At 60.1% G+C, this 57671-nt stretch carries 53 protein-coding genes and 1 pseudogene (2 of these 54 only partly in view); 31 read left to right on the top strand and 23 right to left on the bottom strand.

Annotated elements, in window-relative coordinates; all coding sequences use genetic code 11:
* The 6 genes from N1937_RS25525 to araD all read right to left on the bottom strand — a co-directional run.
* On the bottom strand, positions 1-804 hold the 5' portion of the coding sequence (locus N1937_RS25525; RefSeq protein WP_260059159.1) for an ABC transporter ATP-binding protein. 264 nt of this gene lie to the left of the window's left edge; the window shows 804 of its 1068 coding nt (coding positions 1-804); its start codon is at positions 802-804; the stop codon falls past the left edge of the window.
* A gap of 166 nt (positions 805-970) precedes the next feature.
* The gene (gene denD, locus N1937_RS25520; RefSeq protein WP_260059158.1) at positions 971-1957 is read right to left on the bottom strand and encodes a D-erythronate dehydrogenase; all 987 of its coding nucleotides are present in this window, start codon (positions 1955-1957) and stop codon (positions 971-973) included.
* A 19-nt stretch (positions 1958-1976) separates the two neighbouring features.
* Positions 1977-2705: a FadR/GntR family transcriptional regulator gene (locus N1937_RS25515; protein WP_260059157.1), complete on the bottom strand. Its 729-nt coding sequence runs from the start codon at positions 2703-2705 to the stop codon at positions 1977-1979.
* A 122-nt stretch (positions 2706-2827) separates the two neighbouring features.
* The gene (ligD, locus tag N1937_RS25510) at positions 2828-5473 is read right to left on the bottom strand and encodes a DNA ligase D (protein WP_260059156.1); all 2646 of its coding nucleotides are present in this window, start codon (positions 5471-5473) and stop codon (positions 2828-2830) included.
* A 379-nt stretch (positions 5474-5852) separates the two neighbouring features.
* Positions 5853-6563, bottom strand: a complete 711-nt coding sequence (locus tag N1937_RS25505) for a ribonuclease activity regulator RraA (protein WP_260059155.1) — start codon at positions 6561-6563, stop codon at positions 5853-5855.
* 121 nt (positions 6564-6684) lie between these two features.
* Positions 6685-8421, bottom strand: coding sequence for an L-arabinonate dehydratase (gene araD / locus N1937_RS25500; protein WP_222296203.1), 1737 nt, complete (start codon positions 8419-8421; stop codon positions 6685-6687).
* Positions 8422-8559: 138 nt separating this feature from the next.
* Here araD and N1937_RS25495 point away from each other — a divergent pair, with 138 nt between their 5' ends.
* On the top strand, positions 8560-9279 hold the full coding sequence (locus tag N1937_RS25495; RefSeq protein ID WP_260059153.1) for a GntR family transcriptional regulator: 720 nt from the start codon (positions 8560-8562) through the stop codon (positions 9277-9279).
* Positions 9280-9315: 36 nt separating this feature from the next.
* Here N1937_RS25495 and N1937_RS25490 read toward each other — a convergent pair whose 3' ends face one another.
* The 3 genes from N1937_RS25490 to N1937_RS25480 form a co-directional block, all read right to left on the bottom strand.
* A complete protein-coding gene (locus N1937_RS25490) occupies positions 9316-9597 on the bottom strand; it encodes a hypothetical protein (RefSeq protein ID WP_222296207.1) in 282 nt (93 codons plus the stop codon).
* A gap of 168 nt (positions 9598-9765) precedes the next feature.
* A complete protein-coding gene (locus N1937_RS25485) occupies positions 9766-10230 on the bottom strand; it encodes an NUDIX domain-containing protein (RefSeq protein ID WP_260059152.1) in 465 nt (154 codons plus the stop codon).
* Positions 10231-10254: 24 nt separating this feature from the next.
* Positions 10255-10440, bottom strand: coding sequence for a hypothetical protein (locus N1937_RS25480; RefSeq protein WP_260059150.1), 186 nt, complete (start codon positions 10438-10440; stop codon positions 10255-10257).
* A gap of 192 nt (positions 10441-10632) precedes the next feature.
* On the opposite strand from N1937_RS25480, the gene N1937_RS25475 reads away from it, so the two are divergent.
* A complete protein-coding gene (locus N1937_RS25475) occupies positions 10633-11313 on the top strand; it encodes a peroxiredoxin-like family protein (RefSeq protein ID WP_260059149.1) in 681 nt (226 codons plus the stop codon).
* 248 nt (positions 11314-11561) lie between these two features.
* Here the strand turns inward: N1937_RS25475 and N1937_RS25470 are convergent, their stop codons facing one another.
* Positions 11562-12521 (bottom strand): HD-GYP domain-containing protein, encoded by a 960-nt coding sequence (locus N1937_RS25470; RefSeq protein ID WP_170276283.1) that lies wholly within the window; start codon positions 12519-12521, stop codon positions 11562-11564.
* 85 nt (positions 12522-12606) lie between these two features.
* Complete coding sequence (locus N1937_RS25465) at positions 12607-14421, bottom strand: putative bifunctional diguanylate cyclase/phosphodiesterase (RefSeq protein WP_260059147.1); 1815 nt, start codon at positions 14419-14421, stop codon at positions 12607-12609.
* A gap of 360 nt (positions 14422-14781) precedes the next feature.
* Here N1937_RS25465 and N1937_RS25460 point away from each other — a divergent pair, with 360 nt between their 5' ends.
* From N1937_RS25460 to N1937_RS25420, 9 genes are all read left to right on the top strand, one after another.
* Positions 14782-16317, top strand: a complete 1536-nt coding sequence (locus tag N1937_RS25460) for a sensor histidine kinase (RefSeq protein WP_260059145.1) — start codon at positions 14782-14784, stop codon at positions 16315-16317.
* Positions 16318-16491: 174 nt separating this feature from the next.
* Complete coding sequence (locus N1937_RS25455; protein ID WP_162115773.1) at positions 16492-16815, top strand: antibiotic biosynthesis monooxygenase family protein; 324 nt, start codon at positions 16492-16494, stop codon at positions 16813-16815.
* Positions 16816-16940: 125 nt separating this feature from the next.
* Complete coding sequence (locus N1937_RS25450) at positions 16941-17951, top strand: LacI family DNA-binding transcriptional regulator (protein ID WP_260059144.1); 1011 nt, start codon at positions 16941-16943, stop codon at positions 17949-17951.
* A 42-nt stretch (positions 17952-17993) separates the two neighbouring features.
* Positions 17994-19268: an ABC transporter substrate-binding protein gene (locus N1937_RS25445; protein ID WP_260059143.1), complete on the top strand. Its 1275-nt coding sequence runs from the start codon at positions 17994-17996 to the stop codon at positions 19266-19268.
* 71 nt (positions 19269-19339) lie between these two features.
* Positions 19340-20191 (top strand): carbohydrate ABC transporter permease, encoded by an 852-nt coding sequence (locus N1937_RS25440; RefSeq protein WP_033183136.1) that lies wholly within the window; start codon positions 19340-19342, stop codon positions 20189-20191.
* Positions 20188-21045: a carbohydrate ABC transporter permease gene (locus N1937_RS25435; RefSeq protein ID WP_170256684.1), complete on the top strand. Its 858-nt coding sequence runs from the start codon at positions 20188-20190 to the stop codon at positions 21043-21045. Before N1937_RS25440 ends, N1937_RS25435 begins: the two co-directional genes overlap by 4 nt.
* Positions 21046-21058: 13 nt before the next feature.
* On the top strand, positions 21059-22117 hold the full coding sequence (locus N1937_RS25430) for an ABC transporter ATP-binding protein (RefSeq protein ID WP_222295253.1): 1059 nt from the start codon (positions 21059-21061) through the stop codon (positions 22115-22117).
* A gap of 19 nt (positions 22118-22136) precedes the next feature.
* Positions 22137-23405: an MGH1-like glycoside hydrolase domain-containing protein gene (locus N1937_RS25425; RefSeq protein ID WP_260059135.1), complete on the top strand. Its 1269-nt coding sequence runs from the start codon at positions 22137-22139 to the stop codon at positions 23403-23405.
* Between the two features lie 117 nt (positions 23406-23522).
* Positions 23523-23798, top strand: a complete 276-nt coding sequence (locus tag N1937_RS25420) for a ribbon-helix-helix domain-containing protein (protein WP_260059133.1) — start codon at positions 23523-23525, stop codon at positions 23796-23798.
* 106 nt (positions 23799-23904) lie between these two features.
* Here N1937_RS25420 and N1937_RS25415 read toward each other — a convergent pair whose 3' ends face one another.
* From N1937_RS25415 to N1937_RS25395, 5 genes are all read right to left on the bottom strand, one after another.
* Positions 23905-26532 (bottom strand): AAA family ATPase, encoded by a 2628-nt coding sequence (locus N1937_RS25415; protein WP_260059132.1) that lies wholly within the window; start codon positions 26530-26532, stop codon positions 23905-23907.
* Positions 26529-27653: a metallophosphoesterase family protein gene (locus tag N1937_RS25410; protein WP_260059131.1), complete on the bottom strand. Its 1125-nt coding sequence runs from the start codon at positions 27651-27653 to the stop codon at positions 26529-26531. Before N1937_RS25410 ends, N1937_RS25415 begins: the two co-directional genes overlap by 4 nt.
* A gap of 307 nt (positions 27654-27960) precedes the next feature.
* Positions 27961-29352 carry an aldehyde dehydrogenase family protein gene (locus N1937_RS25405; protein WP_260059130.1) on the bottom strand — a complete coding sequence of 464 codons (1392 nt, stop codon included), beginning with the start codon at positions 29350-29352 and terminating at the stop codon, positions 27961-27963.
* 1 nt (position 29353) lies between these two features.
* A complete protein-coding gene (locus tag N1937_RS25400; RefSeq protein ID WP_260059129.1) occupies positions 29354-31000 on the bottom strand; it encodes an acetolactate synthase large subunit in 1647 nt (548 codons plus the stop codon).
* A gap of 426 nt (positions 31001-31426) precedes the next feature.
* Entirely contained in the window at positions 31427-31963 is a 537-nt protein-coding gene (locus N1937_RS25395) for an A24 family peptidase (protein WP_222385910.1), read from the bottom strand.
* Between the two features lie 259 nt (positions 31964-32222).
* Here N1937_RS25395 and N1937_RS25390 point away from each other — a divergent pair, with 259 nt between their 5' ends.
* The 14 genes from N1937_RS25390 to N1937_RS25325 all read left to right on the top strand — a co-directional run bounded on the left by N1937_RS25390 (position 32223) and on the right by N1937_RS25325 (position 45146).
* Positions 32223-32429 (top strand): hypothetical protein, encoded by a 207-nt coding sequence (locus tag N1937_RS25390; protein WP_222385909.1) that lies wholly within the window; start codon positions 32223-32225, stop codon positions 32427-32429.
* Positions 32430-32550: 121 nt separating this feature from the next.
* Positions 32551-33468: a Flp pilus assembly protein CpaB gene (gene cpaB / locus N1937_RS25385; protein ID WP_222385908.1), complete on the top strand. Its 918-nt coding sequence runs from the start codon at positions 32551-32553 to the stop codon at positions 33466-33468.
* Between the two features lie 53 nt (positions 33469-33521).
* On the top strand, positions 33522-35009 hold the full coding sequence (locus N1937_RS25380; protein WP_260059696.1) for a type II and III secretion system protein family protein: 1488 nt from the start codon (positions 33522-33524) through the stop codon (positions 35007-35009).
* Positions 34993-35298 carry a hypothetical protein gene (locus N1937_RS25375; protein ID WP_222385967.1) on the top strand — a complete coding sequence of 102 codons (306 nt, stop codon included), beginning with the start codon at positions 34993-34995 and terminating at the stop codon, positions 35296-35298. Before N1937_RS25380 ends, N1937_RS25375 begins: the two co-directional genes overlap by 17 nt.
* A 91-nt stretch (positions 35299-35389) precedes the next feature.
* Complete coding sequence (locus N1937_RS25370) at positions 35390-36991, top strand: TadE/TadG family type IV pilus assembly protein (protein WP_260059694.1); 1602 nt, start codon at positions 35390-35392, stop codon at positions 36989-36991.
* Positions 36988-37467 (top strand): TadE/TadG family type IV pilus assembly protein, encoded by a 480-nt coding sequence (locus N1937_RS25365; RefSeq protein WP_170255615.1) that lies wholly within the window; start codon positions 36988-36990, stop codon positions 37465-37467. Before N1937_RS25370 ends, N1937_RS25365 begins: the two co-directional genes overlap by 4 nt.
* The gene (locus tag N1937_RS25360) at positions 37461-38093 is read left to right on the top strand and encodes a TadE/TadG family type IV pilus assembly protein (RefSeq protein ID WP_222385905.1); all 633 of its coding nucleotides are present in this window, start codon (positions 37461-37463) and stop codon (positions 38091-38093) included. Before N1937_RS25365 ends, N1937_RS25360 begins: the two co-directional genes overlap by 7 nt.
* A 27-nt stretch (positions 38094-38120) precedes the next feature.
* Positions 38121-39263: a pilus assembly protein gene (locus tag N1937_RS25355; RefSeq protein ID WP_222385904.1), complete on the top strand. Its 1143-nt coding sequence runs from the start codon at positions 38121-38123 to the stop codon at positions 39261-39263.
* Positions 39260-39832, top strand: a complete 573-nt coding sequence (locus N1937_RS25350) for a L,D-transpeptidase (RefSeq protein ID WP_260059692.1) — start codon at positions 39260-39262, stop codon at positions 39830-39832. Before N1937_RS25355 ends, N1937_RS25350 begins: the two co-directional genes overlap by 4 nt.
* A gap of 16 nt (positions 39833-39848) precedes the next feature.
* On the top strand, positions 39849-41288 hold the full coding sequence (locus N1937_RS25345) for a CpaF family protein (protein WP_222385902.1): 1440 nt from the start codon (positions 39849-39851) through the stop codon (positions 41286-41288).
* Positions 41285-42238, top strand: coding sequence for a type II secretion system F family protein (locus tag N1937_RS25340; protein WP_018480343.1), 954 nt, complete (start codon positions 41285-41287; stop codon positions 42236-42238). The genes N1937_RS25345 and N1937_RS25340 overlap by 4 nt, the downstream gene beginning before the upstream one ends.
* A 7-nt stretch (positions 42239-42245) precedes the next feature.
* Complete coding sequence (locus N1937_RS25335; protein ID WP_222385901.1) at positions 42246-43187, top strand: type II secretion system F family protein; 942 nt, start codon at positions 42246-42248, stop codon at positions 43185-43187.
* A gap of 14 nt (positions 43188-43201) precedes the next feature.
* A complete protein-coding gene (locus tag N1937_RS25330) occupies positions 43202-44506 on the top strand; it encodes an AAA family ATPase (protein ID WP_260059689.1) in 1305 nt (434 codons plus the stop codon).
* A gap of 79 nt (positions 44507-44585) precedes the next feature.
* Positions 44586-45146, top strand: a complete 561-nt coding sequence (locus N1937_RS25325; RefSeq protein WP_260059688.1) for a hypothetical protein — start codon at positions 44586-44588, stop codon at positions 45144-45146.
* Between the two features lie 211 nt (positions 45147-45357).
* Here N1937_RS25325 and N1937_RS25320 read toward each other — a convergent pair whose 3' ends face one another.
* Positions 45358-45879, bottom strand: coding sequence for a tetratricopeptide repeat protein (locus N1937_RS25320; RefSeq protein ID WP_026154513.1), 522 nt, complete (start codon positions 45877-45879; stop codon positions 45358-45360).
* A gap of 258 nt (positions 45880-46137) precedes the next feature.
* On the opposite strand from N1937_RS25320, the pseudogene N1937_RS25315 reads away from it, so the two are divergent.
* A pseudogene (locus N1937_RS25315) lies at positions 46138-46640 on the top strand (hypothetical protein).
* 117 nt (positions 46641-46757) lie between these two features.
* Here N1937_RS25315 and N1937_RS25310 read toward each other — a convergent pair.
* The 5 genes from N1937_RS25310 to N1937_RS25290 all read right to left on the bottom strand — a co-directional run bounded on the left by N1937_RS25310 (position 46758) and on the right by N1937_RS25290 (position 50600).
* Positions 46758-47285 carry a GNAT family N-acetyltransferase gene (locus N1937_RS25310; protein WP_260059686.1) on the bottom strand — a complete coding sequence of 176 codons (528 nt, stop codon included), beginning with the start codon at positions 47283-47285 and terminating at the stop codon, positions 46758-46760.
* Positions 47282-47560: a type II toxin-antitoxin system TacA family antitoxin gene (locus tag N1937_RS25305; RefSeq protein ID WP_170280972.1), complete on the bottom strand. Its 279-nt coding sequence runs from the start codon at positions 47558-47560 to the stop codon at positions 47282-47284. Before N1937_RS25305 ends, N1937_RS25310 begins: the two co-directional genes overlap by 4 nt.
* 204 nt (positions 47561-47764) lie before the next feature.
* On the bottom strand, positions 47765-48595 hold the full coding sequence (locus N1937_RS25300) for a DUF6030 family protein (protein WP_260059706.1): 831 nt from the start codon (positions 48593-48595) through the stop codon (positions 47765-47767).
* Positions 48596-49021: 426 nt separating this feature from the next.
* Positions 49022-49744 (bottom strand): ribonuclease activity regulator RraA, encoded by a 723-nt coding sequence (locus tag N1937_RS25295; protein ID WP_017967670.1) that lies wholly within the window; start codon positions 49742-49744, stop codon positions 49022-49024.
* Positions 49745-49814: 70 nt separating this feature from the next.
* Positions 49815-50600, bottom strand: coding sequence for an IclR family transcriptional regulator (locus tag N1937_RS25290; protein WP_170255606.1), 786 nt, complete (start codon positions 50598-50600; stop codon positions 49815-49817).
* Between the two features lie 213 nt (positions 50601-50813).
* Here N1937_RS25290 and N1937_RS25285 point away from each other — a divergent pair, with 213 nt between their 5' ends.
* From N1937_RS25285 to N1937_RS25265, 5 genes are read left to right on the top strand one after another with little or no spacing between them, the layout of a single operon-like run.
* Positions 50814-52334, top strand: coding sequence for an ABC transporter substrate-binding protein (locus N1937_RS25285; RefSeq protein ID WP_260059684.1), 1521 nt, complete (start codon positions 50814-50816; stop codon positions 52332-52334).
* 40 nt (positions 52335-52374) lie between these two features.
* On the top strand, positions 52375-53295 hold the full coding sequence (locus N1937_RS25280; protein WP_017967673.1) for an ABC transporter permease: 921 nt from the start codon (positions 52375-52377) through the stop codon (positions 53293-53295).
* On the top strand, positions 53292-54209 hold the full coding sequence (locus N1937_RS25275; protein ID WP_260059683.1) for an ABC transporter permease: 918 nt from the start codon (positions 53292-53294) through the stop codon (positions 54207-54209). The genes N1937_RS25280 and N1937_RS25275 overlap by 4 nt, the downstream gene beginning before the upstream one ends.
* Positions 54209-55180 (top strand): ABC transporter ATP-binding protein, encoded by a 972-nt coding sequence (locus N1937_RS25270; RefSeq protein WP_032985613.1) that lies wholly within the window; start codon positions 54209-54211, stop codon positions 55178-55180. The genes N1937_RS25275 and N1937_RS25270 overlap by 1 nt, the downstream gene beginning before the upstream one ends.
* Positions 55177-56178 (top strand): ABC transporter ATP-binding protein, encoded by a 1002-nt coding sequence (locus N1937_RS25265; RefSeq protein WP_260059682.1) that lies wholly within the window; start codon positions 55177-55179, stop codon positions 56176-56178. Before N1937_RS25270 ends, N1937_RS25265 begins: the two co-directional genes overlap by 4 nt.
* An 89-nt stretch (positions 56179-56267) precedes the next feature.
* Here N1937_RS25265 and N1937_RS25260 read toward each other — a convergent pair whose 3' ends face one another.
* A protein-coding gene (locus N1937_RS25260) for a carboxy terminal-processing peptidase (RefSeq protein WP_260059681.1) crosses the window boundary here: on the bottom strand, positions 56268-57671 show its 3' portion. The gene runs 711 nt beyond the window's last position; only the last 1404 of its 2115 coding nucleotides appear in the window; its start codon lies beyond the right edge, outside the window; the stop codon is at positions 56268-56270.

Raw genomic sequence — 57671 nt, 5'->3', positions numbered from 1 at the left:
GGGCGGATTGGCAACCGGGAGCGCGGTGCCATCCGGCGCCTTGAAACGTGTCGGGTTTTCAGGGTCGAGCCTGCCCTTGATCATGTTCATCGCCGGCGAGCCGATGAAACCGCCGACGAAGAGATTGGCGGGCTTGTCGTAAAGCTCGAGCGGTGTGCCGATCTGCTCGACGACGCCGTCATGCATGACGACGATCTTGTCGGCCATGGTCATGGCCTCGATCTGGTCGTGGGTGACGTAGACCGTCGTCGTTTTCAGCCGCTGGTGCAACTCCTTGATCTCGGCGCGCATGGCGACGCGCAGCTTCGCATCGAGATTGGATAGCGGTTCGTCGAACAGGAAGACTTCCGGATCGCGCACGATGGCGCGGCCCATGGCGACACGCTGGCGCTGGCCGCCGGAAAGCTGGCGCGGATAACGGTCGAGCAATTTATCGAGACCGAGGATGCCTGCGGCGTATTTCACCCGCTTCTCGGCTTCCGCCTTCGGCGCCTTGTTCAGCATCAGCGAGAAACCCATGTTCTGCTCCACCGTCATATGCGGATAGAGCGCATAGTTCTGGAACACCATGGCGATGTCACGGTCCTTGGGCGGCAGCGTGTTGACCACGCGCCCGCCGATCTTGATCTCACCGCCGGAAATATTCTCAAGTCCCGCCAGCATCCGCAGAAGAGTGGATTTTCCACAACCCGACGGGCCAACCAGGATCACGAACTCCCCGTCGGCAATGTCGATATCCACGCCTTTGATCACCGGAAATGATCCGAATGATTTCCGCACATCCGCGAATTGAACGCCTGCCATACCCACTCCTCCCAGAAATTGAGCGCTACATGCTATGTCTTCGTATTTTCGTATATCTTGCCGACGGCCTCATCTTCTCAAGGCCCTCAGCCGCTGCAGTCCCGCATATGCGGGTGTGCCCGGGCGGTACTCTCCTCCTATGGGGCGGTTTTAGCCCCGCTCAATCTCATCCGGACGCACCCGGAGCGTCTTCGGCGAGGTAGACCTCGATCAACTCATCCACCGTGTTTTCGGCGACGAAACCCAGTTGCACCGCGCGTTCAGGCGCAAAGGACTTTGGCCATCCGGCAACGATCCCTTCAATGACCTCGTCGCGGCGGCGATCGATCAAGTCCGCTGCCTCGGGACCGGCAGCACGGCTTAAGGCGGCAATCTGGTCGGCAACAGTGGCGGCGACGCCCGGCATGGTAAGCGTGCGCCGGACACCCAGCGCCGCGGTGTCGAGCGTGGCAGCATGGATCAGGAACTTGATGGCGGACCGCGGGCTTGCCAGCCAGTGCTTGACCGTTTCCTCGACCGGAAGAACAGCCCGCTGGCCTGCAAGCGGTTCACGCAGGATTCCGGAAAAGAAGCCCGATGCGGCGGCGTTTGGCGCACCGGGGCGTATTACGATCGTCGGCAACCGAATTCCGACGCCGTCGATAAAGCCGCGCCGCGAATAGTCGGCAAGCAGAAGCTCGGAAATCGCCTTCTGGACTCCGTAGCTGGTGAGAGGTGCGAGCACGTAATCGTCGGGAATGGGATCGGGAAACGGCGAGCCATAGACCGCGATCGACGAGGAGAATACGAACCGGGGAACATAGGATTGGCGGCTTCCTTCCCGGCGGATCGCTTCCAACAGCAATCGCGTGCCGTCGAGATTGACCCGGTAGCCGAGTTCGAAATTGCGCTCGGCTTCGCCGGAAACGATCGCGGCGAGATGGAAGATGACGTCGGCACGGCAAGCCGCCAGGGCTTCCGCTGCGCCGCTTTCGGAAATATCGGCGGCCAGAGCTTCCACCGGCGCAACGACACCCGTGGGTATCGGTGGAGGCGCGATATCCACCAGCGTTATGCGCGTGATTGTGTCGCCGCCGAGGGAGCCACTGCGCCCCAGCGTGGCAGCGAGCTTCCGGCCGATCATTCCTCCCGCCCCGACAATGAGAATATGCATCGTGTCGCCTCCCTGCGAACTACGAGAAGAGTAACTTGGTCGTCGTATAAATGCGGGTTTCGTGGATTGCGAAGGCCGCAGCTGCGGCCTCCGGGTCCCGCGTTTCCAGGCCGGCGAGGATCATCCGGTGGTCGGCGATGCTCGAGGCGATACTCCCGGACTGCGAAACGACGCGCTTTCGGTGGCTCAGGAGATAGGAATAAAGGTCGGCGGCCACATCAGCCAGCACCGCGTTGCCGCTGGAACGGTAGATGGCCGTGTGAAATTCCCGGTCACATATTAGAAAACGGACAGGATCGTCACACGTGGCCTCCTGTGCTGCGATCGAATTGCGAAGATAATCGAGCGTTGAAGGCTCGATCTTGACGGCTGCCGCCCTTGCTACTCGTGCTTCGATTAGAAGCCGCGCCTCATGAACATCATCGAGATTGTAGGCTGCAATGTCGCGATAACGCGCCGCTTGAACAGCCAGTTCGCCGACGTCCACGGATGCCACCACGGTTCGCATCCCTTGCGCGACCGAGAGGATGCCGTGGGTGGAAAGGATGAGGATCGCGCCACGCACTGTCTCGCGGCTGACCGAAAGCGCGGAAGCCAGTTCGCGTTCGCCTGGCAGCGGATCGCCCACCTTGAGAATACCGGTTGCAATGAATGTTGTGATCTTCTGGACGACGAAGTCTTTCATCGAGGTCTTCGGCGCCCCGCCGAGCGTCGCAACGTCGTCTTCGAGCATCGCTCGAACATCCATTGCTTTCCCCTCCTCGCCCATAGTTCTACTGGTCCGGTTAGTGGACCAGTAGAACCGAGCTTACGAAGGTTGTCAACGCTTCATGTCCGCAACCTGGTCAATCGATATCATCAGCGCCGAGTTCAAGCGGCTTTGGAGATTCTGCCGAGGCGCTTGATTGCCTGTTCCAGTGGACGCTTGCCATCGCCGTAATCTTCCCAGGCAGAGGACTTCGACAGCAGGGCCGGAACGGTGCGGATGGTGAAGCGCTTCGGGTCCAGGTCCGATTTGACCTGGGTCCAGGTCAGTGGCATCGAGATGGTGGCACCCGGGCGGGCGCGCGGTGACAAAGGCGCCACCGCCGTCGCCATCCGGTCGTTGCGCAGATAGTCGAGGAAGATCCGGCCGTCCCTGAGGCTCTTCGTCATTTTGATCAGATAGAGATCGGGATTGTCGCGCGCCATCTGCTGGCACACATCGTGGGCGAAACCCTTCGCTTCGGCCCAGGAAAGCGGCTTGCGCTTGTTGACCGCAAGCGGAGTGACAACGTGCAGACCCTTGCCGCCGGTCGTCTTGCAAAAGCTGATGAGGCCCAGCGCATCGAGACGGTCGCGCATTTCGCGGGCTGCCGAAACGACCGCGGAGAAGGGCACGTCCGGACCTGGGTCGAGGTCGAAGACGAGCCGACCCGGCACCTCAGGCTGATGCGGTTCGCAATTCCAGGGATGCAGCTCGACGGCGCCGATCTGTGCGACGGCAGCCAAGCCTTCGACACGGTCGATCTGCAGATAAGGCTTTTTGTCGCCAAAGACCTTGACCAGTTCGAGAAGGTTCGAGGTGCCGGGCATCGCATGGCGCTGGAAAAATTGCTCGCCGCCGATCCCGTCGGGTGCGCGGATAACCGAACATGGGCGTCCCTTGATGTGCTCGATCAGCCAGGAACCGACGGCTTCGTAGTAGCGGGCCAGCTCTTCCTTGGTGACGGGTCCGCCGTCATTGGCATTCGGCCATAGCGGCTTGTCCGGGTTTGAAATCAGCACCCCCATGACCTCGGCCTTGGCGCTTTTTCGGCGGACGGGCCTAGCCTTCGCCTGCGCCGCCGGCTGCGGCACGTCAATTTGTGCGGGCTTCGCCGGCCGTTCAGCCTTGACCTCTTTCGCCGGCTTGTCTTCCCGCAATCCCTTGAAGGCCGCCTGCCGGACAATGCCGTCGGCGGTCCAGCCTGCAAATTCGATTTCCGCCACGAGCTCGGGCTTCAGCCAAGTGACCTCGGCCTCCTTTCTCGGTGCGCCGACGCCGGTGAAAGGCGATTTCGCCGTCTCGAGCGCCTTCAACTTCGGCAGCAGCATTTCCACTTTCTTTGCGCCATATCCGGTGCCGACGCGGCCGACATAGACGAAGTGGTCGCCGTGATAGACGCCGACCAGCAGGGATCGGAATTTCCCGTTGGTCTTGGCATAGGCGCCGATTACCACCTCATGGCCGGCACGGCATTTCGACTTCGCCCAGCTTTCGGTACGGCCGGATTGATAGGGTGCATCCCCTTGTTTGGAGATGATGCCTTCCAGCGAGAGCTTGCAGGCAGACCGGAGAACTGCATCGCCGCCGGTCTCGAAATGCTCGACGAAACGGATGCGCGGATCGCTGCCGGCGTCGGACAGAAGGCTTTGAAGCCGCGCCTTGCGCTCGACGAGAGGCAGAGATCGCAAATCTTCCCCTCCCTCGTAAAGAAGATCGAAGGCGAAATAGACGAGCGCGCCGGTCTTGCCTTCCGATAGGGCCGCCTGCAGGGCTGCGAAATCCGGTACGCCATTGTCGCCGAGGGCGCAGATCTCGCCGTCGATGATCGCATCGGGCAGTGCCGATGCCGCCTCGGCGATCTCGGGATATTTGGCCGTCCAGTCGAGCCCTTTCCTGGTCTTCAGCGTCACTTCACCATCCAGCACGCGCATCTGGATCCGGTAGCCGTCGAACTTGATCTCGTGAATCCAGCCGGTGCCAGCCGGAGGGCGCTCCAGGGTCTGGCAGAGCTGCGGCGCAATGAAATCCGGCAGATCGACCTTTGTGATCGGTTTCGATTTCCGACCGCCTCTGGCGTCCTCTTTTCGCTGTTCGGCAGCCAGTCCGCGGTTGCTGTCCCAGACGGCATCGGCCTGAACATCGCCATCCGCGACCATGAAAGGCTTGGGCCTTCGTCCCTTGCCGGCGGCAATCATTTCCATGGTTCGGCCGGAGGCAACGGAGGTGTCGTTTTCCTCAAGGATCGCTTCGCCATTCTCCTCGACCGAAAACTCGTCGTGGTGTTTGATCAGCAGCCAGTTGGTGCGCTTGCCACGGTCGCGATCGTTGCGCATCCGTACCAGCACAAAGCTGCCGTGCAGGCGTTTGCCTTCCAAGGTGAACTTGAAGTCGCCTTTTGCCAGCGCCTGCTCCGGGCTCTTCTTTCCTTCCGGTTCCCAATAGCCCCGATCCCAAAGCATCACCGTGCCGCCGCCATACTGGCCTTTCGGAATCGTGCCTTCGAAATCACCATAGTCCAGCGGGTGATCCTCCACCTCGACGGCCAGCCGCTTGTCGTGCGGATCGAGCGATGGGCCTTTCGTGACAGCCCACGACTTGAAGACGCCGTCCAGCTCGAGCCTCAGATCGTAGTGCAGTCGGGTGGCGTCATGTTTCTGGATGACGAAGCGACGACGGCTGCCGCGCGCGAGGCGTTTTTCACCGCTCGGCTCGGCCGTCTTTTGGAAATCGCGCTTCGATCGATAGGTCGATAGTTTGTCACTGGCCATGGTCGTTCCCCAAAGCAACCCCGACAGCGAAATGCCGGCCGAGGGCTGGAAGTTCCATTACAGTCTTATCCCGGCGCTAATCGGGAAAACGCGCGCTTCGGCAAGACCTCGCCTCATCGGAGGCGAGGTCATCATTGATACTCTAGATGGCCGCGTGGCGCACTGCCGGGGCGGATGCGTGGCAGGCTTCCTCTTCCAAGCCCGGCCGGCATGCTGGCTTCTGATGGTAACTGACACGAGGTTTCGACGAGGAATGGCTCTCAGGTGCGCCGCCTTAGAGCACCGTGCGTCCTTTCGGACGCACAAAGGACGTTCCAACTCTTTCAATCCTCGCATCGTGCTTTCCGAAAATCGATTACGATTTCGGGCCGATGCGCTATTAGCGGCCATTCACTTTCCGCCATTCGGCAAAGAGCGTCAGATTCCTGTCGTCGGTGGCCGGGTAGAGGCCGATGATCGTGTGGCCTTGCTTGACGCGTTCGGTGACGAAATCCTCGTAAGCGGTCATCTCCACCGCTTCGTCGGCGATCTCGTCGGCGATCTCGGCCGGGATGACGATCACGCTGTCGTCGTCGCCCACAATGACGTCGCCCGGGAAGACCGCCACATCGCCACAGCCTATCGGCACATTGATGTCGATTGCCTCGTGCAGCGTCAGGTTCGTCGGGCTGGAGGGACGATTGTGATAGGCGGGAATATTGAGACCGCCAATCGTCATGGCATCCCGGAAGCCCCCATCCGTAATGACGCCGGCGCCACCGCGCATCATCAGACGAGTAATCAGGATGTCGCCGGCAGACGCTGCGCGCGGATCCTTGCGGCTGTCCATCACCAGAACATGGCCTTCCGGACAAGTCTCGATGGCAAGCCGTTGCGGATGTTTCGGGTTTCGAAAGACGTTCATCGCATTGCGATCCTCGCGCGCCGGCATGTAGCGCAGCGTGAAGGCCGGCCCCACCATATTGCGGCCCTTCGGCTGCACCGGCCGAACATCCTGGATCGCCTGGTTTCTCAGGCCGCGTTTATAAAGCGCCGAGCAGAGCGTCGCGACCGAGACACCCATCAGCTTTTCACGGGTTGCCGAGTTCATATTTCCTTCTCCTCGTTTAATTCGGACGCAGAAGCTGCGAATCCAGCTTGAAGGGACCGGCAGCGAAGCCAGCTTAGCCGTGCGGGGATTGTTCGTTGACCGCGGTCAAAAAGGTCGTGCCTCAGTTGATGGCCGGTTCCGACGTCTTGCCGCCGAATTCCGTCTTCAGGAAATCAAAGTCGCAGCCTTTGTCGGCTTGCTCGATATGGCTGGAGAACATAAAGCCATAACCGCGCTCGTAGTGCCGTGCGGGTGCCACCCAGGCGGCGCGGCGCGCCGTCAATTCTTCTTCGGAAACCACCATATTGAGGCTGCGTGCGGGGATATCGAGCTCGACCATGTCGCCCGTTCTCAGCAGCGCCAGAGGCCCGCCAACATAAGATTCCGGTGCGACGTGCAGCACGCAGGCGCCAAAACTTGTTCCGGACATGCGGGCGTCCGAGATACGCACCATGTCGCGCAGGCCGAGCTTCAACAGCGCCTTCGGCATTGGGATCATGCCCCATTCCGGCATGCCCGGTCCACCCTGGGGGCCGGCATTGCGTAGAACGAGCACAGTGTCCGGCGTCAGCGGATAATCGGGATCGTCGATGATCTTCTTCATCTCCGCATAGCTGTCGGCAACCAGCGCCCGACCGCGATGGCGATGGAATTTTGGGTCGCAGGCCGCCGGTTTGATGACCGCGCCGTCGGGACACAGGTTGCCCTTGAGCACTGCTAGCGAACCTTCGTGATAGACAGGGTTCGACAATGGCCGGATAACATCTTCATTGTAGATCTTCACCTGGTCGAGACCGTCCACCAAGGGTTTTCCCATAACGGTAATCGCAGTAGGATCCAGCTTGTCGCCGAGCTGCTTCATCAGGGCGCGCAGGCCACCCGCATAAAAGAAGTCCTCCATCAGGTAGGTCGAACCAGAAGGCCGGATGTTGGCGAGAACCGGCGTCGTGCGACCGATGCGATCGAGATCATCGAGCTCCAGCGGGACGCCGGCGCGCCGCGCCATGGCGATCAGGTGAATGATCGCATTGGTGGAGCAGCCGGTCGCCATGGCGACTGTGACTGCATTGTCGACGGCCGCGGGAGTGATGATCTGATCCGGCGTCAGATCCTCCCACACCATATCAACGATGCGGCGGCCGCAGCCCGCCGACATGCGTTGGTGGTTGGCGTCGGCTGCCGGGATCGAGGAAGCACCCGGCAGCGTCAACCCCATAGCCTCGGCGATTGCCGTCATCGTCGATGCCGTGCCCATGGTCATGCAATGACCGTAGCTACGGGCTATTCCGCCTTCGATGCCCTGCCACTCCTCCTTGGTGATCGTACCGGCGCGACGCTCGTCCCAGTATTTGAAGCCGTCGGTACCGGAGCCGAGCGTCTTGCCGGCATAGTTGCCGCGAAGCATCGGGCCGGCGGGGAGAAAAATGAAGGGAAGGCCCATGCTAACCGCGCCCATGACAAGGCCCGGTGTCGTCTTGTCGCAGCCACCCATCAAAACGGCGCCATCGATAGGATGGCTCCGCAGGAGTTCCTCCGTCTCCATCGCCAGCATATTGCGATAGAGCATTGTGGTCGGCTTGACGAAGTTTTCGGAAAGAGAAAGAGCCGGCAGTTCCATGGGGAATCCACCCGACTGAAGAATTCCGCGCTTCACCCATTCGGCGCGTTCACGAAAATGCATGTGGCACGGCTGGGCATCGGACCAGGTGTTGATCACCGCAATGATCGGCTTTCCCTGCCAGTCCTCGGGTGCATAACCCATCTGCATGGTCCGTGACCGGTGGCCGAACGAGCGCTGATCGTCCGGCAGCATCCATCGGGCGGACCGCAATTGCTCATAGGTTTTCCTCGCGGTCACGGCTTTCCCCACCTTTTCGCTTGCTCATCTGCGCGTCTGCAGAACTGATATTTTAGTTTGACACATATATCAATGGAAGTTTGCGTTCTTGTGCGTTGGGCCGCGCAAAGCTATGAATGGACTAAAAGGATGCCCCACATGAATTCCCGGTTCGCCTCCGCCTTTGGCCTGACTGCACCTGGCTTTCCAGCCATCGCCGGCAGTACTGTCCAGCGGATCTATGATGATCTGCGCAAGCGAATCGTCACCATTCAGCTGCCGCCGGACACCACCTTGTCGCGCACCGAGCTTACGGACACCTATGAAGTCAGCCAGACGCCCATCCGTGACGCACTGCAGCTTCTCAAACAGGAGGGCTTGGTTCGCATTTACCCGCAGTCCCGCACTGTGGTGACCAGGATCGACATCCCGCAAATTTATGAAGCACATTTCCTTCGCGTTGCGCTGGAAACCGAAGTTTGCCGTCGCCTCGCAACCGATCCGGATCCAGATTCGAGCGTCATCACGCGAGCCCGGTCGATCATCAAGATGCAGTCGGCAGTCGCCGACGACGCAGATCAGATCGCAATCTTCCAGGAGCTTGACGAACTCTTTCACCAGACACTGTTCGCAGGCGCCAAGCGCAGCAGCCTCCACCAGCTGATACGCGAGCGGTCCGGCCATCTCGACCGCGTTCGTCGTCTGCATCTGCCCGAAAAGGGCAAGATCATGAGGATTCTCGATAGCCACCACGCCATCATCGACGCGATTGCCGCTCGCGACGAACAGCCCGCTGTCGATGCAATCCGCGAGCATCTCAGCCACACCGTCGCAAAGGTGGAAGACCTGCGGAAGGCGTTCCCGGATTATTTCGTCTGATCTGCCGCATTGCATTCGAGCTGCCCTCGCCCACGGCTAGTGGACCACGCCGTTCGTCTTCGTCCTGTTCGAGAACTGATGGACGAGCATGATGCCCTGCTCAAGCAGCAACTCGGCCGCCATCAGATCGCGCGGCGTGAGATCGCCGGATAGCCCGCGAATCGTATTCGCGACGCAGATGGAGTTGGCGACAAAGCGGGTGTCGCCCTCGCCTTCCGCCTCCTCGGCCGTTGCTTCCAAAGCATCGGCGACGGTGTCGAGCAGGCTCGAGCGTTCGATAAGCGTCATGTCGTTCAGGGTTTTGGAAATGCCGTTCATGATTGTCTCCTCGCGCGCCCAGGGCACGTCGCAGCGCCGATTTCTCCATTTCAGTCACATGGCGGTCATTGTCAGATAGGACGGCTGTCTTCAGAAGCAACTCATGGCTGCCGCGCACCTCATGCATGACAGTAGCGAGATGGAGACGGTTCACCGAACTTCGGCCGATCATTCCAGATGCTTCAGGAGACCGGCAAGTATTGGTCGCTGGCCTTTCAAGAGTTTTATCGCTGCGTCGGCTGGGGAAAACCACCCGGCCCGATCGACTTCCGGAAAGCGTTTTACCTGGCCGGACCGTGGCGGCCATTCCATTTGAAATTTGGAGGTCTGTATCACATTCACGTCTAGTACCGGATCGGCTTCGATCGACCACGCGACAACTATCTTTCCGCCAGGTTGCCGGTATTCGCCCAACGGTGTGAACCTGCCATCGACTACTGCACCCAGCTCTTCGGCAGTCTCTCTGATTGCCGCCGCGAGTTCATCCTCTCCCGGCTCGATCAGCCCCTTCGGGATCGACCACGCAGCCTCGTCTTTCCTAGCCCAGAAAGGACCACCCGGATGCACGAGAAGCACTTCGATGTCCCTGGAAATGCGCCGGTATATCAAAAGTCCGGCGCTGCGGATTGCCATCGCCTTGTGCCCTTCTTGTGTCGATCATGAGGCCAGGCATTCCTCACAGATGCCGCAGCCGTCATCGTCCATCCACTGACGCCGGCGCTTGCAGCAAAGGCAAGCACGACTGTCGGGTTGTTCCTTTTTGTCTTCCGGTGGAATGATCTCGATCGTCGTGCCGATTTGAGTGTCGGCCACAAGTAGAGTCTCGGCCACAAGTTCCGCCATCTCGTTGCTCCATTAGTCTATTCTAAATAAGATAGGAGCGGCAATCGCTACCGGCAAGCTCTCAGCGCCGGTCGGAGGGCCAAATGGCAACCACATTCGCGATCTCAACATGGAGCGCTAGGCCCTGTTGCGACAAGTGCTACAGTCAAAATTCGGTCGTCCACCTGGACGATGCGGCAAAGGAATTATTCCATGGGAGACCAGAAACGCCCGCTGCAACCGGGAGAAACTGCCCCCGCCTTCGCGCTCGCCACGGCCAACTTCGACGGAACGGTCTCTTTCGCCGACTTGAGCGGTCGCCCGTTCGTGATCGGGTTCTTTCGCGGCTTGCACTGCCCGTTCTGCCGACGCCAGTTAGAACAGCTTGCCGGCTTACAGCCGGCCCTGCGCGCCGCCGGGGTGGAGACCGTCGCCGTTATCAACACGCCGGTGGAACGTGCCCGCCTGTATTTCCGCCACCGGCCGACGCCGATAACGCTTCTGTGTGACCCGGACTGCCGCACGCATCGGGCCTACGGCGTGCCGCATGGCGAGTTCCTGCCCGATGGGAGCTGCGAGCAGCCCGAATGGCCCTATGGCGCAACGATGGCGCAGTTCCAGGCGGCACGCATCAACCCCACGGGCGAACTGCCGGAACCGCTGCACCCGATGGAAGCCAACACGGTGCTCAACGCCAAGGACGGCTTCGAACTTGACGAGGCCGATCATGCGATCTTCGCAAACCACGCTACTCAGCTCGTCGGCCACTTCCTGGTCGATGCGACGGGCACCATCGGCTGGGCACAAATCGAGTCGCTCGACGGACCGAACAGCCTCTCCATCTTCCCGACCGCGGCGGAGATCATCGCCGCCGCCGGCAACCTTGGACGCTGACCTGCAGCGGCCAGCGTTGCTGCACGATGGATCGTTCTTATGAACCGGCCCCTGCCGCCGAAATGACCGCCCATCCGGAGCGGAGTTGCAATTGACGTTTGGCCGGTACGACGCGCCGTTCGGCAAATGACGGCTCTGGAGCATGATGCCGAAAAGTGTGAGCGGTTTTAGGACGACATCACGCTCCAACTATATAACGTAGAACAGGATTCAGATTTTAGGCCGATCCGGCCTAAGATCATCCGGTTCTAGTGGAGCGTGCCGCTGATCACCATTTTTGATACGAATGCGGAAAGAAGCTGGCTATCGAAATGGCCCGGCGAATTCATCATCATATTGATCGCCTCCGCTTGCGAGAAGGCGCGCTTATACGGCCTGATGGTGGTCAGCGCTTCGTAAACGTCACAAATCGCCGCAAGCCGGGCGACGTAAGGGATCTTCTTTCCGGCGATCCGACCAGGATAGCCCGAGCCATCGAACTTTTCGTGGTGGTAGCGACAAATGTCGAGCACCGGCTTCGGGACATGGGCGACACAAGACACCAGCTCATATCCCCGCTGAGGGTGCCCGCGGACAAGATCCATTTCCTCGGCCGTCAGCTTACCGGGTTTCGTCAAGATGTCGTCCGGGAGCGCCATTTTTCCAAGATCGTGAACCAGTCCGCCGAGTCCCAGGACCCGCACATCCTCTTCTCCATGACCGAGGCTGCGCCCCAGGGTGATCATCAATGCGCTAACAGCCAGCGAGTGGAGGAACGTCAGCTCATCCTTTTCCTTCAGCTTTGCGACTGCAATCAGCGCACCGGCGTTGTCGAAGGCTGCCGACATGATCCGCTCCACAGCCGCGCTTGCCGCATCACTGGCAAAAGACGCCTTGATCCTGGCGTGGGCAAGCATTTGACGGATCTGCGGCCGTGTATCCTCGACGCATTCCCTCGCCTGCTTGATATCCTTTGCCGAAAACACGGCACGAAGCTGGGCGTCAAACGCAGTCCGGTCGATGTCCTGCGGCCCACCCGGATCGACATCGGCACCTTTTCCGACGTCGATCACGACAGTCATCAGGCGGCTTGCCATCAAACTATCAACCTGACCGGCTGCCGAGATCAGGAACGGCTTGAACCGACGTGTCCTGTCTTCTCCCTCAATTTCGACGTCCTCGACATACATTCCGACCCGCAATTGGCTGACATGTATCCGTTTTCGCATCTCTGATCCGTTCAAAATGATCTTGGTACTCAAGCGTTGTCTCAGGTATCCGGGGCTGGCCCGAGCGCGAAAACCTTCGCTCAAGCTATAGGGCTCCGGCACGGGTCTTGTTTTGGTTGAGCCGTTGTCCATGCTGCTCTAAAATAGCCGCGGCAACCGTTCGATCGACTGCTTTCGAAAACAGATAGCCCTGTCCGAGCTTGCAACCGAGCTGGCTCAATTGAACAGCTTGGGGTTCTGTTTCAATCCCTTCTGCGACGACCCGGATTCCCAGCTTGTGAGCTATTCCGATCAGGCCCTCAACGATGACGGTCCCAGCGTCACCCGGCACCATGCGGTCGATGAAGGACTTGTCGATCTTGATGATGTCGACCGGCACCGTCAGCAGGTGGGTCAAAGACGCGTAGCCCGTGCCGAAGTCGTCGAGGGCTACCCGCAAACCCTTGGACCGAAGAGCCTTGATCTCGTTCGCTACGACATAGTCCCGTTGTCCGAGATAAACCGATTCCGTCACTTCGAGGATGATGTGCTTGAGGGGAACCTCCGCTTCCCCGAAAATTCGGCACAGCCTGTCTTGCAGATTACCGCCGCGAAAATCTGCGGCGGACAGGTTGATGCCGACATGTTGGAGGGGAAGGCCCCGGGCGAGCCAGATGCGGATGTCCCTCGCAACCCTCAGCAACATTCGTTGGGTCAGCTCAGCAGCAATATGCGCGTCTTTCGTCGCCTCATGGAAATGCGCTGCGGCGATGATTTCGCCGGAAGGCGTGGTCATTCGACACAAGGCTTCGAAACCGACAATTTCCCGCGTATCGAGGCGCAAGATCGGCTGGTAATGCGCGTCGATCCGATCGTCTTCCAGGGCGATACCCACATCGCGAACCGCCCTGAAGCGTCGGGTCAGGGCGGTGCCAAGGCCGGGATAGTGTTGCACGTACCGGCCGCGGTTGTGTTCTTTTGCATGATAGAGCGCCACATCGGCGTTCTGGCGGATCTGGTCAGGGTTTGTTTCCGTCTCTGCCAACGCACCGCCAATCGTTGCGGCGGGAAAGACGACATGACCGTCGCACGTTGAAGGAGAAGACAGTGCTTTGAAGATGTCGGTCGCCCTCGCATTCAGATCAAGGTCTTTGTCGTCCGACACAATGACAGCAAACTCATCTCCACCGAGCCTAAACGTGTTTTGGGAGCCTGCTGTCGTGGCGACCCGGTCTGCAACCACTTGAATCAATGCATCGCCGGCTGCGTGCCCGAACGTGTCATTCACGAGTTTCAAGTTGTCGATGTCCACCAGCAAGATGCCCCAGGCGCGCCGGGATCGAGGCAGCTCTTCGGTGAGAAGCTGGTTGAAACGAGCGCGATTCGACAGGCCCGTCATCGCGTCGCTGTATGTGAGCCGCTGGCGTTCCATCACCCGTTCTTCGCGATCGATGGCGATTGTGCAGAGATGGGCACAAGCATCGACGAGGTCCCGTTCGAGGGCCTTTGGACCGCGGTGGTCTCGATAGTAGAAGGCGAAGGTGCCGATCACCCGGTCGCCACGCTTGATCGGGCTGGACCAGCAAGCCTTCAACCCCAGCGGAAGGACCAGGGACTTGAAGTCCCGCCAACGCGGATCAGTCTCGATATCGGTGACAATGACCGCTTCTCCGAAATAGGCAGCAGCGCCACAGGAGCCCGCAAGAGGACCGGCTTCAAGATTGTCGACCGCCGCTGAATAGTGAGGCGGAAGGGAGGGGCCAGCCAGTGTGTGAAGACGGCTCCCGTCAAACGTCAGCACCGAAGCGATGATCCCAGGAATGGCGGCCTCAACCTTCAGGCAAAGTTGCTCTATCGTTGCTGCCAGCGGTTCCCCTTTGGCAATCATTTCCAGAATGGCATTCTGCAACTCAAGGATCATGACGTCACTTCCCGGAAGGAGACCCTCCGTACCAAACCGACTTTCAAATCAGGTTACGCCGTTGATTAGATTTTGATCGAATAGGCGCCGGATGATCATTTCAGTCGCGCCGACGTCGCGTGCGAAAGGGGTTTTCTCTACCTTCTGACCTCCTTCTCGCACGGAGTGAGATTGACCGATGTCACGGTCATTCTCTAAAGACGATTATGAAATACAATCCGCAGTCGTGCTCTTGAGAGCCCCGAGTGAGTGGGCACGGCATAATTTTCGAGAGTCAGAAATCAGCTTATGGGATATGGTTCGGAATGCGTTGCAATGTCCCATATGGCCGTCGCCGCACAATGGAAATTGGCCTGAAAGATGATCGGTGGCGATAAATACGTTGGCTCCGTAGGCAAAGCATCGCTCGCGATCATCGCGCTGATGTTTCTGTCAGTGACCACCCTCTTGTCGCTCTGGCTCATATCCAGTTACGAGACAGCTGTTCGCCGGGGCGATGAGCGTGTCAGCGCCGCCTCCAAAATCGTTGCAGCGAACGCGAACTGGTTGAATTCCCTTGCTCGGGAGACCCTGCACCGAATTGATGATGCTCTGGGGCCGAGTACGACTTTGCCCGGCGCGGACCGCGTGCGCGATCTCGACGCTGCCGTCTACGACTTGCCTCCTCAGGCCACTGCCTATGTCATCGGGGCCGATGGAAAAACGCTCTATTCAAATGACCGCGATATCCGGCCGGTCGACGTTACGGACCGCGACTACTTCGTTCGGCTGAGAAACGGTGCTGACGAATATACATCCCCGCTGATCATCAGCCGCCTTTCCCACCGGCAGATATTCGTCTTCAGCCGCAGGCTCGAACGAAATGGCGTATTCGCCGGCGTCGCCGTAATTGCCTTCGACGCGAGCATCCTAAGACCAATATGGGACGCGGTCGCGATCGGCGAGAACTCGATTGTCAGCCTCATAAGACGCGACGGGCAACTTATCGCCCGATACCCGGAACCCGCCGGACCGGTCGATATGCGGAACCACAAGCTGTTTACCGACTATATGAGGAAGGCGACATCAGGCACATATCGCTCCGTGTCGCCAGTCGACCATGAAGACCGCCTGGTCGGATACCGAATCCTCGAACGCACCCCTTTTGTGGCCATTGCTTCGGCAGATATCCATGTGATCATGCAGCCCTTTTGGGAGGATGCCAAAATTGCGTCTTTGTTGGTCGCTTTCGCTCTGGTTGGTGCTTTAGCCGCAGCATTGTGGATTCAGAATCTCATCAAAGTGGACACATTGCACACCAGGCAGCTTGCGGATGCGTTGCGGTCGAATGAAACGCTCATGCGCGAGATACACCATCGCGTGAAGAACAACCTGCAGACCGTGATGGCCCTGCTGCGCTTGCAGGGTTTTGATCCGGACGCCGTTCAAAAATTAAATGAGCGCATTTCTGCGATGTCCGCAGTTCACGAGCAGATGTACGGCTTCGATCAGTTTAGCGGAATATCTGCTCGAGAGTTCATCCCATCATTCGTCAGGACGCTCGTCGACGTCCATGGTCGCGCCGTTTCCGTCGACTTTGAAATCGACGACATCGTGATTGCAGCAGACAAGGCAACGCCGTTTGCCCTCCTGCTCAACGAGTTGATTGCCAACAGCATGAAATACGCATTCGACGGCCGGGCATCCGGAAATATTCGCGTCATGCTGCACGCGACTGAAGGAGAGGAATCTCAACTTACCGTCGCGGATGACGGGATTGGATTTGATGGCCGATCGGACAGCGCCGGGATGGGGACGCGGCTGATCAAAGCCTTCGTCAATCAACTGCATGGCGAGGCCAGATACAATCGCCTGGAGGGGACGCAGTTTACGGCAACACTCAAACTTACGGATTGAGCGAGAGTTCATTCGAAGCCATCTCCCTGCCCAGAGCAAGCCTTCGGTTATACCCGCGGCATAGGGGAAGACTTTTCATCGTGCTGGGCCGACACATTTTCCAGGTGCCCTGCCGCTCGCGCGGAATTTCCTCGCATCGGCTTTGCTGAGTTCCGATGTCACTGGGAGCAGAACATGACGAAAGTTCCAACCATAGCTCGTATCTGGCGCGGCCGCACAAAGCCGGAACTCGCTGATGAGTATGAAGCCTACAACCGCGCAGAGGGAATTCCTCCACTGCTAAAGACAGCACTCGACGTTCAACTATTGCGCGAAGACCGTGAGGATGAGACATGGTTCACGACGATCTCCTACTGGGCGGACATGGAATCGATGACGGCATTTACCAAGGGTGATCCAGAGCAGGTTCATCATCTGGAGCGTGATGCAGAACTGCTGTGTGAACTTCCTGAACGTATTCAGATACACAAGATAGTGGTCCCTCCCCATCTGCGTTGAGAATCCCTGATCGCTCCTGCAGCTCTCGCGCCTTTTCGCAGCCTAAGGATAACCGAACCAAAACGTTTTGGCTTGACTCCCAAAACGTTTTGGAGAATCGTTTCCCTCACTTCGGGAGGAAGATCTTGGCCAATCTCAAACAGCTCGCGCAATCGCTGGGACTGTCGATCACCACGGTGTCGCGTGCGCTCGACGGCTATGCCGATGTGTCGGCCGCCACGCGCGAACGGGTTCGTCAGGCTGCCGACAAGGTCGGCTACCGGCCGAATGCTTCGGCCCGCCGTCTGCGCAGGCAGCGCGCCGAGCTGGTTGCAGTCACGCTGCCGAGCGATCCCGGCCATATCGGTCCTCCGCATTTCCTCGATATGCTGTCCGGCTGTGCCGAACATCTTGCCGCTGCCGGTCTCAATCTGGTGATTGCGCCCATACCGCGTGGCGAGAGCGAGCTCGACATCTGCCGCCGCTTCGTCGATGGCCGCCGCGTCGACGCCATGCTTCTCGTCCGCACCAAGCGGAAGGACGAGCGCGTCGAATTCCTGCAGTCGCGCGGCATTCCCTTCGTCACCAACGGCCGCACCGAAAGCCTGCTGCCCCATCCCTTTATCGATGGCGACGGCTTTGCCGGTTTCCGTGCCGCAACGCTGCGCTTCCATGCCGCCGGCCACCACCGCATCGGCCATATCGCCGGCCCGCAGGAATATTACTTTGCTCATGACCGCTGCCGCGGCTGGCGGGCGGCGATGGAGGAATGCGGTCTCGCGACCGATCTCTGCGCCGAGGGCGCGCCGCTGGAACAGGGCGGTTATCTCGCAGCACTCGAACTTCTGCGCCACCCCTCGCGCCCGACCGCACTCGTCTGCGCCACCGACGAAATGGCAATCGGAGCGCTCCGGGCGCTACGCGAAGTCGATGGTGGCAACCAGATCAGCATTGTCGGCCATGACGACCTGCCGATGGGCGCCTTCACCAGCCCGCCGCTCTCGACCATGCGCATGACCGGTGAAAACCTCGGCGCGAGCTTCGCTTCGCTGCTGCTGCGCGCCATTGCCGGCGAACCCGCCGAAGAACTCCAGGAGCTTCACGCGATCGAATTTGTCGATCGCGACAGCCATCGCCGTCCCGCCAAGGCGGCATAGACAGAAGTGTATCTCAAACAAAGAACAATGAAGGAGGAGAAGATGAAACATATCATGTCATTTGGAATTCTGGCTTCCACCGTGCTGGCCTTCGCCTCGCCGGTGCTTGCCCAGACCGTTTTCGTGTCCACCCAGCTTCGTCCGATCGAGGAGGCGACCGTCGTCCGCGAGGAACTCCTGAAGGACGTCGGCTCGGTTGACTACGTGGTCGAGGAACCACCGCAGTTTGCCGTCCGCATGGAAGCCGAGCGCCAGGCCGGTAAACACACCGTCAGCCTCGTCGGCGCACTGCATGGCGAGCTTTCGCCGCTTGCCGATAGGGAGACGCTCGAACCGCTCGATGACCTCGCCAAGAAGCTGGCAGCGAGCGGCATGCCGCAATCGCTGCTCGATCTCGGCAAGCTCGGCAAATCGACCCAGCAGTACATCCCGTGGATGCAGGCGACCTATGTGATGGCCGCCAAGAAGGAAGCGCTGCAATACCTGCCTGCCGGCGCCGACGTGAACGCGCTGAACTACGATCAGTTGATCGAGTGGGGTAAGAATATGCAGGACGCCACAGGCCAGCCGCAGATCGGCTTTCCCGCCGGCCCGAAAGGCCTGATGGCGCGTTATTTCCAGGGCTATTTCTATCCGTCCTTCACGGGCGGTGTCGTGCGTACTTTCCAGAGTGCCGATGCGGCCGCCGGCTGGGAGAAGCTGAAGGCGCTTTGGGCCTATGTGACGCCGAACTCGACGAGTTACGACTTCATGCAGGAGCCGCTCTCTGCCGGCGAAGTCATGGTCGCCTGGGACCATATCGCCCGCCTGAAGAATGCCATTTCCGCAGCACCTGACGATTATGTCGTCTTCCCGGCGCCCGCAGGTCCCAAGGGTCGCGGCTATATGCCGGTCGTTGCCGGTCTCGCCATTCCGAAGGGTGCACCTGATAAGGCCGGCGCAGAAAAGGTCATCGAACACCTTTCCATGCCGGAGACGCAGCTCCTGACCGCCTCCAAGGTCGGCTTCTTCCCGACCCTGAATGTCAAGCTGCCGCCGGATCTCGATGCCGGCGTCGCCCTGCTCGCCGGTGCGGTCACCGCCACCCAGGCCTCCAAGGACGCGGTCATCTCGCTGCTGCCGGTCGGCCTCGGCGACAAGGGCGGCGAGTTCAACAAGGTCTACATGGACAGTTTCCAGCGCATCGTGCTGCAGAACGAGCCCGTCGCAGACGTGCTGAAGGCCCAGGGCGCGACGATGGCCAAGCTGATGGCCGATACGAGGGCTGCGTGCTGGGCGCCCGATGCCAAGAGCGACGGCCCCTGCCCGGTCGAATAAATCCACCCGAGACGCGTCCGGGCGAGCTGCCCGGGCGCTCGTTCAACCCTCTGCTCGTCAGGCCGGAGCCGATGACCAACAGCCGACCCTGGATCCCCTATCTGCTGATCCTGCCATCCGTCGCCTTCCTGGCACTGCTGTTCGTCGTGCCACTGGTGCAGACGATCTGGCTGGCGGTTTCGGATAATGGCGCGCCATCGCTCGCCAATGCCGAGCGCATGGTAACCGACATCAATTTCACCCGCTCAGTGAAGAACACCTTCCTGCTGACGATCGCGGTCGTGCCGGTGCAGATCGCCTTGGCGCTGGCCATGGGCACGATGGTCGCCAAGGTCGGCCGCGGGCGGGAGACGATTCTGTGGATCTGGACAATCCCGCTCGGCATTTCCGACCTTGCCGCCGGTCTCGTCTGGTTGTCGATCCTGCAGAATACCGGCTATCTGAATTCGCTGCTCTTCGGCCTCGGTATCATCGGCAGGCAGGCAAGCTGGCTCTCCTACCAGACGCCGGTCGCGCTCTTCCTCGCCATTGCAGTTGCCGAAATCTGGCGCGGTACGGCCATCGTCATGGTCATCATCGTCGCCGGTCTGAACCAGGTGCCGAAGGAGTTCAAGGAGGCTGCCGAAATCTTCGGCGCGGGTCCGTGGACGCGCTTCTGGCGCATCACGCTGCCGCTGATCCGTCCCGCCCTGCAATCGGCACTGATCCTGCGCACCGTGCTCGCCTTCGAAGTCTTCGCGGTAGTCTATGCGCTCGGCGGGCGCAATTTTCCGGTCCTCGTCGGCGAGGCCTACAACTGGCAGAACCAGAACCAGAATTACAGCGTCGCCGCCGCCTACGCGGTGCTGATCATGATCATCTCGCTTGCCGCCACGCTCATCTATCTCAAGGCCTTGAAGGTCGATCCGGAGCGCCTGCCATGACCACGGATACCATCAGCATGACCGCGGACACCCCCGACGCCACCGGCTTCGTCTCCTCGCGCCGCTGGCTGCTCTGGAGCGGCATCGCCGCCCTCTGCGCCTGGGTGCTGGTGCCGATCTATCTGGTCGCGCTCGGCGCCCTCGGCGGACGCCAGGGCGTCTATGTCTGGCCGAAGACCGGCCTTCCCACCGGCATTTCACTGGAGCCCTTTTTTCTCTTCCTGAAGACCGAAGGCGTCGTTCAGTCCTTCCTCAATTCGCTGGGGGCAGCCGGCATCACGGTAGCGCTTTCGATCCTGCTCGGCGCGCCGGCTGGTTATGCGCTCGCCCGCTATGATTTCCGCGGCAAGGACAGCTACCGCCTCCTGGTGTTGCTGACCCGCGCCTTCCCGCTGGCGATCCTGGCATTGCCGCTGACGGTCTCCTTCATCCGGCTCGGCCTCTACGATACGATCCTCGGCGTCGGCCTCATCCATACGGTGCTGGCGCTGCCTTTCGCCGCGCTCGTCACCCAGGGCATTTTCCTCGGCGTGCCCAAGGAGTTGGAGGAAGCCGCCTGGGTATTCGGCTGCACCCGCATCCAGGCCTTCTTCAAGGTCGTGGCACCCTTGGCGCTTCCCGGTATCGTCGCAACCGCGGTCTTCGCCTTCGTTATCTCATGGAACGAGGTCTTTGCTGCCTCGGTGCTGACGGTGCGCAACCGCACGCTGACCGCATACCTGCTGACCGTGCTTTCGGAAAGCCCGATGCATTACCGCTTTGCCGGGGGCCTGATGCTCATCCTTCCCTCGGTTGTCTTCATCTTCGCGGTCAGGCGCTACCTCTTCGCGATCTGGGGCATTTCCTCCAAATAACGGGACCATCGATATGGCCAATATTGTCATCGACCGCATCCGCAAGAGCTTCGGAGCCTTCCAAGCGCTGAAAGAGGTCTCGCTGACGATCAACGACGGCGAATTCGTCTCGCTGCTCGGTCCATCCGGCTGCGGCAAGACCACGCTGCTGCGCATCATCGCCGGCCTCGAGACGGCCACATCGGGAGATGTCCGCATCGGCGACAAGTCGGTAATCGGCCTTGCACCTCGGGATCGCGGCCTTGCGATGGTCTTCCAGAACTACGCCGTCTTTCCGCATATGACGGTTTACGAGAACGTCGCCTTCGGGCTGCGGATGCAGAAGGCCGACGACACACGCGTGAAGGCGCAGGTCGAGAAGGCCGCCGGCCTCCTGCATATCGAGCAATATCTCGACCGATACCCGAACAAGCTATCCGGCGGCCAGCGCCAGCGCGTCGCGGTCGCTCGTGCCCTTGCCGTCGAACCGAAGGTGCTGCTGATGGACGAGCCGCTTTCGAACCTGGACGCGCTGCTCCGCTTGGAAATGCGCACCGAACTCAAGACCGTGCTGCAATCAGCAGGCACCACGACGATCTACGTCACCCACGATCAGACGGAAGCGATGGGCCTTTCCGACCGCATCGCCGTCATGCATGGCGGCGTGGTCGAGCAGGTTGGCCATCCGGTCGAGATCTACAATCACCCGGCAACACGTTTCGTCGGCGGCTTCATCGGCAACCCGCCGATGAACTTCATCAAGGTGCCGGTCACCAACAGCCAGGTGGCGTCAGGCACCGAACGGCTTGCAGCGCCGCAGGGGTCCGGCGATGAAGTGATCCTTGGCCTGCGCGGCGAAGCCGTCGAACTCGCGCCGCTGCCGCAGGGTCTCGAAATGCGGGTACGCGTTGCCGAACCTATGGGCTCGCACCTGCTTCTGACCGGCTCGATCCACGACCAGCCGGTGCGCGTCATCCTGCCGGCTTCGGAGACCGTAAAGAGCGGCGATACGATCGGCCTGAAGCTCGACCAGAAGCGCATCACCTGGCTTTCGCCCGAAAGCGGCAAGTCCTTTCCGTCCGTCCTGGCCTAAGAATACCGGAGTACCCGACATGAACATGCATATCGACCAGGCGAAGCGCATCCTCGCTGCCAACGATCGCGGCGGCTATACCGTGCCGACCGACAGGCTCTACCCCTTCCAGTGGAACTGGGATTCCGCCTTCGTCGCCATGAGCTTCGCGCTCTACGATATCGATCGTGCCTATCGCGAGCTGGAGCGGCTGGTCGAAGGCCAATGGGTGGACGGGATGATCCCGCATATCGTCTTCCATGCGCCGAGCGAAACCTATTTCCCAGGACCGACCGTCTGGCGCACGCAGCACAAGATCCCGACCTCCGGCATAACCCAGCCGCCGGTCTTCGCAATCGCACTGCGCAAGCTGCACGAAACCGCCGGCAAGGAGGGCGAAGCGCGCACCCTGCCCCTCTACGAGGCGGCGCTGAAATGGCATCGCTGGTGGTATTCCGCCCGCGACCCTGAAGGTACCGGGCTCGTGGCACTCCTGCATCCATGGGAAAGCGGCAGCGACAATTCTCCGGCCTGGGACATCGCACTCGCTCGTGTACCCACCACCACCGACACGCCGGTGGTGCGCAAGGATACCGGCCATGTCGATGCCGACATGCGCCCGCGCGACGAGGATTACCGCCGCTTCATTCATCTGGTCGATACCTATGCTGCCTGCGGGTGGGATCCGGCCAAACAATGGGAAAAGGCGCCGTTCAAGGTCGCCGAGATCCAGACGACCGCGATCCTGCTCAAGGCCGGTGAAGACCTCGAACACCTCGCCCGCCTCCTCGGCCGGACGGAGGACGCGATCGAGATCGCCGCCCTCAACGACCGCAGCCGCAAGGCGATGATGGTCCAATGGCGGCCGGACCTTGCCCGCTTTGTCTCGCGAGACCTGATCTCCGACGAAGATGTCGAGGCCGCCACGCAAGCCGGCTTCATCCCCCTCCTCTCGCTGGATCTCGGCAGGCAGGTTGCCGACGCGCTGGTTTCGGAAATGAAGGCCTGGTCCAAGGGCCTCAAGGTCGCCTTTCCCACCACCAAGCCGGGTATCGCCAGTTGGGAGCCGAAGCGTTACTGGCGCGGCCCCGCCTGGGCGATCATCAACTGGCTGCTGATCGACGGCCTCAAGCGCAATGGCTACGCGGATGTCGCCGAAGAGCTGCGGCAATCCACCATCGCAGCGATCGAGACGGAAGGTTTCGCCGAATATTTCGACCCGGTCACCGGCCAAGGCTGCGGTGGCCTCGGCTTTTCCTGGACAGCTGCCGCGTACCTGTGGCTTGAACGAAGCGCAGTCCCTGCTTGAGTGTGGGGCCGCGCTCACCTAAGCCATTTTCTGCGATTGGCTTAAACCGCTCCAGGGTCGCCTATATATAAAGCGTATGATTTAATCATACGCTGGAGATAACCGAGGACCCACACCATGCGTACAACCCAACCACTCACCATCACCCTCCCGCTGGAAATGGCGCAAATGGTGAAGGCCAAAGTCAGTTCGGGCGAATATGCGACCGAGAGCGAAGTTATCCGCGACGGTCTGCGCAGCTTGGCCGCCCGCGACGCCGCAGTTGAGAGATGGCTGCGCGACGAGGTCGCGTCAACTTATGACGAGATTAAAGCCCACCCCGAGCGCGCCCTCTCCGCCGCGGAAGTCAGGCGGCGACTCGACGCCCGCATGGCCGCTCACGCCAAGAAATAACGTGGGACATGAACTATAACGTTATTTTTTCGCCCGAGGCGAGCGACGACCTCGAAAACCTGCCGCCGTATCTTCATTCGGCTGCGATCGGAGTTTCGGCGATTCCCTAATCCGGCTGCCATGGCTGCATGGTGAGCACATTGCCGCCCAGCTTGGAGAAGGCGCGTTGGCGACAGGAGAAGACGAGGATCTGCTGGTCGCGCGATTGGCGGTGCAGCGCATCGAACATTCGCTCGATCCGGTCGTCGTCGGAATAAACAAGCGCATCGTCAAGGATGACAGGCGCCGGCCGGCCGTCGCGGGCAAGCAGCCGTGCGAATGCAAGGCGGGTCAGCACCGAGAGCTGCTCCCGCATGCCGCCGCTCAGCCGGTCGACATCCTCGTCCAGGCCGTTGCGGCGCACGATTTGCGGCAGCAACGTGTCGCCGTCGAAGGTGATCGAGATGTCGTCGAACAGCAGGCCGAGCAGCGGGGCGAGTTCGTTCATGACCGGCTTGAGATAAAGATCACGCGCCGCCGCGCGCGTCGCCGTCAGCGCCTTGCGCAAGCGATCGAGCACGCCGACCTCCGTTTCGAAACGCTTCACCTGCCCGCGCGCGGCTGCCAGAAAATCCCGCGTTTCCGACCAGTTTTCTTCCAGCGCACTGTCCGAGCGGGTGCGGATCTGACCGCCGAGATCGGCAAGCTCTTCGCGAAGCCTGGCAATTTCGCGGCCCGCGGCGTCGGCGACCGAGCGCGCCCTGGCAAGGGCAGCCTCCGCGCCTGCGAGGTCCCGCCCTGTCCTGCGCAAAGGCGCGGCCCTGAGTTCGATCGTATCGACCTGCTCTTTGGCGCTGGAGAGTTTTTCGGCGAGGTTCTGTTGCAATTCATTTCGGCCCGCCTCAGGGCCGATGACCGCCTCAATGGCCTCGCGTTCCTGGCCAAGCCTGGCGTGCTCGGTCTGCGCGCGCAATATGGCCTCGCCGGCTTCCGTGCGCATCACTGACGCCTCCCGCGCCCGGTTGCGCGCCAGTTCGATGCGCCGTGTCGCATCCGCGAGACGGGCACGCACCTCTTCCGGGTTGGCGTCAAGTTCGACCGGACCTTGGCTGAGTTCGGCAAAGCGTGCGGCGTCGAGGTGAAGCTCGTCAATGCCATTCGGAGCGAGTTCGGCGAGCCGCTGGCGCGCCCTCACCAGTTCCTCCCGCTTGTTTCGCGCAGCAATATCGCGCTGCCGCGCCGTCCGCAGACTGTCGACACCGAGCTTGGCAAGCAATGTTTGGCGCGTGGCTTCCGCGGTCTCCAGCGCCCCATTGTGGTCGGCCTGCCGGCTGGAATGGATGGTCAGGGTGCCTATGCCTGTTATGTCAAGCCTCGCCATTCCGGCAAAGCTCTTATCCTCGCCCCCATGCAGAGGCTGGCGGTCCATGCTCACCAATCCGGAAACGTCCTTCAGGTAATCGATCCTGAGTGAGGGAAGGCCGACCTCGGCGGCTGCGCGCAAGCCGACGATTTTGATGTCGAGTGCTTCAAGCCGTTCGATGGCATCGGCTGGAATGGCGAGCAATGCATGCGCCGCCTCCCCATCCTCGATCTGCTGGCGCGCCGCTTCCGCCTGTTCGAGACGCAGACGGACCTCGGCCAGACGCTCGGCGGCGTGGCATGAACGTAGCGCTGCCTCCAGCCGCGCAAGCAGTTCGCGGTTCAACCGCTCCTCCTCTTCGGCCGCCTGCACCTCCGCCGTTGCAGCCTCGCTTTCAACAAGCGATGCCGCGCGTCGCTCGGCTGCATTTGAAAGCTCTTTCTCCGCCAAGGCGAAACGCCGCGCCAGTTCGCCGCTGCGGTTCAATGCTGCGTGGAAGCGGTCGAATGCCTGCTGCGCCTGATCGCGGCGGCTGGCGGCCAAGGCACCTTCTGCGTCGAGCGCTTTGAGTTCCCTGTCATGCAGTTTAGCGGCTTCGAGCACCGACTCGGCGTTGGCAATCGCGGTTTTCCGGCCGGCTTCCTCATCAGGGTTTTCCAGTTCGCCGAGTCTCGCCTGCACCGAGCGGCGGCGGTCGAGTGCGCCGTGCAGCATCTCCACCTCCTTGGCCAGCCGCGCCTCCTCCTCCTGCAGCCTGTCACGCTCCTCGAGCGCGGCGGCAAAGCGGCCTCCTGCCTTCGGCCGCAGCGTTGCGGTGACCAGGCGATTGAGTTCTTCCTCGCAGGCTTCGAGCACCGCCGACATGCGCCGTCCTCCCGTCAGCGCCTCCACCTCGCCCTGCACCGAAGACAGCAGGCTTTCGCGCACTCGCTTGTCGTTCTCTTCCTCGCTCTTGCTGCGATTTTCGATGCCGGTGACGCCCTGGCGCACCCAGAGCAGGCCTGCCGGGCCGGAGGTTCCGCCGGAAATGAGATCGCCGATGAAAGCCTCGGCTTCATCGGCCTGGGCGACGATCCGGCCGCTGCCGAGATCGGTGACGCTGGCGCGCCGTCCGCTATGGAACTGCTTGGTCAGGCGGTAGTGGCCGGCTTCGATCGTGATATCGGCCTCGACGATCGGATTGCCGCCGCTATAGGGGCGCAGCATCTGCACGCTCTTTGGGTTGCCGCTGTGCGGCTGGAAGAACAGGGCATGCAGCGCCTCGAAACAGGTTGATTTTCCATGTTCGTTGGCGGCGCTCAGCACATTGACGCCGTCGGCGATTCCTTCGACGGATATTCCGCGGCCGGCGAAGCGTTTGACATTGTGGAGGCGAAGGGCGGTGAGTTTCATCGATCGATCGCCTCGCAATAGGAAAACAGGCGGATCAACGCTTGGCGCGCCACGCCCCTGTCATCGCCGGAACGGGCCTCGTCGAGGCTTTCGGCAAGAAGCAATTCCGCAGCATCGCGCAGCGCACCGGCTCGGTCGATGGTCTCCAGATCATCGCTCTCGCAGTCGGTCCCCAAAAGGTCGGCATCGATCTCCAGATGCGCAAATTCCGGCGCGACCTGCTCCAGCAGGCTGATCATCGCCGTTCGCCCGTTCAACCGGGCACGGCCGGACAGCGCCACGCGCAGCAGGGTTTGTCGCCGCGCGAACGGTTCCGGCAACGCGGCCTTCAGCACTTCAACGCCGTCTTCCGACGCCAGCAGCGGAAGCTGCAATGTCCGCCAGGAAAAGCTGGCGGTCGTCACCGTCGTCGTCGTCGGCATCGCCCCCTGCCCGGCAATGGAAACGACCATCGCCTGCCCCGGCCGGTCATGCTTGAAACGGTCCGGCTCGGGCGCGCCGCTGTAATATGTTCTGGCGTCCACCGCCACCGATCCGTGCCAATCGCCGAGCGCCATGTAGTCGAGGCCGGCCAGTGCCGCGCGGTTCGGCGCAATCACGTTGGCGGCCGTGGCATCCTCCGAAAATTCCTGGATGGGGCCATGGGCGAGGCCGATGCGGATAGCGCCGTCCGCTGTGGCGGCACCCGTCATCCATTCGGTCAGGTCGCGGCCCGGCCTCCTGGTCGTGCAAGGCGCCGGCAGCAGGATGACATCAGGCCCAAGCGGAAGAGGCACCGCTTCCGTCGCCAGGATGACATTGTCGGGCACCACACCGCGCGCAGCACTCCAGAGCTGATCGGCCAGCAGCGAGTCGTGGTTGCCGGGAAGCAAGACCCAGCGCAGCGGCGTATTCCGGGCCATCTCGCCAAGCGCTTGCCGAAGCACGGCAGGCGTCGGCGTCTCGGTGTCGAAGGTGTCGCCGGCGAGCAGAATGACGCCAGCGCCATGCTCTCGTGCTGCAGCGGCAAGCCTGGCGATGACACCATGCCGTGCCTCGCGCAGGCGCCCTCTCAAATCCTCCGGAAGATTGCCAAATCGTTTGCCAATATGCAGGTCTGAACTGTGCAGGAAGGAAAACATTAATCAGCCATGTTTGCGATGCGCTGCGAGCTTTCGAGCATGGCCAAAGACCTCTCGTCCGCAGTTTTGTGATTCCGTTGTTCCGAGACAGACCATGCCTCCCGGCTGTGGGCGAGGCAAGTCCATCCTGGCCGAGCAAGCGGTTATCCAATGTTTGTCTGATTTTGAGCGGTGCGCGACGTCGATCCCGTCGCCGCACTAGAATTATGCAGACGCGGGACCGACCACGTCGGCGAAGGCATCGTCTATTATCCAAGGGTTTTACCTGCCGATGGAAATCGAACAGTTGATCCCATCATCGCTGCCCCTAAGTGACCTGGTTGAACACCACCATCTTGTCGTCGGCCATCTCTTCCATCGTCCAGGGAATGCCGCCGACCCCGTATCCTGACTGCCTGCGTCCGGAAAAAGGCATCCAGTCGGTACGGAACGCGGTGTGGTCGTTGACGAGAACGGCCGATGCATCCAAGTGTTTTGCCGCCCTGAGAGCAATCGCTATGTCGGCGGAAAAGACGCTCGCCTGGAAGGCATAAGGCAGCGAGTTGGCAATGCGGATCGCTTCGTCGAGGTCGCGGTAGCCGTAGACGCAGGTCAGCGGTCCGAAAACCTCGAGCACCGACACTTTCGCGTCTGCAGGCGGGTTCAGCAAAACCGAAGGCAGAAGTGTCGTCTCGGACATCCGACCGCCCCCGATCTGCCTGGTTCCGGCGTCCGTCGCCTCCTTGATCCAGGCCGTGACGCGGTCTGCCTCGCGTGGCAAAATGAGCGGCCCTACCTCGGTTTGCATAACCGTGGGATCGCCGACATGCAGGGCTGCCACCCTGGCAGCGAGCGCCTCGGTGAAGGAAGCCAGAATATCTTCATGCACGAAGAGACGCTGGGCCGACACGCAGACCTGCCCGGCGTGATAATAGCCACCTTTGACAATGGTGCCGACGATCGCATCGACATTGGCGCTGCGGTCGACGATGACGGGTGCTGCTCCACCATGCTCAAGCGCGCATCGGGTGCCCGGCGGCAGCTTGGCCTTGAGGTACCAGCCGACCTTTGCCGAGCCGATAAAACTCAGGAACGCGACGCGACGATCGGTTGCGAAGGCCTCGGCAAGCGCATTGTCCTCGGTGATGAGGGTCTGGCACCAGCGTTCGTCGAGACCGGCCTCCCAGAATAGCTTGACGATCTCGATGCAGGAAATCGGGGTCGGCGCTGCCGGCTTGATGATCACCGGGCAACCCACGGCGATCGCCGGCGCGATCTGGTGGATGATGAGATTGAGCGGATGGTTGAAGGCCGATATCGCCGCCACGACGCCGATCGGCTCCTTGGTGGTGAAGGCCCATCGGTTCGCGCTGGCCGCAGTCAGCCCCATGGGGATTTCCTTGCCGCCGAAGTTGCGCAGCTCGTCCGCCGCATTGAGGAGGCCGTCGATCCCGCGCGTCACCTCGATGATCGCATCCGTCAGCGGCTTGCCGCCTTCACGGGCGATCATCATCGCAAAACGATCGCGGTTCTCCTGCAGAAGTGCCGACGCCTTTCTGAGGATTGCCAACCGCTGATGCGCGGGCAGCCAGCCGTCGCGATCGGCGAAGGCTTTGGCGGCGAGCTGAAGCTTGCGCTCGAGCGCGGCCGCGTCGTCTGCCGGCAGCTCTGCAATCGGCTCGCGGTCGAACGCTTGGTAGACCTTCATGGTGCGCGGCATCTCAGGCCTCCAATTTCGCGGGGAGCCGTTCGCGAAGCTCCTTCACCAGCACGCGTTCATTTTCAGAGTAGTCCACCGGCACATTCACCAGATGCACACCGCCGCCGGAGAAAGCCTCTTCGAGCACCTGTTTGAACCGGCTGATATCGTCGACCCTGGTTCCCTTGGCGCCGTAGGATTCGGCATATTTCACGAAGTCGGGATTGCCGAAGGTCATCCCGAAATCCGGGAATTCGTCCACCGCCTGCTTCCAGCGGATCATGCCGTAGGCATTGTCCTCGATGACGAGGACGACGAGGTTGAGTTTCAGCCGGACGGCTGTTTCGAGTTCCTGCGAGTTCATCATGAAGCCGCCGTCACCACAAATCGCCATGACACGCCGCTCGGGATAGAGCATCGAGGCAACCATCGCCGATGGCAGCCCGGCTCCCATCGTTGCAAGGGCATTGTCGAGCAGTAGCGTGTTCGCCATCCGCGTCCGGTAGTTCCGGGCAAACCAGATCTTGTACATGCCGTTATCGAGCGCTAGGATGCCGTCATGCGGCATCACCTCTCTTATGTCGTGGACCAGCCGCTGTGGCGTGAAGCGATCTTCTGTTGCCCGCGCGGCGATGCGCTCGAGAATGCGCTCGCGGAGATGAAGAAGCGCCTGCGCGTTTGGCAGCTTGCCCTCGAGGCGATCCGCCAGCGCCTTCAGCGAAGGGCCGATGTCGCCGATGACCTCGGACTGCGGGAAATAGACCTGCTCGACGGTCGCCGGCTGATATCCGACATGAACGACCTTCGGGCCGCCCTTGCCCATGATGAAGGGTGGTTTCTCGATCGTGTCGTGCCCGATCGTGATGATAAGGTCTGCCTGTTCAATGGCCTCGTGGACATAATCCCGCTCCGACAGCGCGGCGGTGCCCATATAAAGTTCGGTTCCGCCGGGCACCGTTCCCTTCCCCATCTGGGTGGTAAAGAACGGAATGCGCGTACGGATCACAAACTGCGCAATATCCGATGTCGAGCGGGGACGCGAGGCGGCGGCCCCGAACATCAGAAGCGGACGTTTGGCTGCGGCGATGAGGGCGGCAGCGCGATCGAGGGCCGCATCGCTTGCCGTCGGCAGTTCGAGCTGATGCGGCGCAATCAGCGCCACCTCCTGGCATTCTTCGGCCGCAATATCTTCCGGAAGCTCCAGATGCACCGGCCCCGGCCTTTCCTCCTGGGCGATGCGGAACGCCTCCCTGACCGTCGTCGGGATCATCTGCGGCGACACAATCTGCCTTGCGAGCTTCGTCAGCGGCTTCATGGACGCAACGACATCGACCACCTGGAAGCGCGCCTGGCGGGACGAGAGGATGCCTTTCTGACCAGTGATCATCACCATCGGCATCGCCCCGAGCAGGGCGTATGCGGCACCCGTCGAGAGGTTCAGCGCGCCGGGCCCGAGAGTCGTCAGGCAGACGCCGGGCTTGCCTGTCAGGCGGCCATAGGTCGCCGCCATGAAGGCGGCTGCCTGCTCGTGTCGGGTGAGCACGAGCTCAATCGACGACTTGCGGATGGATTCGACAACGTCGAGATTCTCTTCGCCGGGAATGCCGAAGATGCGATCGACACCTTCGTTCTCAAGCGCTGCCACTAGAAGATCGGAGCCTTTGGTCATGGATGTGTGCCCGTGCTGTTTGGTTTGAGGCTTCAAGAAAGGAAGGACCCCTCGAACATATGTTCTTTTTCGCGCTCGTCCATGCGTTCGACGGCATCGGTGGTTGCCCTCAATCCTGGTGACCGAGAATTTGCAGGTAAGATTTGCCGTGGGAATAAAGAAGCTCTCCGCGGTTCTGCTGGCAGACAGCTTTGACTGATGATGTGAGATGTTGCCGTTCAGGCCGGCATGAGAGCGCCGCCTATAGCTGAAACGCGACCACTCTCGCGACCCGTCGCTTTCTCGACAATACCGTTCGCGCCGCATCGACTGTGGGCGCGATAGGCCAGTCTTCTGTGCGAGCTGATCGGCGGTGAAAAACAGATTCTGCTGAAAACGATCGTGAATGCGAAGGGGCTCTTGCGAGGAAGTTCTGTCGACGCCGGGTCATCGTAGCTGCAGTTGCTGTCGGATAATGGGCAAGGCCAAGGTGAGGAGCGCGGCGAATACCATGACGACGCCATAAGGTATCTTCCGGCTCGCCCGAATTTCCTCGATGCGCATGAAAAAGGCGAGGTGTGCGACGGGCAATGGCACCGGCAGCCGCAGGGCCAGCAGTGTGACGATGCCAAGGATGAGGAGGAAAAACGAAAACGGCAGCATTCCATGCCATCCGACAAAAAGGCCGATCGGCAGAAAAAGCTTGGCGTCCCCTGCACCAAACAGCCGGAACGCCCAGAGCGCCACTCCGAGCATAAACATCAGCAGACCGGCCCCGACGTCGCCGCCAATTCCGCTCGACGCAAAGAGAGCAGCGCCGACATCCTCGGAGCCAAGCATCACACCCACCGCGCGCAGTACATAAAGTGTCACGAGCGCAAGCACGATCGTGTTGGGGATCTTCCATGTCCGGAAATCGGTCCAGGCGGCGTAGAGAAAAAGTAATACTGAAAGCGAATTAACAACAATGATCATTTCCAGCATCAGATCCAACCTTTTGGGCTATTATTAGCCTGCGTCTCAAGTTTTTATCCACTAGTCCAGACGAATAAATCATGGTCTTAGACTGGCACCGCGGACTTTCGTCTTAACCATAAAAGTATAGATGCCGATCGTCTGCGTATAAAACAATTGACTAAATTAGACTTAACAGATTATTAATATTTCCAGTCGAAGGGGCGGTCTCGACGACAAGGCGACCGGGGGAAATGACGGCGCACCACGTACCTGGAGGTAATTCTCGATGAAAGCATTTGTAAATAGCGTACGCGCTTTCGCGCGGGAAGAAGATGGCGTCGCACTGACTGAATATCTTATTCTGCTTGGTTTGTTGGTCGGCGGAGTTGTTGCATCAGTTGTCCTGATCGGCGGTGAACTCAACACTGCATGGGGATCGTGGGCCACTTGGTTCCAAGCACAAGACCTGACTGCGCCGGCGGCGGCGGGTTGATGCACCTCAGCTGCTTCCTGAGCAGCGTTTTTGAGCTGAAAAGAGGGGTTTTGTTAACCCCTCCCTTCTAAATTAGCAGTAATGAATGGATGCAGTCCGTCCAGTGTAGCGAGTAACCGCGATGCGTTCTTCAACGATTTTAAGTCTCGTCATTGCGTTTGTACTCGCCGCAGCAGCAGTTTTCGGCATGCGCGCGTATCTCTCCGATCAGAAGGCCCGGCTGCTGGCGATGAACGGCATGAAGGCCGAGGAAAGGACACTCGTTGTCGCCGCCAAGCCAATGCGCTTCGGTGACCGGATCCGGCCCGAAAATCTACGAGCCATTCCATGGCCCTCCAATGAAACACCCGCAGGCTCATTCGTCAGCGTCGAGATGGTTGTCGGCAGCGATGCCCAGCCGCGTTATGCCATGGCGGCGATCGATCCTGGCGAGCCGGTGCTATCCTCGAAAATCACCGGTACCGGCGAACGCGCGACGCTGTCGGCCGCGCTCGACCAGGGCATGAAGGCGGTTTCCATCCGCGTCAACGACGTGCTCGGCGTTGCCGGCTTTGTCAGGCCTTCCGATCGCGTCGACGTGCTTTTGACGCGGGTCGTGCGCGGACCGGCAGGCAACGATCAGACCTTCGTCGACGTGCTGCTGCAAGGCGTCAAGGTGCTGGCGGTGGACCAGACGGCAGACGAGCGCAAGGACGAACCATCCGTCGTCAAAACCGTGACCTTCGAGGTCACGACCGATGAGGCGCAGCGCCTTACCCTCGGCTCCAGTATCGGCACGCTCTCGCTGGCGCTTCGCAATATTGCCTCTTCCTCGGTCGAGCAAACCCGGCCGATCACCGTCGCCGACCTCGGTGGCGGCGCGATGGCGACCGAGCTCAGCAAGGATCTGGAAAAGAATAAGTTGCCAGAACCTGAAAAACAAGTGCAGATTGTAGAGCAAAAGGTCGAGCCGGTATTGCCGGTCGAGCCGAAGTGGGTGACGGTGGGGGTCTGGAACACGACGAAGCGCGAGGAGCACAGAGTCGGCCTGGTCCAGTAATATTTGCGGCATGCCGCAGGTGCGGCGAGCCGAATGAGGGGGCAACAGCAGGCATGGCGAACGGCAAGAGAAGAATCGCAGGGACGAAAAGCCTTGCGGCACTCGCGGCAGTGTTTTCGGCCTGTGTGTGTTTAGGACCCGGATTTGCCGGCTGCGTCAACGCACAGGAAAAGTCGGTCATCTTAGGCAAATCGGTCCAGCGTGTGACGTTGCCTCCGAACGCGACGCTGACGCTCAATACCGGCCAGCCCTTCGGCGATCTCGTCATCGGCAGCGCCGACATGATCGACGTGGTGCCGCTTTCCGACCACTCGCTGTTCATTCGCGGCAAGAAAATCGGCGCCACCAATATCTCGGTCTATGGCGACGACAAGTCGCTTCTCGGCGTCATCGACATCCGCGTTGCCAGCGATTTCACCGAAGTCGCCGCCGCCATTCGCTCTGCCGCGCCCTCGGCCCGGGTCACGGTGGTCAACTCCAACGATCGCATTCGCCTGACAGGCATGGTCCGTGACGGCATCGAATTGCAGCGGGTGATGGAAGTCGCCCAGTCCTATTCCGACCAGCCGGTGCTGAACCAGTTGCGCGTCAGTGACAGCCAGCAGGTGATGCTGGAGGTCCGTGTCATCGAAGCCTCGCGCCAGACCGGTCGTGACCTCGGGATCGGTTGGTCAGGGCACGGCAACAACGGCATCGGCAAGGCGACGACCAGCCAGGGTATCACCGTAGACGATGACGGCAACCTGGCCCGTTCCCTCCTTGACCCCAAGGGTGCGGCAACCGGTATGCTGCCCTTCGGCCAGTTGATCGCCAAGGTGCTGGAAATCTCGGGCGGCCGCATCGACGTGGTCATCAATGCGCTCGAGCAGAAGGGATTGGTGCGTCGCCTTGCCCAGCCGAACCTCATCGCAATGAGCGGCTCGACCGCCAGCTTCCATGCCGGCGGCGAAGTGCCGATCCTGAAGACGACGAACAACGGCACGACAGTCGCCACCGAGACGGACTATCGCCCCTTCGGCGTGCGGCTGACATTCAAGCCGGTGGTGCTTGACGACGGCGTCATCAATCTGGAGATCGAGCCTGAAGTTTCCGAGCTTGATCCATCGATCAACGTCAACGGCAATCCGGGTTTCATCTCGCGCGCTGCCAGCACCACGGTAGCGCTTCGCGACGGCCAGAGTTTTGCCATGGCGGGCCTGCTGCAGTCGATCAATGCCAAAGACATCCAGCAGTTGCCGGGCCTCGGGAAGATACCGATCCTCGGCGCGCTGTTCCGTTCGACCAGTTTCCAGAAGAAAGAATCCGACCTGGTTATCGTCGTTACCCCGCACATCGTGCGACCGGCCCGCCCGGGTGAGGACCTCTATAGTCCGCTCGATCAGACACGTTCGTCCAATGACGTCGAGCTTTTCGCACTCGGTGTCTTGGAAGTCGACAAGGACATGCTCCGCCGCTTTCGCAATGGCGAAGGTGTGACCGGGCCCTATGGCCATCGTCTCGACCTGAATCAGGGAGGCCAGGTTGTTGTTACAAAACGCTAAACGCGCCCTTCTCGTGCTTGCAGCCGCCGGCCTCGCTTCCGGCTGTGCCGACTACATGAACCATCGCGACTCGATCACCTTCGGGCTCGGCAATGCCGTGGAAGCAAACAAGGCCATCCATATCGAGGACCCCTTCCCGCCGGAAGCCCAGCGAACCCGAATCGCAAGCGACGGCAAGGTGATCCGCAGGGTGGTCACTCAATATCAGAACGGTGGGGCGGGCGTTGTTCAGCCGTCGCCGGCCATGGGGGCGAATGGCGCGTCCAGTGGGGCCACTGTCAGCCAGTAGCCATTCGAAAGGCATGAACGGCGGCAGCGCCGGAAGGGAAAATGCACGAAACGGGGCGTCGCGGCGATAGCGCCGTGATGGGGGTATGCCGATGCTGAGCAGGGTTGTCAGACGGTTCTGGAACGATCATCGTGGCTATGTCATCGCCTTGACGCTCATCGCCATGCCAATGCTTCTCGGCTTTTCGCTGCTGGTCATCGATGTCGGCCGCAGCAGCAACCTGCACACCGATCTCCAGAACGCGGTCGATGCAATGGCGCTGGCCGGAGCCCGCGAACTCGATGGCCGCGATGATGCCATTTCGAGGGCGCAGACCGCGATCGAGAAAATCGCCAATAGCGCGGCTTTTTCCGGCGGCGGAACCGGCATGTCGCTCGGCTCGCACATCAGCATGACCTATAACGCCGGAAATGACGCCGGCAGCACGGTCACCGTGTTCTTTTTGAAGAACATCCCGGCCAGCGACGATACATCAATCCCGTCTTCCATGGAAACGACAGTGGCCAGCGAAGCGTCCTACGCCTGGGTCATCGCCAAGCCGCAAGCGATGCAGACGATCTTTCCGGTTCCGGTTGGGTTCACCCGCAGTACGATCAATATCGCTGCCGATGCCGTGGCCGTATACCATGCCAGCGCCTGCGACGTGACGCCGATCTTTATCTGCAATCCGTTCGAGCCCGCAGGGAACACGAGTGAAAGCGCCAGCGAAACTGCAGCAACGGCCCTACACACCAATTTTGCCGCCGGCAATCTCTACGGGCGACAGATCGAGCTTCACAGCACCTCGGTGTCCAATCCCGGTCCCGGCAATTTCGGGTTCTTGCGTACCCCCTTGGGCAATGGTGCGTCCGTGCTGGCGGAGGCTCTTGCCACCGGCAATCCCGGCGCCTGCTATACACAGGACAACCTCGATACGGAGACCGGCGGAATGGCGGGGCCGATCGAGGACGGGGTGAATACGCGCTTCGGCTATTACTCCTCCTCCTTCAACAAGTCGAAGGGAGATTATCGATACCGTCCTGCCCAAAACGTACGCTCCGCTCGGGCAATCACCAAGGGAAAGGCGGGCTGCGACACCTATGATCCCGTCAAGGTCGGAGAGGTTGTCGGCGATGCGACCAAGGCTTTGCCGCTCGGCTACGGAGCGGCCATGGCCTTGCTTTCCGGCGGCAAGATCAGCAGCAGCAACAATTGGGATTACACGACCTATTGGAACGTCTCGCAGGGCACGGCTGCGCCATCGGTTAGCACGGTCCTCAGCAACTACTCCAGTTATCCCCCGCAGGCGACTGGAACACCAAGCCGACCCTCCGCATACGATGTTTATCGTTACGAGCTTGCCAACGCATCTCTGATCAACCATGCCTCGGCGAATGGCGAGACCGGCAAACCGGTAATGGGCGGCCAGTGCTATACCGGCCCGGACCTTTCGAACTATACGGCGGCCGAATATGGTGATCGCCGCGAAATCTTCTCCGCCATTGTCAATTGTGGCTATGAAGCCTCGGTCGGCCATTTAAACGGTCACAAGGCCACACGCGCCGTGGCCTTCGCGCGCATGTTCCTGACCAAGCCGGCGATAAAGGATTCCAGCGAACGATACCTTTCCCTGGAGATGATCGACATCACCGGCAAGGGTGGTCGCGGTACGGCAGACGAATTGCTGCGGGAAGAAGCGGAACTGGTCAGATGATGGCGCTCCGCAATTTTATACGGGATCGGCTTTGCCTCGGCTTCTTGCGGCGTGAGGAAGGCGCAGTGCTTGCCGAAGCGCTGCTCGCCATCCCCTTTGTGACGATCTTTGCGGCTGGTATACTCGAGTTTGGCAGCATCTTCTGGCAGCGTATGCAGATCGACGCAGGCTTGCGCGATGCGGGGCGTTACCTCTCGCGATGCCGGCCGGTGTCGGGAACCTATGTGCCGACATGCAATCAGGCGACTGCGAAGACGATCGCCTTTTACGGAACGCAAACACCCGCGGCAGGCGCCATACCCCGCGTCCCCGGCTGGAATAACCCTGCCGACATCACCATCACTGCGCCGGATGCGGACGGGGACATCACCATTTCCACCGCTCATCTCTACCAGACCTCGCCGGTGTTCGGCTTTCTGGGAATCGGCGCCATCACCATCAGTTCCTTCCATGAAGAGAGATACATCGGATGGTGACCTCTAGGGCAATCAAGGCATTCTGGCAGGATAGCAGTGGTGTCAGCCTTGTCGAAGCATTGCTGACCTTTCCGATCGTCATGCTGGTATTCGCCACCTTCATCGAGTTCGGCTATGCCATGGCGCAGTGGAATCAGACGGTCAAGGCACTGCAATATGGTGCCCGCCTGGCGGCAGTATCCGATCCGCTGCTTTCGGCTACGGCCTTCAGCACCGCCTTCCCGACAGACGCGAGCGATCCACTCAACAACGGCAAGGCCACACCGAACGATGCGAGCATCTCCGCGACCTGCACGGGTTCGGGATGCAGCGCCGAACTGAGGCGCATTGTCTATGGGTCAAAGGACGCGCAAGATTGTCCGAATATGGCCTCTGTTGCCCAGATCGGAATGTGCCACATCAATCCGCGGATTGGCGCGACGAACGTCGTCGCCACCTATCAGCGATCGGGACTGGGCTACTGGGGTCGGCCGGAAGGGCCTGTGCTGACGATGCGGCTGGAGGTGCGCGACATCACCTTCGATCTGCCGATCCTCGGCGGGTTGTTAGGGCTCAACGACATTACCATCCCGGCCCATCCGGTGACGATCACGACGGAAGATCTAAAGACCTGCTCAACCTGCTGACCCCTTATAACGCGTAGGAAAGCGAAAATGACAGCTCACATGAACATTGCCGCATCCACCAAGATATTGGTTCTCTCCGACGACGCGGCAGCAGCGAGCTTCATGCTCGATACGTTCGGGTCACTTTCGCGTTACGAGGTTCGCCATCTCTCGCTGAAGGCACTCGGAGAAAAGGGCCGGTTCGATCCGACGCAGTTCAACCTGATCGTTCTCGACGTCGACAACGGGGAATTACTGCAGCAACCGGAGATCTTCACATTTCGCACCAGCTATCGGCACATTCCGCTCGTCGTCGTTTCGGAAGACCTGCCGGATGACATGATGCGGCTGCTCTTCCGCCTGAACGGCAACGACTGGCTGAAGAAGCCGCTGGAGCGCCGCGCCCTGATCGACATGATTTCGACCCATGCGCCAGGCACTGGAGCCAGCGACAGCCGGGTGCATGCCGTGGTCTCAGCCGTCGGTGGCGCGGGCGCCAGCATGATCGCTTCGTCGCTTGCGCATGTGCTGGCCCAGCCGACCAAGAATTCCACGCCGCGGATTGACCTGTTCGACACGGATTTTTCCTCCGGGATGCTTGGCTATTATCTCAACCTCGTCAACGACTACGACTTGAAACCAGTCATCGCCAATCCTTCCCGGGTCGATCTGGAGTTCATCGATCTGGTTCGAAAGCGTCATTCGGGGGGCTTTTCACTGCTGTCCTTCAAGCAGCCAGCGGTCCTCCTGGCACCGAAGGGCGGGGAACTCGTGCTGCGTATGCTCGACGTGGCCGCCTTCGAGAGCGACCATACCATCATCGACATTCCCTATTATGATACGCCGTGGAAATACGAGGTGCTCAGTTCGGTCAACAGCATCTGCATCGTCACCGAAATGACGGTCCCTGCGCTTTCTCAAGCCAAGGACTTGTTTGCCAATCTGGTACGGCTGCGAGGCAGTTCGGATCAGATATTCATCGTCATCAACAAATATCGCGCCAAGCTTTTCGGCCTCGGCCTGCGCCGGCAGCAAACGGAAAAGATATTCAAGGAGATCCCGACTCATGTCATTGCGGATGACTGGGAGACTTTGAGCGAGGCCGTCAACCGTGGCGTGCTGCCATTTCAAGTGAATTCCCGGGCGCGCTTCTGCGGCGCGGTCGGTAAACTTGGAGCACTGGTGCGATGAAGGCGATCGACAGTGGGCGTAAAAGATCCCGCGCCGCCGGTGCCGGCCTTGCCGTTTTGGCAATTCTGGCCGCCGCCGGGAATGCCGCGGCAGCCGGGCTTGTACCACGAAGCCTTGGGCCGACGACAAGCGCCGTGGTGACGATCGAAAAAAGCTATGCGGCTGGGACAATCGTCATCGTCAGCGGCAACCGTACGCTGGATCTCGTCATCTCCGAAGGACGCGCGATTCGTTACAAAATCGGAGTCGGACGAGACGGATTTCGCTGGAGCGGTACCGTCAAGGTTGGACGCAAGGCAGAGTGGCCCGACTGGCGTCCGCCTGCCGAGATGAAGGCGCGCTCGGCCGGACTTCCGGACCTGGTACCTGCAGGGCCGCTGAATCCCTTGGGTGCTCGCGGGATCTATCTCTACAAGGGCGGTACAGACACGCTCTACCGCATTCACGGAACGAACGAGCAGTCGACGGTCGGCGGTTTCGCCTCATCTGGCTGTTTTCGCATGAGCAATGCCGACGTCATCGATCTCTACAAGAGGGTGAAAGTCGGTTCCACGGTCATTGTAAAATAGTTCAGGGGTGGGAAGCATGGCGAACGGCATCACGGGGCGATTCTACAAGCAGCAGGAGCCTGAAAGCCGTCCGGAGGCAGCTGAACCGTCTCTCGGCGCAGTTCAGAACACGCCTGCCCAACCGGCCTCTGATAACGCCACGGCGAGTGGAGAAGAGGCTTCGCTCGGGCCGGACATGGTTTCCGAGCGGGTCAATCTGCACCGCTACCTGCTCGATCGCATCAACCTCGGGATCCTCGACACACTCGACAACGAGGAGATCGCCACCGAGATCCGGCCGTTGGTCAAGGACTATATTCGGAGTAACAACTTTCCGCTGAATGCTAAGGAAATCAACGATCTGATCCGCGATATTACCGACGAGATGCTCGGGCTGGGACCGATCGAGCCGCTGCTGGCCGACGACACAATCGCAGATATTCTCATCAACGGCTACAACAGCGTCTATGTCGAGCGCAGCGGCAAGCTCGAGAGCACCGCCGTCCGTTTCAAGGATGAGGACCATCTCCTTCGGGTGATCAACAAGATCGTCTCGGCGGTTGGCCGCCGTGTCGACGAGTCGACGCCGATGGTCGACGCCCGCCTCAAGGATGGCTCGCGTGTCAACGTCGCCATCCGGCCGATCTCGGTCGATGGACCGCTCGTTTCCATCCGCAAATTCACGCGCAAGCCGCTGACGATGGAACGCCTCGTGCAATATGGCGCCATGGCCGATGCAATGCGCATCCTTCTCAGCGCCGCGGTCAAGGGCAAGGTATCGATGGTCATTTCGGGCGGCACCGGTTCCGGCAAGACCACCTTGCTCAACGCCCTTTCGTCGCAGATTTCTCCAAGGGAGCGCCTGATCACCATCGAGGATGCGGCCGAGCTTCAACTGCAGCAGCCGCATGTCGGGCGCTTGGAAACCCGACCGCCGACCCTCGACGGACGCAACGAAATCCGGCAACGCGAACTTTTGAAAAACGCCCTGCGCATGCGCCCCGACCGCATCATCGTCGGCGAAGTCCGCGGCGACGAGGCGTTCGACATGCTGCAGGCGATGAATACCGGCCACGAGGGGTCGATGACGACCATCCACGCCAACACGCCCCGCGACGCCGTCGGCCGACTTGAGCAGATGGTCGGCATGGCAGGGATGCCGATGTCGCAGTTGAGCATTCGCTCGCAGATATCGTCCGCCATCACCATGATCGTGCAGGTCCAGCGCCTGAGCGACGGAAGCCGCAAGGTTGTCTCGATCTCCGAGATTACCGGCATGGAGGGCGAAGTCGTGCAGATGCAGGAGATTATGAAATTCAAGAAACTCGGCACCGATGAAGGCGGGCGAATCCATGGAGAATTTCGCGCCACGGGCATCCGGCCGCGCTTCGTCGAGGAATTTGCCGAACTCGGGATCGAGATCCCCGTGACGATTTTTGATCCTGGTAAACCGCTGCAGACGGGGCCTGTTCAATGATCCTGCTTCTCCTTTACGCGACCGTTTTCACCGCGGCCCTTGTTGCTGTCGAAGCGATCACGCGCGGCTACTTCAAGACATCCGAACGCCACCGCGCTGTAAACCATCGGCTGAGCTTGCTCGAAGTCAGCCATGATCATCGTAAGACCTATAGCGATATGCTCAAGGAGCGGGGTGCCGGCGACAGTTGGCGGCAAACCCCCATGATGCAGCGGCTGCTGCAGTTCTACGCCCAGTCGGGAATAAAGTTCGATGCCAGGCGATTTTCTCTCTTCGCGATTGCTGGCGCACTCTTGACGTGGCTGGTCGTTCAGTTCCTCGTGCCGAGCACTCTGTTTAGAATACCTGTCTTTCTCCTGATCTGCCTCCTCATCCCTGCACTGGTCGTCTGGCGCGCCCGGGCGCGCCGCATGAAGAAATTCGAACTGAAGCTTCCTGAAGCGCTCGACGTCGCCAATCGCAGCCTGGCTGCCGGCCACCCGCTGCCGGCCGCGATCTCTTTGGTGGCACGCGAGATGCCCGATCCGATCGGCACCGAGTTCGGCCTGCTCTCGGACGAACTCACCTACGGCGTGACGCTGGACGATGCCCTTGTCAACTTGGCCGACCGGGTCGGCGTCGAGGACCTGAATCTGCTGGCGATTTCGTTGAGCGTACAGGCGGGAACCGGCGGAAATCTCGTGGAGATCTTGCAGAACCTTTCGAAGACGCTGCGAGACCGGATGATGCTGAAGGCAAAGGTCAGGGCGATTTCCTCGGAAGGGCGCATCACGGCGATCCTCATGTCGGTCTATCCGTTTCTTCTCTACGCGATGATCAAGGCCTTGTCGCCGACCTACTTCGATCCCGTCTGGGACAGCGGTCACGGAACGGCCGTGGTGAGCGTGCTGCTGGCCGTCATGGCCATCGGGAATGTCATTCTCTACAAGATGGTCAATTTCGAGTACTGAGGCGGTCATGTCGAGTGAGTATGGAATTTACCTCATCGTCTTCTTTGCAGTGCTGATATTTTCTGCGGCAGCCTCGGAACTGTTTTTTCGACAGCGTGAGGTCTCGGTTCGTGTGTCGAAGAGCTCGGCGGCGGGCGACGAGTTCCATCTTAGCGATACGACGATTGCCGATCTCGGCGAGGCGGAAAACCGCTTGATCCGTCGCTATTTCGAGATTACGCGCCGTGACACGAATGTGAACTCTACCCAGAACCGGCTGATCCGAGCGGGCTATTTCGCTGCCGGCGCAGTGACCACCTTCCAGGTTGTCCGCGCGGTAATTTGTATCGGCATGCTGGTCGCGGCGGTCTGGGCCATAAACCGGATCGCGCCCAACATGTCGCAGATAGCAACGCTGATTGTTGCCATGTTTGCTGCGGGCATGACCTTTATTCTCGTCAATATCTATATCGACCGGCGGGGCGCTGCCAAGGAGAGGGAGTACCGCCGCCTCTTTCCCGATTTTATGGATATGCTGATCGTCTGCCTCGATGCGGGGATGAGCATCGAGGCGTCGGCGAACCGTGTTGCCAGGGAATTCGTCGACAACCAGCAGGACTTTGGCCTGCATCTCTCGATCATGATGCTGGAAGTGCGGGGCGGCCGGCGATTGCGCGAGGCGCTCGCTAACCTGGCCAGCCGTCTGAGGATCGACGAGGCCCGGGCCCTATCCGTTCTGTTCCGCCAATCGGAGGAGCTCGGGACCAGCGTAACGCAGACGCTGCGGGTCTACAGCAAGGAAATGCGCGACTTCCGTATTATTCGCGCAGAGGAAAAGGCAAACGCCCTGCCGGTCAAGATGCTGCTGCCGCTCGGCGCGTTTCTTTTTCCGGTAAGCCTTATCATCGTTCTCGTTCCCATTGTTATCCGTGTCGTCAGTCTTCTCGTCGGCCTGAAACCCGGCGGTTGAGCAAGCGAGGTCGTATGCAGTATTCGCTCGAACAGAATCGTAACGATGCCATCATTTCCCTCGATCCGCGTATGCCGATGGCACCGGCAAGCATGGAACAAGCCGGACTGGATCCGTCGTTCCTGCTTCGGCTGGCGTCAAAATGTGCAGCCGAGCAGGATACAACCACGGCATCTCATCTGGCTGACCGGATGAAATTGCCGAAAGTGATCGTCAATATCCTGATCAAGGAACTCGTGAAACTCGCATACCTCGAGGCGCGCGGCCTGGCTGGCGAGGATGTCAGATCCGATATTCGGTATGCGCTTTCAATGAAGGGGTTCGAATATGCCCACGCGGCGTCCCGTCAAAGCCAATATGTCGGGCCGGCGCCGGTGTCGCTGGACGCGTTCTGCCGGCAAATAGGCTTGCAGTCCATCCATGACGAGCGCGTAACGCCAGAGCGGCTGACCGAGAGCCTTGACGGGCTGGTGCTCTCAGACGCCTTGGTCGAAAAGCTCGGCCCGGCCATCAACTCCGGTCGCTCTATCCTGCTCTACGGACCACCCGGAAACGGAAAGACGAGCATTGCCGAGCGGACGTCGCAACTGTTTCGTCAAACAATCTGGGTGCCCTATGCCATCGAGGTCGGCGGCCATGTCATTAGTTTCTATGACGAAGCCGTGCATCATCCTGTATCGGAGGCTGACACACAATCCCATCCGAAAGCGGATCAACGATGGATCGAATGCCGCCGTCCGGTGATCAAGACGGGCGGGGAATTGACCCTCGATCAGCTCGATCTCACCTTCAACGCGGGACCGAATGTCTATGAAGCGCCCATCCACTTGAAGGCATCAGGCGGCGTTTTCATCATCGACGACTTCGGGCGTCAACAAGTGGCGCCGCAGGCGCTTATCAATCGCTGGATTGTGCCGCTCGAGCGCGGATATGACTTCCTGACGCTGCACACCGGCAAGAAGTTCAGGGTTCCCTTTGACGAGCTGGTCGTATTTTCGACGAATATCGCACCGAAGGACCTTTCCGACGAGGCGGGCTTGCGGCGCCTCAAATACAAGATCTTTGTGAACACTCCGTCGCGCGACGAATATATCAGAATCTTCAAATCCTATGCCAGCGGCACCGGATTGGTTGTCTGTGATCCAGACCTGAATCTTTTCTACGATCGCAAGTATGGTGGCGATGTGCTAGCGTCTTGCTATCATCCAAAATATCTTCTGGATTTCGTCAGTTCTTACTGCGAGTTCAATGGCATAGCCGGGATCGCATCGCTCCGTATGCTCGAACGGGCGTGGGAAGGTGTATTTACGTCGGAATGATTGCGGGCTTGTCACTGACACGGGGTGTTCCTGGACTACGTGTCCAACGCAGATTTGATGACTTATGGGGGGCAAACGAATGACCAGCATTCCGGGTATTGAGGTCGAAGCAGACCGCGCAGAACCAAGCAATTTGCGAGCGATAGAGCAGCGGGGCTCAAAAAGCCCGCTATTCGTCGGTTTGCTGCTGATGCTCCTGCCCGTGAATGCTGGCGTTCTCATCTATACCGCCAAAAACTCGGCGGATGTTCGCGAGAGCCGCGAGACCATCGCCGCGCTTAAAAGGTCCATCGATGGCCTGAGGGGACAAATGGAAAAGCAGTCGCGCAACATCGCGGATAATGCCAAGGCTGACGAAGTCGCACTTATCCGCCAGGGGATGGATGGGCTGCAAAAGACTATGATGAACGAACGGCGAAACGACACAAGCGGTCTTCGCATGGGTTCAGCTTTGGTCCTTCGCGCACCCGGCAAGGAGCCAGCACAATTTTTCGCACCCCGTGCCGCCCCAGCGGAAACTCTAACTCCGGATAGCAGTCTTGCGTCGATGGCGGCTGGGGGCATTGCAGTCAACGACCTGCCGCGTTACGAACGAACCCTTTCGCCGGAGGGCCAGCTCATCCTTCGGAAGGCACGGTAAAACAACGACTTCACCTCCAAAGAACGTCGCATCAACCGTGCTTCATGTGAAGTGCTTTAGGTCTTTGTGTTCCGTATGTCCTGTCGCGAAACCGCTGCACAATTTTGCGCGAATGTTTAAAGCAGTCGCTGGACGCAGCCAGAGGCGCCGCGCCGATGCTCGCAACGCGGCAAGGGCACTCTCGTCTCGATGCAGATCGCTGAAAGCCCTATCACCGCTGAGCGTAATTCACGCTGTTCTTCATCAATTCGAGATTACGGGCAGTGACTTCGTTTCCGGGATCAAGCTCATAGGCTTTCAGGAAATACCGTCTGGCAGTGCGCAAGTCACCGCGCAGCAGGTGAGAATATCCGATATTGTTGTAGTAGACTGGGGTGTTGCCGATCATGCGCGAGAGTTGCTGATAGGCGCGGTCGGAGGTGTCGAAGCGGGCAACCATGTCGGCGGAGGCTGCCAAGCCTAGCCAGGCGGCCGGATCTTCCGGAAAAACGTCAACCGCTCGCTTGTAAATGGCGTAGGATTTTCCGTAGTTCTTTTCCTGAAACTGCAGTTTGCCGGTCGTTATCAACTCGTCGTTCTTATAGAAGGCGACGGCTGAGTCATCCTCGAGGGTCTTTGCACTGTCGCCATAAGCAGCCAGACCATCAACGCTGGACGACTGGCAACCAGCTAAGATCACGCCAGTCGCTATCAAAAACGCAATGCATTTAGTCCCAGCTCTGATTTGCAACATTGACAACTTGATCCCCCCATCAGACATTCTTACCCAAGACTCGGATGTGTTCACCGGAAATCATCATAAAAAAAACCTAACAACTCAAGAATTTAAGCGAGTAGTCGCAAAAAAGCGACAGATACCGTCTTCGCGCGGAACGCGCCAAGGTGATAAATGCCAACTATTCAAAGTTGGTATCCTGTTCTCAGTGATTCTCAGCGTAGAAAATTAATCAGCGTCGCCTACCTGCTCGCCAGGCCAAAGAGGGAACGCCGCATGCGGATCGCTATTTTCACGCTGATGCGACTTGCCCCATCATTGGCTTACGCGGTAGCATCGATCTTCGTTCTCAGCATACCACTCTTGGAAAGCCACCCATCAAGTGCGTCCGCCTAGTGGCTGCATATGACGGTACTTCCGGTCATGCGCGAGCCCATCTATCTGCTTTTGGCGGTACCCGGCGTTGGAATTTGGAGCGCCACGATCCTGTTGATGCTTGCATCGATTTTCGGGATTCGAGTGGCTCTGCAGCCGCAAAGACACCACCGGTCTGGATTCATCCATGCGCATATCGCGCTGATCGCGACCGGTCTAACGATGGGCGGGCAGCAGTTGCGCAAGCCGGCCTTTCCGACTTGGCGATGCCTCAGCTTCGGCGAGGCGACTGGTCGTTCCTGCCGCTATCCCACTCCCCGCTTGGGACCTTCCTTTTCATATCCGTATTGTCGGCTTGCATTTGCTGCCATTTAACAATCATCAATCGTATAAAATCGGCATGATAGAAAAGGGGCGAACCGCCCCCGCTCAGTAACAATCGGCAGTCTCGAGGTCCTTCCGTGAGTATTGCCTGAGCAGCGTGCTGAAGGGACGAAACCAATCGCTTGGCGCCAAAGCGGCTACAAGAGCCCCTTGGCCTTGAAGTCGGCGGCGAAGGTGGCAAGCGGCATAACGAGGGTGAGCGGTTTCCCTTGCAGCGGTTCGGCGCCGTAGCCGGCATACCAATGGGCGGCGCGTTCGCTCTTGGCATCGATGATAAGCAGGATCCCGCCGCCCTCGCTGGCGAGCCGCAGGCAACGGAGCGCCGCAGCGGCGATGAGCTGGCCGCCTAAACCTTTTCCCGCCACCTTTATGTCGGTTGCCAGGCGCGCGAGCTTGAAGCCTGCGACTTCATGGCGCGCGAGGCCTCTCGTCATCTTCGGAGGCACGGCCTCATGCGTAACGGCCGAAGGCGCGACTGTGTAGAATCCGAGGATGCAATCAGGTTGGGCCTTGTCGATAGCGCAGAAGGTCTTCGCCGCATTCTGCTCATGGCTCTGCCGAGCGAAGCGCCGAATGAACTCGTTCATTGCCGCATCACCGCAATCGAATGCGGCCCGATCGTGCGACTTAGCGATCGGCTCTTCATGCCAGACGGGGAGGGTCACAAGGCATCCGGTAGAGCAGAGATCGCGGCGCGTAGTTTCGCGTTCGGTTTGGGCGGGTGTTCAAGCAGATCGAGGATGCGGATGAAATCGCGGCTCGAAACGGCCTCAACTTCCGCAGCCTGGATGACGGCTTCGGCTTCAGGTACGATCTTATCGAGAATGAAATCGGCCATATCCTTGTTCGAGAGGGCAGCCGCGCGCGCGATCATTGCCTTCTGCTTTGGCGGGATGCGCAGCTGGTAGCGTTCGGTTTTACTGTCCGCGGTTCTCGGCATGATTATCTCCTTGGTCTCAATATAATGTACACATTGTATGTGTACAAGAAGTTTCCTGGTTGATCCCAGCATTCAGGGCCGAAATCATCCGGCGGTCTCACGTCTCATACTCAAAGGTCGTGACGCTCATCGCTCGAAACGTTGAAATCGTCAACGTTCAGACAAGCTCCAGCCTGATCCTGGATGTGACTGCCACTTGCTACGTCATTGAGCGCAATTGGCAGATTTCGACGCGCCCAAGCGGTCCGTGAGGATGAGGTTTGCGGGAACATTGCGGGAATTTGTTCCGGCTAGCCAGCGCTCAGTCGAAAAATAGGTCTTCGTCCTCACCTGCGGACCTGACGTCGCCTTAAGACCAAGCACAAAATTGAAGTTATTTCCGCTGCCGGCTTCGCGCGTGAAGCTGAGATAGGAGCCAAATCGTTCGTATTCGACGTTTCGAAGGTCTTGGATCGACGCAAGAGTATCCTCGAAATCATGCCAGCACGCCTGCTTCACAATGATCTCGAATATGCGCAGGACCGCCGGGGCGAGACGTCCCTGGGCGTCGGTCGACGGCCCAATGATCTTGGCGCGGATCTCAAGAATATTGCCCATTTCATCTCCACGAACCTTAAGGAAGGTTGAACTGGTGGGACGCACCTCGTCCCGTTCGTAGATGCGCTGAAAATAACATTCATAGCTGCGATTGCGCATCGATGCGGCTTTCCACTCGCTCATCTCGATGCCGGCCTCTCGAAGAGCGCCGCACATATTCCGCCCCGAGACGCGCCACATCCGCATAAACTGACTTGCCAGCTCCAGCTTCGGGACTTCGATCAGCTGCAGCGATATCGACGTCGACGGGAGGGGAGAAGGAACCGCCGGATCCGGGCGGGCGGCTGTGTGAGATGATCGTGCAGCCTCATCGAGAGCGCGATCGTCAACGCGCCCGAGATCTTCGTGGATTTCATGGTAAAAAACAACGATGCCCGCAAGAAGCAAAATTGATATCAAAAGCCCTGGCCAAAGGAGGGACCGGCGGTTCCTCGGCATTGGGAAAACCCGCTGCCAACGTGAACTTTCGCGAGGAGGATCGACTGCTGATGGCACTTTATCCACGGCGCGACCTCACAAGCAAACAGGAGCGGCTGCGAGTTCGAACTCAATCAATCTCGATCCTATTTGCGATCAACCGGTGTCGGTCGGGGCACGGACCAAGCAACCCTGCTGACGCCTCCCTCTGAGATGAGCAACGGATGCGAAAACGGTACAGCCTGTCCGACTCACCTTCGACCCAGTAATTGTGAAGTGGCGTGTATGGAGCGTCAAGCAGCAACGCTAGTTGATGGCGCTCGTTCCCTAATATCCCCGCGGCGGCTTTGCAATGTCGGCAGCACCGGAGAGCGTTTCAAAAGAACGAACGCACCGGTTAATCTGTGAGCAGACGACAGCCTTAGACAATGCTTTGAAGCAATGCTGTCATGCCGTCATTTGACGCGCTTGGCGCCAGGCCTCATAACGCTCTAGGGTCTGCTGGTTTGGCGGGTATACGCCCAAGGTCGATTTGCCTGACTCGATTTCCAGCTTGAGAAACTCTTCCTGCTCCTCCATCGCGACAGCTTCTTCGGCAATGTCATCGACATATTCCCGCGGAATAACGATCACCGCTTCGCTGTCGCCAAAGATGATGTCATCGGGATAAACGGCGACGCCGCCGCAGGCGATTGGCTGATTCATGTCTGAGGCATGGTGGGCAACCAGGTTCGCCGGCGCAGCCGGTCCCATGCAGTAAGTCGGGAGCCCCAGCTGCGCGACATCGGCCGTATCGCGGACGCCGCCGTCGAGCACGAGACCGGCGGCGCCACGATAGACGAGACGACGGGCGAGCATGGCGCCGATGCCGGCGACTTCCGCCAAGGAGCGGCAATCGAAGACGAGGACATGGCCGTCGGGGATCGTGTCGATGGCCTTGCGCTGTTGATTGGATGGATCCGAACTATAAGTCGAACCGTCGATATCTTCCCGTGCGGGGATATAGCGTACAGTGACCGCTGGGCCGATCATCGGCCTGCCGGCGTTCGCCAGCGGCCGCACGCCGCGAACCGCGGTATTCTTCAGGCCACGCTTCAGCAACAGAGTGCTGAGACTTGCAGAATTCGTCCGCAAAAGCTTTGCGTAAACTGATGGGTCCAAAGCCGTCATGAGATCCTCCATTGTCCGGTGGAAGCTCTAGCATAACGAGAAGATAGTTCAATAAAGAATTTTATGTTTCCTATTTGGACAATAGCTGCTTGCCATTGATCGCCTTTGTCAAGATGGCGGCACCCTCCACAACCTCGCGCTTGATTGCGCGCGCCCTGTCCGGCGTCGCTTCACCAATGAACGGGACGCTGATCGTCGCGACGAGTCGACCTTCGGAATCGAAGACGGGGGCGGCAAAGGCCCGGAGGCCAAGGTTGGATTCCTGATTGTCCTCGGCGCAGCCATTGCGCCGAATTTCAACGAGTGCCTCCTTCAGCGCCTCCGGATCGGTGATCGTGTATGGCGTCTTCGACTCCAGCCCGCCGCTGCAATAGGCCTCGATGTCACCGTAGTCCGAATAGGCAAGGGCGAGCTTGCCGGCGGCGCCGACATGTTTACGCGAGCGGCTGCCGACCTTGATGAAAAGCGAATAATCGCCGGGACTGGAGGCTGCAAATATCGTCATCATCTCGTTGCCTTCGGGGGCGGCCAGCCGAAAGGATTCGAAAATGCGGTCAGCCGCAGCCGTCAGGATCGGCCTTGCCGCCTCGATTACCGTTGCCCTGTCGGCGCCGGGCGAGATGCGCCGCGCAAGCTCGACGAATTTTGGCCCCAACTCGTAGGACGCTCCACCATTCACCCGCGCTACAAGCCCATGCGCTGCCAATGAATTGAGGATCCGATAGACGGTCGAACGCGGAACTCCAAGCTGATCAACCAGCGCGGCCAGGGAAATTCCCGTCTTCGCATCGGCAACGGCCTCAAGCAGGTGGGCGGTCTTTTCGACGACAGGTGATCCATGTTTTGGTTCAATCATGAACTTTGAATTCCAAATGAGAATGTGATATTGACTTCGCCGGACCGAGCGGGCATGCTCAGTGGCGTGAGTGTCACATTTGACACTACGCGCTTGGCGGAGGAAGTAAAGCCATTGGATGCCCGCTCAGGCGGTGCGCAACCGGATGGTTTTCACACAGACGGCACCGCGATGGACGGGATGCCGCTCGTTTGGATCTGGAGGAGGGATTTCATGAAGAAGATGAAGGGTATTGGCGCGCTGAGCATGGGGTTGGCATTTCTGCTGGCTCCGGCCAGCGCAATTCGCGCCGACGCTGCCTCGGATAAGCTGACGGTGGTGGTGACCGACGAACCGAAATCGCTCGATCCCTGTGATACCGACCTTTCGGGCAATTCTCGCATTCTGCACAACAACATCACCGAAGCGCTCGTCAACCTGAGTCCGGCCGACGGATCGGTCGTCCCGAGCCTTGCCACCAGCTGGCGGCAAGTGGACGAACTGACCTGGGAATTCAAGCTTCGCGACGACGTCACCTTCCACGACGGCAAGGCCTTCGATGCCAATGCCGTCGTTGCCGCTCTCAAGCGGGCGCAGGATCCGGCACTGGCCTGCGAAGTCGGACTTGCGACGTTGAAGGGCGTCAAGTTCAATGCAGAAGCGGTGAGCCCGACCACCCTCCTCATCAAAACCGATATCGTCGAGCCGATCCTGCCGAACCAGATGTCCGCCGTGGACATCGGTTCGCCGGCGACCCCGAACGACGGAAAGTCGCGCTCCCCGGCTGGAACCGGACCTTACAAGCTTGCAGCGTGGACGCCCGGGCAATCGGTCGACCTCGTGGCCTATGACGGCTATTGGGGCGACAAGCCGGCGATCAAGAACGCAACCATCATCTGGCGCGCCGAATCCGCTGTTCGCGCGGCGATGGTCGCCACTGGGGAAGCGCAGATCGCCTATGAAATAGCGCCCCAGGACGGCACGACGGAACAGGATCATGCCTTCCCCAACGCCGAAACCTCGCTGCTGAGGATCGACGCGGAAATTCCGCCGCTCAACGACCAACGCGTGCGTGAAGCCCTTAATCTTGCGATCGACCGGGACGGCCTTGTCGGCACCATCTTCCACCAGGATGCCCAAAAGGCGATGCAGGCGGTGCCGCCGTCCGTCTTCGGCTTTAACCCCGACATCCCCGTCTGGATGTATGATCCCGAAAAAGCGAAGTCCCTGCTCGCCGCGGCGAAAGCCGATGGCGTGCCGGTCGACAAGGAAATCGTCATCTACGGCCGCATCGGCATCTATCCCAATTCGTCCGAAAGCCTGGAAGCCATTCAGGCGATGCTCGCGGATGCCGGCTTCAATGCCCGGCTCGAAATGCTTGAAACGAGCCCGTGGCTGAAGAAGCTGCTGAAACCTTGGGACAAGGAACGTCAGCCGTCGATCCTGCAGACGCAGATCGACAACACCGAAGGCGATGCCGTATTTACGCTGCCGAACCGTTTTACCACCGACGGCAACCAGTCGACCATCGCCGATGCCAAGCTCGACGCGATGATTGCCAACGCGTCGAAGGCAACCGGCGACGAACGCGAGAAACTGTTCGAGGACGCGTTCAGCTACATCGCGGTCGATGCGATCAATATCGTCCCGCTCTTCCACATGGTCACGATTGCCCGCGTCGCCGAGAACGTCACCTATACGCCCGATGTGCAGGCCGGCAACGAGATCAAGCTTAAATCGATCAGCTATCGCTGACCGCCCGGACTGGTCGCCGAACGTCCCTTGAGGAGAGCGGATGTCCTTCACCTACTTCCTGAGACGTGCGGCCTTTGCGGCACTCGCGCTTGCAGCATTGATGACATCCGCCTTCTTCCTGGTGCGGTTGACGGGCGATCCCGTCAATCTCTACCTGCCCGTCGATGCCTCGGATGCGGCCCGCGAAGCCATGCGCGTCCGTCTCGGCCTCGATCGTTCCCTCCCGTGGCAATTCCTCGATTGGGCCGGGGACATGCTGAGCCTCGATTTCGGCACGTCGCTTTGGCACAACCGCCCGGCCATGGATGTTGTCCTTGAGGCGTTGCCGAATACGCTGGCGCTCGGCGCCATTGCCTTGACCCTGGCCTTCATCGCTGCCGTCATCATTGGATCGATTGCCGCTGTGAACGCCGGCGGCTGGATCGACCGGGCTATTAACGTGCTGTCGCAGGCAGCGGCCAGCGTGCCGGATTTCTGGCTCGGGCTGATGGGCGTCCTGCTGTTTGCCGTCACCTTGCGCATTCTGCCGACATCGGGTTTCGGCGGTCCGATCTATTGGATCCTGCCGGTTGCCTGTCTTTTTGCCAGACCGTTCGGGACGCTGGTGCAGATTGTCCGCGGCTCAATGATCGAAGCACTGAATGCGACATTTGTCCGGACCGCGCGGGCCAAGGGCGCGCGCGGCGGCCGGGTGACCTTCGTGCATGCGTTGCGCAATGCCCTCCTGCCCGCGGTGACCGTGACCGGAGACCTCGCCGCCCAGTTCGCCGGTGGCGGTGGCGTCGTCGAGGTTGTTTTCGGGTTTCCCGGCATCGGCAAGCTGCTGATCGACGGCATCCTGAAGCGCGATTTCGCGATCGTCCAGGCATCGATCTTCGCGGTCGCCGTCGTCATCTTCTTCATCAACATCCTGGTCGACATGCTCTATGCATCGATCGATCCGCGCGTGAGGGTCGAATGACCAGCACGTCCGTCGACATCCTCCCTGCCGACGAGCGCCGAAGCCGTCGCATCTTGTGGTTCGTGCGCGCGCTCGCGGGTGACCCGATGGCGATCGCTGCGACAATCTGGCTGCTGATCGTCGCCCTTGCCATCCTTGCGGATGCATCGTCGCTGCTAGGCGGAAACCGCATTTCGCTGAAGGCGCGCAACCTGCCGCCCTTCGATTTCGGCCAGTCCTGGACGTTGTGGCTGGGCGCCGACGCCCTTGGGCGCCCACTCCTCGTTCGCCTCATGCAGGCGGCATCGACGACCATCGGCATAGCGCTTGTGACCGTTCTGACGAGCCTGATCGGCGGAACGCTGCTCGGCGTGATCGCGGGTTACTTCGGTGGCATCATCGGCAACCTTGTCATGCGGATATGCGACATCATCCTCGGTTTCCCGACGCTGCTGGTGGCGCTCTTCGGGCTCTATCTGTTCGGCCCGAGCGTCGGCAACCTCATCATCGTGCTCGCCGTTACCCGTATGCCTGCCTATATCCGCGTCGCAAGAGCCGAAACTCTGGAAGTCCGGGAGAGGCTTTTCGTTGATGCGGCGCGCGTCTTCGGCGGCGGGCCTGTCTGGATATTGCGCAATCACATTCTCCCAAGCGTCGCTCCCACGATGCTGACGCTCGCCTCGGTCAATCTCGCCATGGTCATGCTGTTCGAATCCGGGCTGAGCTATCTCGGTCTCGGCATCCAGCCGCCTGCCGTGAGCTGGGGTCTGATGGTGGCGCAAGGCCAGGGATATCTGTCATCCGCCTGGTGGCTGGGCTTTTTCCCCGGCCTGGCTGTGATGCTCACGACCATGTCCTTCAATCTCCTCGCCAACTGGTTCCGGATCGTCAATGACCCGTCGCAGCACTGGCGTCTTGTCAGCCGGAGGCGCTGATGGCTCTTCTCGAAGTCAAGGACTTGCAGGTCAGTTTCGATACGGCCGCGGGCCGCATTCTGGCGCTCAACGGCGTTTCCTTTTCGCTCGAGCGTGGAGAGGTCCTGGCGCTTCTCGGCGAAAGCGGCTCCGGCAAGTCGGTGACCGCGTCGGCGATCATGGATCTCGTTCCCAACCCGCCGGGCGAAATCAATCAAGGATCGATTCGATTCGACGGTGTCGAGCTGTTGCAGCTCTCGCGAAACGAGCGGCGCGATCTCTGCGGCGATCGGATCGCCCTGATCTTTCAGGATGCGCTCGCAGCGCTCAACCCGGTCTACTCCGTGGGCTGGCAGATCGCAGAAATGTTCCGCATCCACGGCCGCACTCCGAAAGGTAGTATCGAAGAAGCCGTGATCGACCTTCTGACGGCCATCGGCATTCCCGACCCTGAAAGTCGTGCCAGGCAATATCCGCATGAGTTTTCGGGCGGCATGCGCCAACGCATCATGATCGCCATGGCCGTGGCACTGGAACCGGATGTCATCATCGCAGACGAGCCGACGACGGCGCTCGACGTCACGATCCAGGCGCAGGTGGTCGATCTTTTGGAGACGATCCGCAAACGCAGCGATGCCGGCATGATCTTCATCACCCATGACCTCGGCGTCGTCGCCGAACTCGCCGATCGCGTCGCCGTCATGTATGCCGGCCGCGTCGTGGAGACCGCAAGCGTCTTCGAACTGTTCGAAGATGCCCGCCATCCTTACAGCGTTGGATTGCTTGCCTCGCAGCCGCGCATGGACACGGATGAAGACGAATTGGTGCCGATCCCCGGCTCCGCACCCAATCCTGTCGCCCTGCCTTCCGGCTGCGCATTCAGAACGCGCTGTCCACGCGCCGAAGGGCTCTGTGCCGAGGTCGTCCCCTCTCTTGAAACCGTAGGGTCGGGCCGCCAGGCCGCCTGCCACTTCCCGGTATCACCAGTATGATCGAACCTCTGCTGAAGGTCCAAAACCTCTCCCGGCACTTCGGCAGCGCCGCGGCGCCGGTGCGTGCCGTCGACGATGTCAGCTTCGAGATTGCCAAGGGAGAGACGCTCGGCCTCGTCGGCGAAAGTGGTTGCGGCAAAACCTCGCTGGTTCGGACGCTCTTGAAGCTTGGACCGGCGACAAGCGGCAGCGCTTTGCTTGACGGTGTGGACATTACGACAGCCAGTGGCCGGCGGCTGCGTGAATTGCGCCGCAAGATGCAGGTCGTTTTCCAGGACCCCTACCAGTCGCTCAATCCCCGCATGCGGGTCGATCGGCTGATTTCCGAACCCTGGGCGTTGCAGCCGGGGGTCGTGCCCAAGAGCAACTGGCGTGAAGAGACGGTCAAGCTGCTCGAATCCGTCGGGCTGCGCGCCGAGCATGCGGACCGCTATCCCTCGGAATTTTCAGGCGGCCAGCGGCAGCGCCTTGGCATTGCCCGCGCTCTCGCGCTTAATCCGACACTTCTTGTCTGCGACGAGCCTGTCTCGGCCCTCGACGTCTCGGTCCAGGCGCAGGTGATCAACCTGCTGGCCGGATTGAGGCGCGAGCGCAATCTGGCGATGCTGTTCGTCGCGCATGATCTCGCCGTCGTGCGGCATGTCTCGGATCGTGTGATGGTCATGTATCTCGGCAAGATCATCGAAACGGGGCCGAAGCAATCGATCTTCAGCGCGGCGGCTCATCCCTACACGCAGGCCCTGATGTCGGCGGTCCCGACACCCGATCCGAGGCGTCGCGCGCAGCGCAAGCGCATCGTTCTGCAGGGCGATCTGCCGAGCCCCGCCAATCCGCCCAGCGGATGCCGTTTTCGAACGCGTTGCTGGAAAGCGACGTCGATCTGCGCAGAACAGGAACCTGCCCTGACCGCGCGAACGGCGGCCCCTGGTCTTCTGACCGCCTGTCATCACGCCGACCCGGAAATCGCCAACACAGCGCCTGATTCGGACACTGCATGAGTTCCCTCGCCTTGAAGGGAGCTGAACCCAGGCCCATTATGCCAAGGGGATCGCAAAGCTGCGCGCACCGTTGCGCCGGTCAACGACGATTATTTTCCGTTCGTGTTTCCCGGTTCTTTCGTGGCTGCCCTTAGTGCGCCTTCCTGCAAATTCGCCTCGTCGGCAAGAATGGCGACGGTCTCGTCCAGCAAGACGTCTTTTGCATTCTTGCGAGCATTTTCAATGGCAATGTCAGCACTCAGGCTGCGCTCGCCAGCCTCCAGGCCATCATCTCCAAGATCCTCGCCATCCCCTGCTTCCGCTCGATCCTTGAACCGTTTCTCGCGAGCAGCCGCTTCTTTGCGACGTTCGGCCTCATTGAGGGAAACAATTCCTTTCTCGCGCTGCGCCTTGAGGTCGGCAATGTCTTTTAGCAGGCGTTGGAAGTCCGGATTGCTCTCAACCCGCGCATCATGGCGGCTTTTCAATGTCGGCAGCAACGTCGTGATCGTATCGGCGGGCGTGTAGTTCGCGGGCTTGATCTCAGCCCACGGCAGGGCATTGTCATAGCTGGTCTCGCCGAAACTTGTCGGATCGGAAAGTCCTGGCAAGCTGATATCAGGCGTCACGCCGTGCAACTGCGTCGTACCACCGTTGACCCGGAAAAACTGGGCAATTGTCACTTTCAGCTCCCCGAACTCGGGTTTGCTGTTGCGAACAATCTGGTCAAGATCGACGACGGTTTGAACGGTGCCTTTCCCGAAACTGGGTTCGCCGACGATCACACCGCGACCATAATCCTGGATTGCCGCAGCAAAAATCTCCGAAGCCGAGGCCGAGCCGCGATTGATCAGGACACCCATCGGACCTGTCCAGACAGGCGCTGCAAACCCAGCGCTTTTGACCTCGATCTTGCCATTGCTGCCACGTTGCTGAACGACTGGGCCACTGCCGATGAAGAGACCGGTCAAATCAATCGCCTCGTCCAATGAACCGCCGCCATTGTTACGCAGGTCGATGAGCACGCTGTCGACCTTTTCTTGCTTCAGTTCGTCGAGAAGCTTGGCGACATCGCGGCTTGCACTTTTGTAATCCTGGTCCCCTTTGCCCTTGGCGTCGAAGTCCTCATAAAATACCGGCAGAGTGATGATCCCGATTTTACGCGTCGCGTCGCCCGCCTTAACGGACAGCACAGTCTTCCTGGCGGCCTGCTTGTCGAGACTGATTTTATCGCGGACCAGGCTGATGACCCGATGCGTGCCATCTGCTCCGGCATCTGCCGGCAGGATGTCCAGCCGCACGACGGAGTCTTTTTTCCCTCGTATCATCTGCACGACTTCATCAAGGCGCGTGCCCACCACTTCTTTGATCGCCCCATCCTTGCCTTGACCAACGCCGGTAATGCGGTCTCCGACCGCGAGCTTGCCGGACAGCTGCGCCGGCCCGCCCGGCACGAGCTCGCGGATCGTCGTGTAGTCGTCGCGTTCCTGCAGTACAGCACCGATACCAAACAG

Origin of the sequence: Rhizobium sp. WSM4643, assembly GCF_025152745.1 — a bacterium.
In the GTDB taxonomy this organism is placed as follows: Bacteria; Pseudomonadota; Alphaproteobacteria; order Rhizobiales; family Rhizobiaceae; genus Rhizobium; species Rhizobium leguminosarum_I.
This window is presented reverse-complemented; position numbering and strand designations above follow the sequence as displayed.

What these genes read in the sequence shown, in the direction of transcription:
- denD (WP_260059158.1), bottom strand. Translation starts at nt 1,957, where the DNA reads ATGCATATTCTCATTGTCGGGGCGGGAGGAATGATCGGCCGGAAGCTC.
- N1937_RS25515 (WP_260059157.1), bottom strand. Translation starts at nt 2,705, where the DNA reads ATGGATGTTCGAGCGATGCTCGAAGACGACGTTGCGACGCTCGGCGGG.
- ligD (WP_260059156.1), bottom strand. Translation starts at nt 5,473, where the DNA reads ATGGCCAGTGACAAACTATCGACCTATCGATCGAAGCGCGATTTCCAA.
- N1937_RS25505 (WP_260059155.1), bottom strand. Translation starts at nt 6,563, where the DNA reads ATGAACTCGGCAACCCGTGAAAAGCTGATGGGTGTCTCGGTCGCGACG.
- N1937_RS25495 (WP_260059153.1), top strand. Translation starts at nt 8,560, where the DNA reads ATGAATTCCCGGTTCGCCTCCGCCTTTGGCCTGACTGCACCTGGCTTT.
- N1937_RS25490 (WP_222296207.1), bottom strand. Translation starts at nt 9,597, where the DNA reads ATGAACGGCATTTCCAAAACCCTGAACGACATGACGCTTATCGAACGC.
- N1937_RS25485 (WP_260059152.1), bottom strand. Translation starts at nt 10,230, where the DNA reads ATGGCAATCCGCAGCGCCGGACTTTTGATATACCGGCGCATTTCCAGG.
- N1937_RS25480 (WP_260059150.1), bottom strand. Translation starts at nt 10,440, where the DNA reads ATGGCGGAACTTGTGGCCGAGACTCTACTTGTGGCCGACACTCAAATC.
- N1937_RS25475 (WP_260059149.1), top strand. Translation starts at nt 10,633, where the DNA reads ATGGGAGACCAGAAACGCCCGCTGCAACCGGGAGAAACTGCCCCCGCC.
- N1937_RS25470 (WP_170276283.1), bottom strand. Translation starts at nt 12,521, where the DNA reads ATGCGAAAACGGATACATGTCAGCCAATTGCGGGTCGGAATGTATGTC.
- N1937_RS25465 (WP_260059147.1), bottom strand. Translation starts at nt 14,421, where the DNA reads ATGATCCTTGAGTTGCAGAATGCCATTCTGGAAATGATTGCCAAAGGG.
- N1937_RS25460 (WP_260059145.1), top strand. Translation starts at nt 14,782, where the DNA reads ATGATCGGTGGCGATAAATACGTTGGCTCCGTAGGCAAAGCATCGCTC.
- N1937_RS25455 (WP_162115773.1), top strand. Translation starts at nt 16,492, where the DNA reads ATGACGAAAGTTCCAACCATAGCTCGTATCTGGCGCGGCCGCACAAAG.
- N1937_RS25445 (WP_260059143.1), top strand. Translation starts at nt 17,994, where the DNA reads ATGAAACATATCATGTCATTTGGAATTCTGGCTTCCACCGTGCTGGCC.
- N1937_RS25440 (WP_033183136.1), top strand. Translation starts at nt 19,340, where the DNA reads ATGACCAACAGCCGACCCTGGATCCCCTATCTGCTGATCCTGCCATCC.
- N1937_RS25435 (WP_170256684.1), top strand. Translation starts at nt 20,188, where the DNA reads ATGACCACGGATACCATCAGCATGACCGCGGACACCCCCGACGCCACC.
- N1937_RS25430 (WP_222295253.1), top strand. Translation starts at nt 21,059, where the DNA reads ATGGCCAATATTGTCATCGACCGCATCCGCAAGAGCTTCGGAGCCTTC.
- N1937_RS25425 (WP_260059135.1), top strand. Translation starts at nt 22,137, where the DNA reads ATGAACATGCATATCGACCAGGCGAAGCGCATCCTCGCTGCCAACGAT.
- N1937_RS25420 (WP_260059133.1), top strand. Translation starts at nt 23,523, where the DNA reads ATGCGTACAACCCAACCACTCACCATCACCCTCCCGCTGGAAATGGCG.
- N1937_RS25415 (WP_260059132.1), bottom strand. Translation starts at nt 26,532, where the DNA reads ATGAAACTCACCGCCCTTCGCCTCCACAATGTCAAACGCTTCGCCGGC.
- N1937_RS25410 (WP_260059131.1), bottom strand. Translation starts at nt 27,653, where the DNA reads ATGTTTTCCTTCCTGCACAGTTCAGACCTGCATATTGGCAAACGATTT.
- N1937_RS25405 (WP_260059130.1), bottom strand. Translation starts at nt 29,352, where the DNA reads ATGCCGCGCACCATGAAGGTCTACCAAGCGTTCGACCGCGAGCCGATT.
- N1937_RS25400 (WP_260059129.1), bottom strand. Translation starts at nt 31,000, where the DNA reads ATGACCAAAGGCTCCGATCTTCTAGTGGCAGCGCTTGAGAACGAAGGT.
- N1937_RS25395 (WP_222385910.1), bottom strand. Translation starts at nt 31,963, where the DNA reads ATGCTGGAAATGATCATTGTTGTTAATTCGCTTTCAGTATTACTTTTT.
- N1937_RS25390 (WP_222385909.1), top strand. Translation starts at nt 32,223, where the DNA reads ATGAAAGCATTTGTAAATAGCGTACGCGCTTTCGCGCGGGAAGAAGAT.
- cpaB (WP_222385908.1), top strand. Translation starts at nt 32,551, where the DNA reads ATGCGTTCTTCAACGATTTTAAGTCTCGTCATTGCGTTTGTACTCGCC.
- N1937_RS25380 (WP_260059696.1), top strand. Translation starts at nt 33,522, where the DNA reads ATGGCGAACGGCAAGAGAAGAATCGCAGGGACGAAAAGCCTTGCGGCA.
- N1937_RS25370 (WP_260059694.1), top strand. Translation starts at nt 35,390, where the DNA reads ATGCTGAGCAGGGTTGTCAGACGGTTCTGGAACGATCATCGTGGCTAT.
- N1937_RS25365 (WP_170255615.1), top strand. Translation starts at nt 36,988, where the DNA reads ATGATGGCGCTCCGCAATTTTATACGGGATCGGCTTTGCCTCGGCTTC.
- N1937_RS25360 (WP_222385905.1), top strand. Translation starts at nt 37,461, where the DNA reads ATGGTGACCTCTAGGGCAATCAAGGCATTCTGGCAGGATAGCAGTGGT.
- N1937_RS25355 (WP_222385904.1), top strand. Translation starts at nt 38,121, where the DNA reads ATGACAGCTCACATGAACATTGCCGCATCCACCAAGATATTGGTTCTC.
- N1937_RS25350 (WP_260059692.1), top strand. Translation starts at nt 39,260, where the DNA reads ATGAAGGCGATCGACAGTGGGCGTAAAAGATCCCGCGCCGCCGGTGCC.
- N1937_RS25345 (WP_222385902.1), top strand. Translation starts at nt 39,849, where the DNA reads ATGGCGAACGGCATCACGGGGCGATTCTACAAGCAGCAGGAGCCTGAA.
- N1937_RS25340 (WP_018480343.1), top strand. Translation starts at nt 41,285, where the DNA reads ATGATCCTGCTTCTCCTTTACGCGACCGTTTTCACCGCGGCCCTTGTT.
- N1937_RS25335 (WP_222385901.1), top strand. Translation starts at nt 42,246, where the DNA reads ATGTCGAGTGAGTATGGAATTTACCTCATCGTCTTCTTTGCAGTGCTG.
- N1937_RS25330 (WP_260059689.1), top strand. Translation starts at nt 43,202, where the DNA reads ATGCAGTATTCGCTCGAACAGAATCGTAACGATGCCATCATTTCCCTC.
- N1937_RS25325 (WP_260059688.1), top strand. Translation starts at nt 44,586, where the DNA reads ATGACCAGCATTCCGGGTATTGAGGTCGAAGCAGACCGCGCAGAACCA.
- N1937_RS25320 (WP_026154513.1), bottom strand. Translation starts at nt 45,879, where the DNA reads ATGTTGCAAATCAGAGCTGGGACTAAATGCATTGCGTTTTTGATAGCG.
- N1937_RS25305 (WP_170280972.1), bottom strand. Translation starts at nt 47,560, where the DNA reads ATGCCGAGAACCGCGGACAGTAAAACCGAACGCTACCAGCTGCGCATC.
- N1937_RS25300 (WP_260059706.1), bottom strand. Translation starts at nt 48,595, where the DNA reads ATGCCGAGGAACCGCCGGTCCCTCCTTTGGCCAGGGCTTTTGATATCA.
- N1937_RS25295 (WP_017967670.1), bottom strand. Translation starts at nt 49,744, where the DNA reads ATGACGGCTTTGGACCCATCAGTTTACGCAAAGCTTTTGCGGACGAAT.
- N1937_RS25290 (WP_170255606.1), bottom strand. Translation starts at nt 50,600, where the DNA reads ATGATTGAACCAAAACATGGATCACCTGTCGTCGAAAAGACCGCCCAC.
- N1937_RS25285 (WP_260059684.1), top strand. Translation starts at nt 50,814, where the DNA reads ATGAAGAAGATGAAGGGTATTGGCGCGCTGAGCATGGGGTTGGCATTT.
- N1937_RS25280 (WP_017967673.1), top strand. Translation starts at nt 52,375, where the DNA reads ATGTCCTTCACCTACTTCCTGAGACGTGCGGCCTTTGCGGCACTCGCG.
- N1937_RS25275 (WP_260059683.1), top strand. Translation starts at nt 53,292, where the DNA reads ATGACCAGCACGTCCGTCGACATCCTCCCTGCCGACGAGCGCCGAAGC.
- N1937_RS25270 (WP_032985613.1), top strand. Translation starts at nt 54,209, where the DNA reads ATGGCTCTTCTCGAAGTCAAGGACTTGCAGGTCAGTTTCGATACGGCC.
- N1937_RS25265 (WP_260059682.1), top strand. Translation starts at nt 55,177, where the DNA reads ATGATCGAACCTCTGCTGAAGGTCCAAAACCTCTCCCGGCACTTCGGC.